General features: G+C 70.3%; 45 protein-coding genes. 35 read left to right on the forward strand and 10 right to left on the reverse strand.

What is annotated here, in order from left to right:
- From QNJ12_RS08335 to QNJ12_RS08360, 6 genes are all read left to right on the forward strand, one after another.
- On the forward strand, nt 1-844 hold an 844-nt coding region (locus tag QNJ12_RS08335; protein ID WP_300621503.1), incomplete at its 5' end, for a beta-ketoacyl-ACP synthase 3.
- Nucleotides 845-970: 126 nt separating this feature from the next.
- Entirely contained in the window at nt 971-1,711 is a 741-nt protein-coding gene (locus QNJ12_RS08340; RefSeq protein WP_300621505.1) for a hypothetical protein, read from the forward strand.
- Between the two features lie 47 nt (nt 1,712-1,758).
- Nucleotides 1,759-2,283 (forward strand): sigma-70 family RNA polymerase sigma factor, encoded by a 525-nt coding sequence (locus tag QNJ12_RS08345; RefSeq protein WP_300621508.1) that lies wholly within the window; start codon nt 1,759-1,761, stop codon nt 2,281-2,283.
- Nucleotides 2,276-3,124 (forward strand): hypothetical protein, encoded by an 849-nt coding sequence (locus tag QNJ12_RS08350; RefSeq protein ID WP_300621510.1) that lies wholly within the window; start codon nt 2,276-2,278, stop codon nt 3,122-3,124. The genes QNJ12_RS08345 and QNJ12_RS08350 overlap by 8 nt, the downstream gene beginning before the upstream one ends.
- Before the next feature lie 146 nt (nt 3,125-3,270).
- A complete protein-coding gene (locus tag QNJ12_RS08355; protein ID WP_300621512.1) occupies nt 3,271-3,837 on the forward strand; it encodes a sigma-70 family RNA polymerase sigma factor in 567 nt (188 codons plus the stop codon).
- 8 nt (nt 3,838-3,845) lie between these two features.
- Nucleotides 3,846-4,130 carry an anti-sigma factor gene (locus tag QNJ12_RS08360; RefSeq protein WP_300621514.1) on the forward strand — a complete coding sequence of 95 codons (285 nt, stop codon included), beginning with the start codon at nt 3,846-3,848 and terminating at the stop codon, nt 4,128-4,130.
- 18 nt (nt 4,131-4,148) lie between these two features.
- On the opposite strand, the gene QNJ12_RS08365 is transcribed toward QNJ12_RS08360, so the two are convergent.
- The 3 genes from QNJ12_RS08365 to QNJ12_RS08375 all read right to left on the reverse strand — a co-directional run bounded on the left by QNJ12_RS08365 (nt 4,149) and on the right by QNJ12_RS08375 (nt 7,754).
- Nucleotides 4,149-4,544 (reverse strand): hypothetical protein, encoded by a 396-nt coding sequence (locus QNJ12_RS08365; RefSeq protein ID WP_300621517.1) that lies wholly within the window; start codon nt 4,542-4,544, stop codon nt 4,149-4,151.
- Nucleotides 4,545-4,614: 70 nt separating this feature from the next.
- Entirely contained in the window at nt 4,615-6,738 is a 2,124-nt protein-coding gene (locus QNJ12_RS08370) for a prolyl oligopeptidase family serine peptidase (protein WP_300621520.1), read from the reverse strand.
- Nucleotides 6,735-7,754, reverse strand: a complete 1,020-nt coding sequence (locus tag QNJ12_RS08375) for a nucleoside hydrolase (protein ID WP_300621523.1) — start codon at nt 7,752-7,754, stop codon at nt 6,735-6,737. Before QNJ12_RS08375 ends, QNJ12_RS08370 begins: the two co-directional genes overlap by 4 nt.
- A 38-nt stretch (nt 7,755-7,792) precedes the next feature.
- Between QNJ12_RS08375 and QNJ12_RS08380 the strand changes: the two genes are divergently transcribed.
- From QNJ12_RS08380 to QNJ12_RS08395, 4 genes are all read left to right on the forward strand, one after another.
- Complete coding sequence (locus QNJ12_RS08380; RefSeq protein WP_300621526.1) at nt 7,793-8,635, forward strand: hypothetical protein; 843 nt, start codon at nt 7,793-7,795, stop codon at nt 8,633-8,635.
- Nucleotides 8,636-8,683: 48 nt separating this feature from the next.
- On the forward strand, nt 8,684-9,139 hold the full coding sequence (gene rpiB, locus QNJ12_RS08385) for a ribose 5-phosphate isomerase B (protein WP_300621528.1): 456 nt from the start codon (nt 8,684-8,686) through the stop codon (nt 9,137-9,139).
- Between the two features lie 55 nt (nt 9,140-9,194).
- Nucleotides 9,195-10,448 carry a serine hydroxymethyltransferase gene (glyA, locus tag QNJ12_RS08390; protein WP_300621531.1) on the forward strand — a complete coding sequence of 418 codons (1,254 nt, stop codon included), beginning with the start codon at nt 9,195-9,197 and terminating at the stop codon, nt 10,446-10,448.
- A gap of 263 nt (nt 10,449-10,711) precedes the next feature.
- Nucleotides 10,712-11,883 (forward strand): IS3 family transposase gene (locus QNJ12_RS08395; RefSeq protein WP_300621534.1). Its coding sequence is split into 2 segments (ribosomal slippage): nt 10,712-10,999 and nt 11,002-11,883, totalling 1,170 coding nucleotides; the frame shifts between segments, so codons are not numbered across the junction.
- A 76-nt stretch (nt 11,884-11,959) separates the two neighbouring features.
- On the opposite strand, the gene QNJ12_RS08400 is transcribed toward QNJ12_RS08395, so the two are convergent.
- Complete coding sequence (locus tag QNJ12_RS08400) at nt 11,960-12,742, reverse strand: bifunctional 2-polyprenyl-6-hydroxyphenol methylase/3-demethylubiquinol 3-O-methyltransferase UbiG (RefSeq protein ID WP_300621537.1); 783 nt, start codon at nt 12,740-12,742, stop codon at nt 11,960-11,962.
- 142 nt (nt 12,743-12,884) lie between these two features.
- On the opposite strand from QNJ12_RS08400, the gene QNJ12_RS08405 reads away from it, so the two are divergent.
- The 15 genes from QNJ12_RS08405 to QNJ12_RS08475 all read left to right on the forward strand — a co-directional run bounded on the left by QNJ12_RS08405 (nt 12,885) and on the right by QNJ12_RS08475 (nt 27,429).
- A complete protein-coding gene (locus QNJ12_RS08405; protein WP_300621539.1) occupies nt 12,885-14,330 on the forward strand; it encodes an MraY family glycosyltransferase in 1,446 nt (481 codons plus the stop codon).
- 106 nt (nt 14,331-14,436) lie between these two features.
- Nucleotides 14,437-14,757, forward strand: a complete 321-nt coding sequence (locus tag QNJ12_RS08410; RefSeq protein ID WP_300621542.1) for an AtpZ/AtpI family protein — start codon at nt 14,437-14,439, stop codon at nt 14,755-14,757.
- Nucleotides 14,754-15,197: an ATP synthase subunit I gene (locus QNJ12_RS08415; RefSeq protein ID WP_300621544.1), complete on the forward strand. Its 444-nt coding sequence runs from the start codon at nt 14,754-14,756 to the stop codon at nt 15,195-15,197. The genes QNJ12_RS08410 and QNJ12_RS08415 overlap by 4 nt, the downstream gene beginning before the upstream one ends.
- 23 nt (nt 15,198-15,220) lie before the next feature.
- The gene (atpB, locus tag QNJ12_RS08420) at nt 15,221-15,982 is read left to right on the forward strand and encodes a F0F1 ATP synthase subunit A (RefSeq protein WP_300621546.1); all 762 of its coding nucleotides are present in this window, start codon (nt 15,221-15,223) and stop codon (nt 15,980-15,982) included.
- 51 nt (nt 15,983-16,033) lie between these two features.
- A complete protein-coding gene (atpE, locus tag QNJ12_RS08425) occupies nt 16,034-16,300 on the forward strand; it encodes an ATP synthase F0 subunit C (protein WP_300621549.1) in 267 nt (88 codons plus the stop codon).
- A 49-nt stretch (nt 16,301-16,349) separates the two neighbouring features.
- Entirely contained in the window at nt 16,350-17,018 is a 669-nt protein-coding gene (locus QNJ12_RS08430; RefSeq protein WP_300621551.1) for an ATP synthase F0 subunit B, read from the forward strand.
- Nucleotides 17,015-17,566 (forward strand): hypothetical protein, encoded by a 552-nt coding sequence (locus QNJ12_RS08435; protein WP_300621554.1) that lies wholly within the window; start codon nt 17,015-17,017, stop codon nt 17,564-17,566. The genes QNJ12_RS08430 and QNJ12_RS08435 overlap by 4 nt, the downstream gene beginning before the upstream one ends.
- A 100-nt stretch (nt 17,567-17,666) precedes the next feature.
- On the forward strand, nt 17,667-18,194 hold the full coding sequence (gene atpH, locus QNJ12_RS08440; RefSeq protein WP_300621556.1) for an ATP synthase F1 subunit delta: 528 nt from the start codon (nt 17,667-17,669) through the stop codon (nt 18,192-18,194).
- A gap of 32 nt (nt 18,195-18,226) precedes the next feature.
- Nucleotides 18,227-19,819: a F0F1 ATP synthase subunit alpha gene (gene atpA, locus QNJ12_RS08445; RefSeq protein ID WP_300621558.1), complete on the forward strand. Its 1,593-nt coding sequence runs from the start codon at nt 18,227-18,229 to the stop codon at nt 19,817-19,819.
- 44 nt (nt 19,820-19,863) lie between these two features.
- The gene (locus QNJ12_RS08450; protein WP_367281767.1) at nt 19,864-21,087 is read left to right on the forward strand and encodes a F0F1 ATP synthase subunit gamma; all 1,224 of its coding nucleotides are present in this window, start codon (nt 19,864-19,866) and stop codon (nt 21,085-21,087) included.
- Nucleotides 21,088-21,137: 50 nt separating this feature from the next.
- On the forward strand, nt 21,138-22,574 hold the full coding sequence (gene atpD, locus QNJ12_RS08455; RefSeq protein ID WP_367281768.1) for a F0F1 ATP synthase subunit beta: 1,437 nt from the start codon (nt 21,138-21,140) through the stop codon (nt 22,572-22,574).
- Nucleotides 22,575-22,685: 111 nt separating this feature from the next.
- Nucleotides 22,686-23,087: an ATP synthase F1 subunit epsilon gene (atpC, locus tag QNJ12_RS08460; RefSeq protein ID WP_300621567.1), complete on the forward strand. Its 402-nt coding sequence runs from the start codon at nt 22,686-22,688 to the stop codon at nt 23,085-23,087.
- A 238-nt stretch (nt 23,088-23,325) separates the two neighbouring features.
- Nucleotides 23,326-24,102 carry an SDR family oxidoreductase gene (locus QNJ12_RS08465; protein ID WP_300621569.1) on the forward strand — a complete coding sequence of 259 codons (777 nt, stop codon included), beginning with the start codon at nt 23,326-23,328 and terminating at the stop codon, nt 24,100-24,102.
- Complete coding sequence (locus tag QNJ12_RS08470) at nt 24,099-24,611, forward strand: O-acetyl-ADP-ribose deacetylase (protein ID WP_300621572.1); 513 nt, start codon at nt 24,099-24,101, stop codon at nt 24,609-24,611. Before QNJ12_RS08465 ends, QNJ12_RS08470 begins: the two co-directional genes overlap by 4 nt.
- Nucleotides 24,612-24,741: 130 nt before the next feature.
- Nucleotides 24,742-27,429 carry a sulfatase-like hydrolase/transferase gene (locus QNJ12_RS08475; protein WP_300621576.1) on the forward strand — a complete coding sequence of 896 codons (2,688 nt, stop codon included), beginning with the start codon at nt 24,742-24,744 and terminating at the stop codon, nt 27,427-27,429.
- Between the two features lie 118 nt (nt 27,430-27,547).
- On the opposite strand, the gene glpX is transcribed toward QNJ12_RS08475, so the two are convergent.
- Entirely contained in the window at nt 27,548-28,546 is a 999-nt protein-coding gene (glpX, locus tag QNJ12_RS08480) for a class II fructose-bisphosphatase (protein ID WP_300621579.1), read from the reverse strand.
- Between the two features lie 528 nt (nt 28,547-29,074).
- Here glpX and QNJ12_RS08485 point away from each other — a divergent pair.
- The 4 genes from QNJ12_RS08485 to QNJ12_RS08500 all read left to right on the forward strand — a co-directional run bounded on the left by QNJ12_RS08485 (nt 29,075) and on the right by QNJ12_RS08500 (nt 33,021).
- Entirely contained in the window at nt 29,075-30,865 is a 1,791-nt protein-coding gene (locus QNJ12_RS08485; RefSeq protein ID WP_300621581.1) for a prolyl oligopeptidase family serine peptidase, read from the forward strand.
- Between the two features lie 9 nt (nt 30,866-30,874).
- Complete coding sequence (locus QNJ12_RS08490; protein WP_300621584.1) at nt 30,875-31,654, forward strand: hypothetical protein; 780 nt, start codon at nt 30,875-30,877, stop codon at nt 31,652-31,654.
- Nucleotides 31,655-31,722: 68 nt separating this feature from the next.
- Nucleotides 31,723-32,424, forward strand: a complete 702-nt coding sequence (locus QNJ12_RS08495) for a J domain-containing protein (protein ID WP_300621587.1) — start codon at nt 31,723-31,725, stop codon at nt 32,422-32,424.
- A 33-nt stretch (nt 32,425-32,457) separates the two neighbouring features.
- Nucleotides 32,458-33,021 carry an alpha/beta family hydrolase gene (locus QNJ12_RS08500; RefSeq protein WP_300621589.1) on the forward strand — a complete coding sequence of 188 codons (564 nt, stop codon included), beginning with the start codon at nt 32,458-32,460 and terminating at the stop codon, nt 33,019-33,021.
- Here the strand turns inward: QNJ12_RS08500 and QNJ12_RS08505 are convergent.
- Nucleotides 32,999-34,540 (reverse strand): MFS transporter, encoded by a 1,542-nt coding sequence (locus QNJ12_RS08505; protein WP_300621592.1) that lies wholly within the window; start codon nt 34,538-34,540, stop codon nt 32,999-33,001. The two genes, QNJ12_RS08500 and QNJ12_RS08505, sit on opposite strands and share 23 nt — an antisense overlap.
- 96 nt (nt 34,541-34,636) lie before the next feature.
- Here QNJ12_RS08505 and murA point away from each other — a divergent pair, with 96 nt between their 5' ends.
- Complete coding sequence (gene murA / locus QNJ12_RS08510; protein ID WP_300621594.1) at nt 34,637-35,938, forward strand: UDP-N-acetylglucosamine 1-carboxyvinyltransferase; 1,302 nt, start codon at nt 34,637-34,639, stop codon at nt 35,936-35,938.
- A 277-nt stretch (nt 35,939-36,215) separates the two neighbouring features.
- On the opposite strand, the gene QNJ12_RS08515 is transcribed toward murA, so the two are convergent.
- Nucleotides 36,216-36,377, reverse strand: a complete 162-nt coding sequence (locus tag QNJ12_RS08515; RefSeq protein WP_300621597.1) for a hypothetical protein — start codon at nt 36,375-36,377, stop codon at nt 36,216-36,218.
- A 43-nt stretch (nt 36,378-36,420) separates the two neighbouring features.
- On the opposite strand from QNJ12_RS08515, the gene QNJ12_RS08520 reads away from it, so the two are divergent.
- Genes QNJ12_RS08520 through QNJ12_RS08530 form a run of 3 tightly spaced genes read left to right on the forward strand, consistent with a single transcriptional unit; the run spans nt 36,421 to nt 38,469 of the window.
- Nucleotides 36,421-36,678, forward strand: a complete 258-nt coding sequence (locus tag QNJ12_RS08520) for a NifU family protein (protein WP_300621600.1) — start codon at nt 36,421-36,423, stop codon at nt 36,676-36,678.
- 6 nt (nt 36,679-36,684) lie between these two features.
- On the forward strand, nt 36,685-37,644 hold the full coding sequence (gene meaB / locus QNJ12_RS08525; protein WP_300621602.1) for a methylmalonyl Co-A mutase-associated GTPase MeaB: 960 nt from the start codon (nt 36,685-36,687) through the stop codon (nt 37,642-37,644).
- Between the two features lie 48 nt (nt 37,645-37,692).
- Nucleotides 37,693-38,469 carry an enoyl-CoA hydratase-related protein gene (locus tag QNJ12_RS08530; RefSeq protein ID WP_300621604.1) on the forward strand — a complete coding sequence of 259 codons (777 nt, stop codon included), beginning with the start codon at nt 37,693-37,695 and terminating at the stop codon, nt 38,467-38,469.
- A gap of 37 nt (nt 38,470-38,506) precedes the next feature.
- Here the strand turns inward: QNJ12_RS08530 and QNJ12_RS08535 are convergent, their stop codons facing one another.
- The 3 genes from QNJ12_RS08535 to QNJ12_RS08545 all read right to left on the reverse strand — a co-directional run bounded on the left by QNJ12_RS08535 (nt 38,507) and on the right by QNJ12_RS08545 (nt 41,589).
- Entirely contained in the window at nt 38,507-39,664 is a 1,158-nt protein-coding gene (locus QNJ12_RS08535; RefSeq protein ID WP_300621606.1) for a glycosyltransferase family 4 protein, read from the reverse strand.
- 123 nt (nt 39,665-39,787) lie between these two features.
- Nucleotides 39,788-40,777, reverse strand: coding sequence for a galactose-1-phosphate uridylyltransferase (gene galT / locus QNJ12_RS08540; RefSeq protein WP_300621608.1), 990 nt, complete (start codon nt 40,775-40,777; stop codon nt 39,788-39,790).
- A gap of 71 nt (nt 40,778-40,848) precedes the next feature.
- Nucleotides 40,849-41,589, reverse strand: coding sequence for a class I SAM-dependent methyltransferase (locus tag QNJ12_RS08545; protein WP_300621611.1), 741 nt, complete (start codon nt 41,587-41,589; stop codon nt 40,849-40,851).
- A gap of 144 nt (nt 41,590-41,733) precedes the next feature.
- On the opposite strand from QNJ12_RS08545, the gene QNJ12_RS08550 reads away from it, so the two are divergent.
- Both QNJ12_RS08550 and mnmA read left to right on the forward strand, forming a co-directional pair.
- Nucleotides 41,734-42,864 (forward strand): cysteine desulfurase family protein, encoded by a 1,131-nt coding sequence (locus QNJ12_RS08550; RefSeq protein ID WP_300621613.1) that lies wholly within the window; start codon nt 41,734-41,736, stop codon nt 42,862-42,864.
- 10 nt (nt 42,865-42,874) lie between these two features.
- Entirely contained in the window at nt 42,875-43,945 is a 1,071-nt protein-coding gene (mnmA, locus tag QNJ12_RS08555) for a tRNA 2-thiouridine(34) synthase MnmA (protein WP_300621615.1), read from the forward strand.
- Nucleotides 43,946-44,085 lie beyond the last annotated feature (140 nt).

Here is a 44,085-nt window from a genome sequence, read left to right on the forward strand (position 1 = left end):
AGAGCACGCACGTGCTGCGGTCGCGGTAGTCCATCACCCAGTGCAGCTGCTCGGCGCCGATGACGAGCGCCCGGGACTTCACGCCGCCTGCTCCGGGTTCGTCTATGCCTCGACGACCGTGGCGTCGATGATCGCTGCCGGCGTGAAGTCCCGGGCGCTCGTCATCGGCGCCGAGCAGCTGCACTGGGTGATGGACTACCGCGACCGCAGCACGTGCGTGCTCTTCGGCGATGGCGCGGGCGCCGTCGTGCTCGAAGCCTCGACCGGCGGCGATGGCATGCTCGGCACCGATCTCGGCGCAGACGGCGCAGCCGGCACGACGATGGTGTTCGAGTCGCTCGGCACGCGCCGCTCGCTGCTCGAACCTCGCGATCCCCGGTCGTCGGCACTGCACTTCGAGGGGCAGGCCGTCTTCAAGATCGCCGTCCGCGGGCTGACGTCGTCGGTGTGCCGGGCGCTGCACGACGCCGGCGTGTCGGTGGACGACGTCGCCCTCGTGGTGCCGCACCAGGCCAACGAGCGGATCATCAGGTCCGCCGCCGAGAAGCTCGGGATCGGCGACGACCGGTTGATGATCAACATCGCAGAGCACGGCAACACGTCGGCGGCGTCGATTCCGATGGCGCTCTCCGATGCCGTGAACGGCGGCCGGGTCGACGCCGGCGACATCGTCGTGTTCACCGCGTTCGGCGGCGGCGTCACCTGGGGCAGCTCGGTCTACCGGTGGGGCGATCGGGTGCAGGCACTCGGCAGCTCCGATGCTGCGCTGCCGCCGACGGATCGGTCGGTGTTCGACCTGCTCGAGCCGAACCGGCGGTTCTTCGCCCCGCTGCATCCCGACTGAACGTCACACCGCGACCTGCTCCGGGTCGAACGGCGCAAGGTCGCTGCGGAGATTCCCGCGTGACGCGTCATCGAGTGTGGGTCGGTGGCGTCGTACGGGCACGCGAACCAGAAAGGACACGTGCTCATGCGACGATCGATCCTCACCGTGGTGGCCTCGGCCGCGGCGTTCACGATGGTGCTCCCGATGTCGGTGCAAGCCGGCGACGCGGACCGCCGGTCCGACGGCGTCAGCGATCGGCGCTCCGGGCTCGAGGCGCTGCGCCTCGAATGTGCGGTGCGCACCACCGACGCCGGGCCGGCGGTTCGATGCGAGTGGTCGATGCCACAGGCGCCCGCCGCGAGCTGGGTCCGCCTCGTCCGCCTCGACCCCGACACCGATCGGCACCGCCAGGTCGTGTTCCGTACGGCGGATCTCACCGAGACCGGCTACCTCGATGCCGAGGTGCGGGCCGGCCACCGATACGTGTACGCCGTCCAGGCGCTGAGCGAGGCTGGCCGCGTCGTCGGCCAGAGCCGCCCCGAGCGAGTCCGCGTCACCGCGGATGTGGAGGTCCTCCGGCTCCGGTGCCGGCTCGGCCCGGCCCGCGAGGCCATCGGGTGCGAATGGAGTCGGCCGCAGAGCCGCGACGCGTTCGTGGTGTCGCTCTGGCGCTCGGTCGACGGCGGCCCACGGGAGCTGGTCGAGCGGTTCCGGCCCTCGGGCCCCAACGCGTACCGTGACCCCGTGCCGGCAGGAGCGTCGAAGGTGACCTACGCGGTCATCGCGACGACCGAGACCGATCGCATCGTTGCGCGCAGCCGGCCCGAGACCGTGCGGATCCCCCGCCCCGACGCTGCCCGCGACCGGGAGGTGCTCGCCCTCTGACCGACCCCAGTCGAGCTCGTCGGGCCGCGCGCGCCCCGACCGACGACGTGGCGCTCGCGGCCCGCGCCGCCGAGGACCCCGACGAGTTCGCCGTCCTCTTTCGACGGTACGTGCTCGACGTACACCGGTTCATCCGCCGCAGGACCGGCAACGACATGCTCGCCGACGACCTGACCGCCGCCACGTTCGAGCGCTGCTGGACGGCGTTGCCCGGCTTCGAGCCCGAGCGGTCGACGATTCGACCGTGGCTGTTCCGCATCGCCGCGAACGTGGTGGCGTCCCACTACCGGAGCGACCACCGGCGACGGCGCCGCGAGCGGCTCGTCGCGACCCGCGAGGAGCCGCTGGCGACGACCGATGTGGTCGACGATGTGCAGGATTCCGAGGCGCTCGAGGCACTGGGCCGGCTGTCGGAACGCCACCAGGAGGTGCTGTCGCTGCGGTTCCTCGCCGAGCTCACGACGGCCGAGGCAGCCGAGGCCATGCGCGTCACGCCGAACCACCTCGCGGTCCTCCAGCACCGCGCACTGCGCGCGTTGCGCCGGCAACTGGAAGGAGACCGGCGTGGATGAGCGACCGATCCGCAGCGACGTCGAGCGCCGCCTCGAACGCATGGGCGAGGTGGTGCCCGCGGCACCGAGCGAGCACCGGATCGCGGCGATCGAGCAGCGGGTGATGGCTGCGATCACGACGCGAGCGCCGAACCGGCGACGTGTGCTCACCGCCGCCGTGGCCCTTGCGGCCGCGACGTTGTTCGTCATCGCGGCGTTCGTCGCCTTCGCTGCCCTCGACCGCGGCGGTGATGCGACCTTCGCGCTCGCCGACGGCGTCACGCTGGAATCACCGGGCGGGCCGTCGGTTGCCATCGCCGCTGGTGACGACGTCCCCGACGGTTCGATCATCGTCGTCGCAGCGGGCGGGGAGGCGGTCGTCGACGGCGACCGGTACGGCCCTGGGCGCTACCGCGTGACCGACGGGATGCTGGTTCCGCTCGTACGGACGCCCTCGGCCCGGACGACCACGTCGCCGACCGGACCGCCGACGGGGACCACCACGCCGGAGGCATCGATCCGTGAGGGCGACCTGGCGCCGGTCGACCGACCGACGACTGCTCCAGCGACACCGGTCGAGGTGTCGCGCCCGACGCCCGATGAGCGGACCGCGACCACCGGCGGGGCGTCGATCGCCAGGGACCCGACGACGACCGGGCCGACGACGCGTGACCGGCCGACCACCACGTCGACGACGGTGGCGGATCGACCGACGACGGTGGCGGATCGACCGACGACCACCGATGCGCGGGTGACGTCGACCCGGGTGACGCGGACGATCGATTCGTCGACCTCCGCGACGCCGACGATCGATGCATCGACCTCGACCGTGCCGAGCGATCGGCGCCCCGACCGTCCCTGACGCCTGGTCGGTCCACGCCTGCCGGTCGGAATAGCCCTTGGTCGCGTCCGGGTTCTCCCGGCATGCGACACTGGTGCGATGACTCGGGCGACGCCGTCTCGACCCGTTGAACCGTGGTGGCCGTGTCGATGCTGGAACGATCGCCCATGAGCGAGCCGCGCGGCGACGCCGCCTTCGAGCAGTACGTGCTGCCCGAGGTCGAGGTCATGTTGCGCGTCGCCCGATCGCTGACCCGCAACCACGCCGACGCCGAGGACCTCGTGCAGGACACGTTGATCAGGGCGTATCGGGCGATCGATCGTTTCGACGGCCGGCACCCCCGGGCGTGGCTGCTCACGATCCTGCGCAACACGCACATCAACCGCAATCGACGCCGGCGGCCCGAGCTGCTCCGCGACCCGGACACGCAACTCGAACGGCTCGCGCAGTCGCCGACCGAGGACGACGCGGCGCGGCCCGACCGATTCGTCGACCAGGAGTTCGACGCCGACGTCGAGGCCGCGCTCGAGTCGCTGAGCCCGGCCTTCGGTGAGGTGATCGATCTGGTCGACATCCAGGGGCTCAGCTACGCGGAAGCCGCCGAGGCGATCGGTGTCCCCGTGGGCACGGTGATGAGCCGCCTGCACCGAGGCCGCAAGAAGATCCGAGAACAGCTCCGCCGTACGGGCGTCGCCCCGATGTATGCCGATCTCGAAGCCGGGAGGTCCCGATGATCCGCTCGATGATGCGCCGTGTGACCGGAGGGCGCTGGCCCGAGATCCGCGCCGGTGAACAGCTCTCGTGCCCCGAGGTGGGTCGTCTGCTGCAACAGTTCCTCGACGGCGAGCTCGACCGCGACAGCGAGATCAGCTCCCTCGCCGATCACCTCGAGGAGTGCAAGCGATGTGGCCTCGAGGCCGACACGTACCGCAAGATCAAGCAGGCGCTCGCCAGCCGCCGGGCCGAGGTGCCACCCGAGTCGGTCGAGCGGCTCCGCCAGTTCGGCGAACGCCTCGCCGATAGCTGAACGGACCCGACAGTCCGATCAACTGAACCTGACGGCGACCTCGGCGAGGATCGAGCCCTCTTCGGGTGACACGTCGTCGTTGACGCCGGCGACGTCCCGAGCGGCGGAGAACAACGCGCGTCGGAGCACCCTGCTGCTGATCCGCCGGTCGATCTCATCGAGCAACTCGATGACCTCGTCCTTGGTGATCGCGTCCTGGGCTCGAACGATCGCCGGGCCGACGTACTTGTCGAACGTGAAGTCGGTGTCGCGCCAGTCGTCGCTGATCTCGCGGATCGTGTCGAGCTCAGCCTGCTCGAGCCGCCGGTCGGCGGCCATGACGAGCGCCAGGAGCTCGAGTGCCGCTGCATGCTCGCGGTCGGCTGTGGCGTGTACGGCAACTCCCTCGAACAGCTCGAGCAGTCGATCGTTCATCACCGCGAAACCCTAGTCCGCGGCCGCCGTCGGGCCGTCCCGGGACGGGCCGGCAGCGGCCGGCGCCGCGTCAGGCACCCCCGGGAACAGCACGGTCGGCGTCCGCCGGGAGGTCGAGCGCGCGGCGGAGGAAGTCGAGCTGGTGGAGCAGGAGGTTCTCGGCAACGATCTCCTGTGGGGTCATGTGCGTGACACCGACCAGTGGCAGCACCTCGTGGGGGCGGCCCGCCGCGAGCAGTGCCGCCGACAGCTGCAACGTGTGGGCCGCCACGACGTTGTCGTCGGCCAGGCCGTGCACGAGGAGGAGTGGTCGGGCCAATCGGTCGGCGAGCGGCAGGAGCGAGTTGGCGTCGTACACCTCGGGTCGCCGCTCGGGGTCGCCGAGGTACCGCTCGGTGTAGTGCGTGTCGTACAGGCGCCATTCGGTGACCGGGGCGCCGGCGATCGCAGCGGCGAACACGTCGGGACGGACCATGACCGCCAACGCCGCCAGGTAGCCGCCGAAGCTCCAGCCCCGGATCGCCACACGGGACAGGTCGAGCTCGGGATGGTGCGCCGCGGCCTCGTGCAGTGACGCGATCTGGTCGTCGAGGACGCCGATCGCGAGGTCGTCGCGCACCGCACGCTCGAACGCCGAACCGCGGCCGGGCGTTCCGCGGCCGTCGCACACGAGCACGGCGAAGCCCTGGTCGGCGAACCACTGCGGCGTGAGCATGGCGTTGTGCGACCGGACGACGCGTTGAGCGTGCGGGCCGCCGTACGGGTCGAGCAGCACCGGCAGCGCCGTGCCGTCGTGGCCGTGGGGGAGGAGCAGCGCGGTCGCACCGACCCGCTCGCCGTGCGGCGCGAGCATCACGTTGGGGGTGACCAGCGGCTGCTCCGCCGTGTGGGTGAGCGTGTGCCCCGACGGCAGGTGCCACCTGGCGCCGGGTGTGTCGAGCGTCGAGGTTCGGATGATCGTCGTGTCGCCGCCAGCGGCCGCTCCGTGCACGCCCGGCTCGTCGGTCAGCAGCTCGACCCCGGCAGGCGTCCACCGGTGCACGTGGAGCACGGTCGCGTCGTCGATCGGGTTGGCCGTGAGCACGATGCGGTCCGTCGATGCCGAGACCACGCTGCGTACCTGGAGATCGGGGGGCGTCACGATCTCGCCGTCGACGACGAGGCGTCGGGCGCCGTCACGGTCGGCGCACATGACCAGCATCGCGTGGTCGGCGTCGTCGTCGGCGCCGGCGAGCCGTCCGGTGCCCGGCACCAACTCGACCCACACGTCGTCGTGGTCGGCCCACACCCGCTCGGTCGCGCCCGTTCGAGGGTCGACGACGTGCACCTCGAGGTCGCGCTGGTCACGGGACTGGACGACGATCGTGAGGCCGGCACGCGTCCAGTGCACAGCCGCCAGGTAGGGGAAGGTGCTCCGGTCCCAGCCGACCTCGACGGGCGGCCCTCCGTCGAGCGGGCACAGGTGGAGCGACACGTCTGCATTGGCCGTGCCGGCGGCCGGGTACCGGACCGGGTTCGGCCGCTGCGAAGGATCGGCCGGGTTCGAGATGTGCCACAGGCGCACCGGTGCCTCGTCGACCCGGCACGCGGCGATCTGCGAACCGTCGGGGCTCCACCAGAAGCCGCGGTAGCGGCCCATCTCCTCGGCGGCGATGAAGTCGGCACTGCCCCACGAGACGGTGTCGAGGTCGGGTTCGTCGGCCAGCGTCCGGTCGGCGCCGACGCGATCGACCACGCGGAGGCACTGCCCGCTGACGTAGGCGATCGTGTCGCCGCCCGGGCCGGGACGGGGGTCGAACACCGGTCCGGCGACATCGACGGGCTCGGCGGTACCGGCCGCGATGTCGGCCACGAACAGGCGACCGGCCAGCGTGAAGCACGCGACCTGCTCGTGCTCGTCGACCGCGTACGAGGTGATGCCTCCGGCGCCCTCGCGGAGACGCTCTCGGCGTGCGCGCTCCTCGGGGGGCAGGTCGGCGTCGTCGGCCGCGGCCAGCAGCGCCCGCGGGTCGGCGATCATCCGCTCGGCACCCGAGGCGACATCGGCGACCCAGAGGCAGTTGACCGGGTCGTCGCCCGCCCGACTGCGAGCGAACAGCACCTGCCGGCCGTCGCTCGTCACGGTGACGTTGCGCGGTTCGCCGAGCGTGAATCGCTGCGTCCGAGCATGCTGGCGGGGGAACGTGTCGGTCACGGCTGCACCCCCGGCGGGGACCCGGCTCCGGCAGCGACCGCCGCGGCGCGCTCGCCGGCCCATCGGAGCGCGTCCACGACCACCTGCCACGCGCCGGCGTCGTCGACGTGCTCGAGGACGTGGCAGTTGGGCGGCTCACGGTCGCTGATGTCGCGCCGGTCGATCACCGTCATGCCGGTCGTGTGTTCGCCGCGCGTCTCGATCGTCACGTGACGGTCGGTGCCATCGAGCAGCGCGGGGTGGGTCAGCGCCATGACGGCCAGCGGGTCGTGCAGGGCTGCGCCGGTGGCCGCGTCGTGACGGGCGATGTAGTTGCCGGCGAAGAAGCGGAACAGGCCGGCGATCATCGTCGTGAAGGGCGAGTCGAGCGCAGCGACCTCGTCGGCGCGCTCGAGCGTGACGACGAGCTGGTGCGTCACGTCGAGCCCCGCCATCGTCAACGGCACGCCGCTGCCGAAGACGACGGCGGCGGCCTCGGGGTCGGCCCAGATGTTGAACTCGGCCATGGGGCTCCGGTTGCCGAACGTTCCGCCGCCCATCAACGAGACGCCGGCGATCCGTCCGGCGAGGTCGGGTGCGGTGCGCAGTGCCAGCGCGATGTTCGTGAGTGGGCCCGTCGGTACCAGCCAGGTGCCCTCCGATGCGCGGCATGTGTCGACGATGAACGCCACGGCGTCCGTGCTGTCGGCGCCGCGCTCGGGCGCCGGGAGGTCAGCCCCGTCGAGCCCGCTCTCGCCGTGCACGAAGCCGGCGAACCGTGGCGGTGCGGTCAGCGGCCGCGCGGCGCCGCTGTGGACGGGCACATCGAGCGCCAGCGCATCGCGCATCACGCACGCGTTGTAGGTGGTCCGATCGAGGGGCGCGTTGCCGGCGACGGTGGTGATGCCGGCGAGGTCGGTGTGCAGCGCGGCGACGAGGATGGCGATCACGTCGTCGTGCCCCGGGTCGCAGTCGAGCACGATTCGCGGTCGTGCGCCGGCGCGTTCAGAGGCTGGTTCGGGGACCGTCGGAGCCATGCCGGTCAGCATCGCACGCGAAGTGCGACCATGTCGGGGTGATCCGCCCTACCGGTCTCGTGCTCGCCGTGTCGGTGGTGGCCGTTGCGTGCTCGGGCGGCGATCCCGATGGCGGCGACGTCGCCGCCGACTCGACCGCAGCGGAGGCGCCGGTCACGACGGAGGAGGTCGCCGGCCCGACCGGTTCCGTCCCCGACGCCGCCGCGTCGACGACCGAGGCGGCGGCCGACCCATCGGTGACCGTCGACGACTCGTCCGGGCCCGCAGCGGTGTCGACGTTGCCGCCCGACCCGCTCGGCGTCGCCGAGGTGGGTACGCCCGGCCTCGACAGCGATGATCCCTTCTGCTCGGCGTGGAGCCGGTGGGCCGGGTCGGCCCAGGTGATCCTCGTGGCGAACGCGTTCAGCGAGGCAGGCCCCGAGGCGCTCGCGCCGCTGGAGATCATCGCCTCACCGGTCGTCACCGATGCGTACGACGACATGTTGGTGGCCTGGCCCGACGAGCTGGAGCGCGAGCGCGAGGTCGCAGCCGACGGCTACTTCGGACCGATCACCCGCCGTCTCGACGTCGCCCGTCAGGCGCTGCTCGACGCCGGCGCCGACGAGGGCGTCCTGGCTGCCGTCTCGACGGCGTGGCTCGCCGCGCTGTCGGTGCGCGATCCGTCGACGCCCGAGTTCGCCGTGGACCTTCCCGAGGACGTGTGGGCGGTGGTCGACGCTGCCGCCTCCGACTTCGCCGCTCGGCTCGTGCCGTTCGGGTCGGACCCGAGCCTGCTGAGCAATGAGGAGACGCCGCTCACGGACGCCTACCTCGAGGTGTCGTGCCCCGACCAGGGGACGCTCGGCGGCCAGGAGGTCGATCCCGACGCAGTCGGCAGCTGATCGCAAGCGAACGCGTTCGGGCCGGACCGGGGCCGTACACTCGGCGGCGTGGCCCGCATCGCGTTCGGCTCCGATCACGCCGGCTTCGAACTCAAGCAGCACCTGATCGACCGGCTCGCGGCTGCCGGCCACGAGATCGTCGACCACGGCACCGACTCGACCGAGAGCGTCGACTACCCGGGCTTCTGCGCAGCTGCCGCGCGCTCGGTCCGCGACGGCGAGGCCGACGTCGGCATCGTGCTGGGCGGCAGCGGCCAGGGCGAGCAGCTCGCCGCCAACAAGGTGCGCGGCGCCCGCGCAGCGCTCTGCAACTGCCTGTACACCGCTCGCATGGCGCGTGAGCACAACGACGCCAACGTGTTGTCGATGGGCGCCCGCGTCGTCGGTGTCGGCCTCGCCGACGAGATCGTCGACCTGTTCCTGTCCACTCCCTTCGAGGGCGGCCGCCATGCGCGCCGGGTCGCCCAGCTGACCGAGATCGAAGAGACCGAGGCCAGCCGCTAGGCCGCTCGACACATCCCGACCCCACCGAACCAACACATCCCGAGGACCCTCACCGATGCCCTTCCACTCCGACACGCACCCCGACACCGAGGTCGAAGCGCTCATCCACCGCGAGTTCGAACGCCAGACGACGGGCCTCCAACTGATCGCCAGCGAGAACTTCACGTCCCCGGCCGTGATGCGCGCGACCGGCTCGGTGCTCACCAACAAGTACTCCGAGGGCTACCCGGGCAAGCGGTACTACGGCGGCAACGCGGTCGTCGACGACATCGAGTCGATCGCGATCGAGCGGGTCAAGGCGCTGTTCGGCGCCGAGCATGCCAACGTGCAACCACACTCCGGCGCCAACGCGAACATGTGCGTCTACCAGGCGCTGCTGTCGCCGGGTGACACGGTGCTCGGCCTGAGCCTCGACCACGGCGGTCACCTCACGCACGGCTCGCCGGTCAACACCAGCGGCATCCTGTACCACTTCGTGTCCTACGGCGTCGGCGGCGAGGAGCGGATCGACCTCGATGCGATGCGCGATCTCGCGCTCGAGCACCGCCCGAAGATGATCGTCGCCGGTACCACGAGCTATCCCCGGCGGCTCGACCCCGAGCCGTTCCGCGCCGTGGCCGACGAGGTCGGCGCGATGCTGATGTTCGACATCGCTCACCTGGCGGGGCTCGTGGCCGGCGGTGCGCACCCGAACCCGGTGCCCTACTCCGACGTCGTCACCTTCACGACGCACAAGACGCTGCGCGGGCCGCGCGGCGGCTGCATCCTCAGCACCGCCGAGCACGCGAAGGCGATCGACAAGGCGGTGTTCCCCGGCTGGCAGGGCGGGCCGCTCGAGAACGCCATCGCCGGTAAGGCCATCGCCTTCTACGAGGCGTCCCAGCCCAGCTTCGGCGAGTACGCCCACCAGATCGTCGCCAACGCGTCGGCACTCGCGGCCGCGTTGGCGGGCGAGGGCTTCCGGCTCGTGTCGGGCGGTACCGACAATCACCTGATGGTGGTCGACCTGCGACCGTTCGACGAGGAGCTGACCGGCAAGGTCGCCCAGTCGAGCCTCGACGAGGCCGGCATCACGCTGAACAAGAACACCGTGCCCGACGACCCGCGGAGCCCGTTCGTCACGAGCGGCGTGCGGATCGGCACACCCTCGGTCACCACGCAGGGCATGACCGAGACCGAGATGCCTGTCGTCGCCGCGCTGATCGCACGGGCACTGCGGGGGCGCGACGAGCCCGAGACGCTGGCGCTGGTCCGCAAGGAGGTCGCCGACCTCTGCGCGCGGTTCCCCGCCTACCCCGACGGCGCCTGAGGTCCCGCCCGCAGTCTCGCCGTCGCCGGGTCGAGCACGGCGATCTCGCCGCCGGCGGGGGTCCGCCACGCTCGCGGAGGTTCGTCGACGGGACGACGGCTGGCCCGCGTGTACCACCCGCAGGGCACGCGACCGGCGGTCGCATCATCCGACCCGGCCGTGCCGCTCTCTGACGACATCGTCGCTCGCTCGAGGGGGGGACTGCCGCGCGTTGAGGTGACATCTGAGCTGGCTTGCTCTGGCAGGCCTGGAAGGATGTCCCGATGCCCAAGCCCTATCCGCCCGAGTTCCGCGACGACGTCGTGAAGGTCGCTCGGAACCGCCCCGACGGCACGACCCTGGAGCAGATCGCCAACGACTTCGGGATCCACCCGATGACGCTGTCGAAGTGGCTCCGCCAAGCCGCGATCGACGACGGCGAACGTTCCGGCGTCACGTCGACGGAGTCAGCGGAGCTTCGAGAGGCGAAGAAGCGGATCCGCCTGCTGGAGCAGGAGAACGAGGTGCTGCGCCGAGCAGCGGCGTATCTCGGCAAGGCGAACATCCCAAAAGGATGATGTACCCGCTCGTGCGCGAGCTCGCCGACGACGGGATCCCCGTCACGGTGTCGTGTCGGGTACTCGGTCTCGCTCGTGCTCCCTACTACCGCTGGCTCGATTGCCCGATCACCGACGCCCAGCTCGATGAGGCCTACCTCGCCAACGCAATCTGTGATGCCCATCGAGACGACCCCGAGTTCGGGTATCGATTCCTTGCCGACGAAGTCCGCCGAGCAGACGAGCATGCCGAAGTGTCGGACCGGGTCGTGTGGCGGATCTGCCGGGATCACCAGTGGTGGTCGGTGTTCGGCAAACCCAAACGGCCCAAGGCGTCGATCCCTGGCACACCGTCACATGACGACCTGGTGCGCCGCGACTTCACCGCCGAGGCCCCGAACCAGCTGTGGCTGTCCGACATCACCGAGCACCGCACGAAGGAGGGGAAGCTGTACGTGTGTGCGATCAAGGACGTGTTCTCGAACCGGATCGTCGGCTGGGCCATCGACGAACGCATGAAGGCCCGCCTCGTCGTCGCTGCGATCGAGATGGCTGCCGCCCGGCGAGGTGACGTCGCCGGCTGCATCCTGCACTCCGACCGCGGGTCACAGTTCCGCGCTCGGAAGGTGCATCGGGCACTCGCCCGCCACGGCATGGTCGGCTCGATGGGCCAAGTCGGCTCCGCCGGCGACAACGCCGCCATGGAATCCTTCTTCGCCCTCCTGCAACGCAACGTCTTGGACCGGCGCTCCTGGGCGACACGCGACGCCCTCCGCATCGAGATCATCACCTGGATCGAACGCACCTACCACCGCCGCCGACGCCAGCAACGCCTCGGCCGATTGACCCCCATCGAATACGAGACCATCATGACCCCTCAGACGGCAACCGCCGCCTGACCAACCACTGTCACCTCAACGCGCGGCAGTCCCGGGTGGCCGCGCGCGACGAACCGTGTGGCTGATCGATCGCTGACTAGAAGTACGCAAGCCGACGCGCGACCAGCGCGAGGCAGGGGGCCAGACGGGCGATGCCGATCGTGCGACCGAGTCTCGAGACCATTCGTCGGGTCGCTGTCGGGTCCGGCTCGAGGGGCAGGAGACCGAAGTGGGTCTGGAAGCCGATCTCGGTGACGACGAATCCCGCAGACTGGAGAAGATGGCGGACGCCTCCCCGACCGTAGGTGCGGAGGTGATGGGGCTGCCCTGCCCGATCGGGATACGCCGCCGCGCGGCGGGCGCTGAGCTCGTGAACCGACCATCGATTGGGCAGGAACGTGACCACGAGCGTCCCCTCCTTCTTGATCACCCGACTCAGCTCCTTGATGCTCTCGTACTCCATCGGCACGTGTTCGAGTACGCCGGCAGCGATGATCACGTCGAATGACTCGGCGTCGTAGGGGAGCAGGTACTCGTGGTCGAGCTGCCGGTAGTCCAAGCCGGCTGCGTCGTGAAACACCCGGTACGCCTCGGCGTCCACGGTGTCGCATCCGTGGATGTCGATTCGACCACCGGTGCTCTGGGCGATCAGGCACGCATCGGGCGCGTGGCGGCATCCCCAGTCGAGGACGGAGCTCGCGCTCTCCGTGTAGCGCCGGTACCACTCGAAGACCTGCTCGGTGCCGCGCACGAAATCCGGAGCGGCATGCTTCTCGAGGTATTCGTCTCGTCGGACTGCCTGTTGATGGCTGTACAGACGGGAGAGGAGACGAATCCGATCGAGCCGGGCGCTCGTCGACGGACGCACATCGCCTTGCACGGCGGGAGTGTACGTGCACCACGAACGGCACGGGACGAGCCGACCACTCCAACGGGCCCTTCACCGTCCCGGCGACGACGTCGGGACCCGCCGGCCCTCGCCGTTCCTGCCACACGAGCGCGCCCCCGTAACCTGGGTGGTCGTGGCGCCCAGCTTGACCGACTACGTGATCATCGGGGCTGTCGCGGCCGTCGCCACGTTCGTCGTCACGCCGATCGTCGGCGCGGTCGCTCGTGCCCGCGGGTGGATGGTCGAGCCGAACGAACGGTCGGTCCACACCAGCCCGATGCCCGAGGTCGGTGGTGTCGCGATGCTGTTCGGCTTCTTCGTCGCGCTGCTCGTCGCGCTCTCGCTCGGGCGGTTCGACATCCTCTTCGAGGACAACTCCGAGCCGATCGGCATCGCGCTCGCCGCGCTGGTGGTGTTCGCCACGGGGTTCTTCGACGACATCTTCGACATGGCGCCGCCCGGCAAGGTCACCGGCGTCGTGCTCGCCGGCCTCGTGCTCTGGTGGTTCGGCGCCACGATGTTCTACTTCCGGGTGCCGTTCTTCGACGTCATCATCCTGTCGAGCGACTGGACGCCGCTCGTCACGGTGCTCTGGGTGCTCGGGATGACCCAGGCCATCAACTTCATCGACGGCCTCGACGGGCTGGCGGCCGGCATCGTCGCGATCGGCGCGACGGCGTTCTTCCTGTATGCCAACAAGCTCGACGATCTCGGCCTCCTCGCCGAGCAGAACCTCGGCCCGCTGATCGCGATCATCACCGCCGGCATCAGCCTCGGGTTCCTGCCGCACAACTTCAACCCGGCCCGGATCTTCATGGGCGACAGCGGCGCGTTCCTGCTCGGACTGCTGCTCGCGGTGTCGACCAGCGTCGTCGGCGGCCGCGCCGACCCGAACGCGCAGGGCTTCGTCGGCCAGACGTTCTTCTTCTTCGCCCCGCTGGCGATCCCGCTGCTCATCCTCGGCGTGCCGATCCTCGACACGTTGTTCGCGATCGTCCGGCGGGCCTCGAAGCGACAGGCGCTCGACGTCGCGGACAAGGGCCACCTGCACCACCGGCTGATGAACCTCGGGCACGGCCACCGGCGCAGCGTGCTCATCCTCTGGACCTGGACGGCGTTGCTGTCCGGGTTCGTGCTCTATCCGGTGCTGACCGGCGAGAACCCGAGCTACCTGTCGTTCGGGGTCGGCGCCCTGGGCATCGTGCTCTACACGGTCCTGCATCCGAGCGTCCGTCGCAAGCGGGCCATCGCGGTCGAGGCCGCGCTCAACCGGCCCGCATCCGAGCAGCTCGACCCGTCCCGGCCCGAACGTCGCGAGGCCGACGAGGCGCACGACGAGGCGCACGACGACGACGGTGACGACGACGGTGACGAGGCGGAGAACGGCATCGCCGGTGACGCGGACGGTGCCGGCGACCGGGCCGATCCGGGCGACGACGGCGCCGGTGATCCCGACGATGCCGTGGTCGAGCAAGCCGGCGGCGCGCCGCCCGCCGACGGCACGGCCAGGCGCCGACCGGCCGACGATGTGCTGCCCGCATCCAGCGCCGCCGTGTCGTCGCGCAGCAGAAAACCGTGATTGCCCGGGTCGAGAGTTGCTCGTAGGGGAGGGCGCCGAGTAGCTTGTGCCTGCGTTCACAAAGCCCGTGCACCCGCCGTCCCCGCACCGGGCCGACACCGTCTCCATGAAGCTCCTCTTCACGAACATCGACCGCGCGCAGCGGCCCAGGTCCGACGCCGCCGCGACAGCCGGCGATGATTCGCTCGGCCGGGGGATGGATCTGGCGCTCACCGTCCTCGCGTTCCTCGTGATCGGCTGGCTGCTCGACCGGTGGCTCGGGCTGTTCCCGCTCTTCACGATCGCACTCGTGCTGTTCGCCGCGGTCGGGTCGTTCGTCCGGATGAAGTACGTCTACGACGCGCGGATGGAGCGCCTCGAGGCCGAACGCGCCGCCCGGCTCACCGACGGTCGCACCTCGCGCGACGGTCTGGAGGGCGCTGCGTGACGCCGGCCGCGGAACCGATGGCGACCCGCCTCGACGGTGATCCCGTCGAGATCAAGCTCTCAACCGACATGGCCAAGCGGGGCCTGTACGTGGCCCCCGCGATCATCATCGTCTGCGGCCTCGTCTGGGGGAGCGAGGGCGCCTGGTCCTCGGCGTACGCGCTGGGCCTCGTGCTCGTCAATTTCCTGCTGTCGGCGGCGCTGATCGCCTACACCGCCAAGATTTCGCTCGGCCTGATGATGGGAGCCACGCTGTTCGGCTACCTCATCCGGCTCGGGCTCATCATGCTCGCCGTCCTGCTCGTCAAGGACGCCGGTTGGATTTCGCTTCCGGCACTCGGAGCGACCATCATCGTGACGCACCTCGGGCTCCTCGTCTGGGAGCTCAAGTACGTCGCCATCTCCCTGGCCCACTCGGGCCTGAAACCTGCCCGCCCGTAACGAGACCTGAACGGACATCAAACGTGCTCGCACTCGAATTCCCGCCGATCAACGAGATCCTCCGCTGGAGGGACGTCGTGGAACCGATCGGTCTCAACAAGGTCGCGATCATCGCAGTCCTCGCGTCGCTGATCTCGATCGTCATCTTCCTGCTCGCCGCGCGTCAGGACGGCATGAAGGCCCCGAAGGGCGTGCGCAACTTCGCCGAGACGATCGTCGAGTTCATCGAGACCCAGATCATCATGCCGACGATGGGCCGCGACGGCATGGGCTGGACGCCGTTCATGCTGAGCCTCTTCGCGTTCATCTACCTGTGCAACCTGCCGGGCATCATCCCGGTCCTGTACATGCCCGCCACGGCTCGCATCGCGATCCCGATGTTCCTGGCGCTGCTGGTCTGGGTGATCTTCATCGGCGTCGGGTTCAAGCACCAGGGGCCGGCGTACATCAAGAACTCGCTGTTCCCGCCGGGCGTTCCCGGCCCGCTCTACATCCTGGTGGCACCGATCGAGTTCATCTCGACGTTCCTCGTCCGCCCGTTCTCGCTGACCGTTCGTCTCTTCGCCAACCTGCTCGCCGGCCACATCCTGCTCGTCACGTTCTCGCTGCTCTCCGAAGAGCTCTTCCAGGGTGACAACGCCGCCCTCATCCCGGTCGGCATCCTGCCGCTCTTCATGCTCATGTTCATCACTGCGTTCGAGGTGCTGGTCGGCTTCCTGCAGGCCTACATCTTCACGATCCTCGCCGCCGTCTACATCGGTGGCGCCGCCCACCCCGAGCACTGACCGTTCTCAGCCCTCTCCCATCTCAACACCAACCAGGAGATCAAACCCACCATGGAAGCATTCAGCATCCTCGCTCAGGCCATCGACGCCGACGGCCTCAAGGCGGCCGAAGCCGCCAGCTCCGCCGGCTTCGCCTATGGCCTCGCGGCCATCGGCCCCGGCATCGGCATCGGTTATCTCGTCGGCAAGTCCGTCGAGGCGATGGCCCGCCAGCCCGAAGCGGCCGGCATGGTGCGCACCACGATGTTCCTGGGCATCGCCTTCACCGAGGCGCTCGCCCTGATCGGCTTCGTGGTGTTCATCCTCATCGGTCTCTGATCGAGAGCGAACACCACATCAGGTCCACTACTCCCGTGAAGGAGATGACGTGCTGACAGCCGTCGTGACGAGGGGACTCGCGATCGAAGTCGGGTTCATCGCCGCCGATGACGACGACCTCGAGCTCATGAGCTTCGAGGAGTCACAAGACTTCTGCGAGTTCCCCTACGAAACACTCGAAGAGTACGAAGCGAACGCCGAGGCCGCGCACCCGTGCCAGGAGGGCCCGTCACCGCTCGCCGTCGAGGTGAAGGAGCTGGCGTGGGGCGCCGGCGCGTTCATCGTGCTGGCGCTGCTGATGCGGTTCTGGCTCTTCCCCGCCGTCAAGAAGGGCATGGAGGCCCGCTACTCGAGCATCCGTGAGGGGCACGAGCAGGCCGACACCGCTCGTGCGGCTGCCCGCGCCGAGGTCGCCGAGTACGAATCGGCACTCGCCACGGTGCGGTCGGAGGCCAACGAGCGGGTCGAGGCCGCCCGCCAGACGCTCGAGGCCGAGCGCACTGCCCGGCTCGCCGAGGTGAACGCAGCGATCGCCGCCAAGCGCGAGGCCGCTGCCGCCGAGGCGCAGGCGGCCCGAGACGCGGCACGAGCCGATGTGGCCGCCGCCGTCGGCGAGGTCACCAGCCGTACGATCGAGCTCTCGATCGGCCGGGCCCCCGACGGCTCGGCCGTCAGCCGGGCGGTCGACGACGCGATGTCCGCGGGGGTGCCGTCATGAGCCTCGCCGTCATCTTCGGTGCCGAGGGCAAGCCGATCGACGACGCCCGATCGATCGACTGGTTGTTCCCGGCCGACGCCGAGCTCATCTACGGCACGATCTCGTCGGTCCTGATCTTCGCCGCGCTGTGGAAGTTCGCCTGGCCGGCGATCAGGACCGCCATGGCCGACCGGACCAACCGCATCCAGACCGAGCTCGACGAGTCCGCCACCGCCCAGGCCGAGGCCGAGGCCGAAGCGGCGGACATCCGCCAGGCGGCCGGCGACATCGACGCCGAGCGTCAGCGGCTCTTCGCCGAGGCCGATGCCCAGGCCGAGCAGCTCCTGATCGAGGGTCGTGCCCGCCTCGACCAGGAGGTCGCCGAGCTCGAGGTGCGCGCCGACGCCGACATCGCGTCGGGCGCCACGCGGGTCAACGACGAGCTGCGAGCCGAGATCTCCCGGCTCGCCGGCGAATCGACCGAGAGCGTGCTCGCCGGCGGCGTCATCGACGATGCGGTCCACCAGGACCTCATCGAGCACTTCATCGCAAGGGTGGGACAGTCATGAGTGAGCGCAGCGAGCGAATCATGGTCATGGCGAGCGCAGCTCATCGGCGCAGTCGGACCTCATCCGGGGTGACCGATTCAACAGACGGGGAGGCGCGCCGATGAGTGACGCACGCATCGACGGCTACGCACGCGGCCTGTTCGAGGTCGCCCGCGCCGAGGGAACGCTCGACGAGGTCGAGGACGAGCTGTTCCGGTTCGCCCGCTCGTTCGAGTCGAGCGACGCGCTCCGCAACGCGCTCACCGACGAGATGGTGCCGGCCGGCAAGCGGCAGGCCATCGTCGAGGATCTGCTCGGCGGCAAGGCCACGCCGACCACCACGCAGTTGGTGTCGATGGTCGTCGGCTCCGGTCGCGGTCGCGATCTCCCCGCCATCATCGACAAGCTCGTCGCACGCGCGTCGAACTCCAAGAACCTCGAGGTCGCCGAGGTGCGCACCGCGGTCGCGCTCACCGACGACCAGCAAGACCGTCTGAAGGCGGCGCTCGCCAACGCCACCGGCAAGCAGGTCAACCTGAAGGTGATCGTCGACCCCTCCATCCTGGGCGGCATCGTCGCCACCGTCGGCGACAGCGTCATCGACGGCAGCGTCCGGACCCGCGTCGATCAGTTGAAGAGCCGCCTGTAAGGCGCCAGAAAGTAGTCGTAGGAACATCTGACATGGCAGAACTCACCATCTCCGCAGCCGACATCGCCTCGGCGCTGAAGTCCAACCTCGAGGGCTACGAGCCGTCGCTCGAGGCCCGCACGGTCGGCCGCGTGGCCGAGGTCGGCGACGGCATCGCCCGCGTGTCGGGCCTGCCCGGCGCCGCGGTGAACGAGCTCCTCGAGTTCGAGGACGGCTCGGTCGGCCTGGCCCTGAACCTCGACGAGGAGTCGATCGGCGCTGTCGTCCTCGGCGACACGAGCGCCATCGAGGAGGGCCAGACGGTCAAGGCCTCCGGCCGCATCCTCTCGGTGCCCGTCGGCGACGGCGTGCTCGGGCGCGTCGTCAATGCGCTCGGTGAGCCCGTCGACGGTCAGGGCGAACTGGTCGGCACGCAGCTGCGCCGCATGGAGATCCAGGCGCCCGGCATCCTCGGTCGCAAGCCGGTGCACGAGCCGCTCCAGACCGGCATCAAGTCGATCGACGCGATGACGCCGATCGGCCGTGGCCAGCGCGAGCTGATCATCGGCGACCGCAAGACCGGCAAGACGACGGTCGCGATCGACACGATCCTGAACCAGAAGGGTCAGGGCGTGAAGTGCATCTACGTTGCGATCGGCCAGAAGGGCTCGACCGTCGCGCAGACCGTCGAGACGCTTCGCCAGGGTGGGGCGATGGAGTACACCGTCGTCGTCACCGCACCGGCGGCCGACAGCGCGCCGTTCAAGTACCTGGCGCCGTACGCCGGGTGTGCGATGGGGCAGCACTGGATGGAGAACAACGAGCACGCGCTCGTCGTCTACGACGACCTCTCGAAGCAGGCCGAGGCGTACCGTCAGCTCTCCCTGCTGCTGCGCCGTCCCCCGGGTCGCGAGGCGTACCCCGGTGACGTGTTCTACCTCCACAGCCGGCTGCTCGAGCGCGCCGCCAAGCTGTCCGACGAGAACGGTGCCGGGTCGCTGACCGCACTGCCGGTCATCGAGACCAAGGCCGGTGACGTGTCGGCCTACATCCCGACCAACGTGATCTCGATCACCGACGGCCAGGTGTTCCTGCAGGAGAACCTGTTCAAGTCCGGTGTGCGCCCGGCCGTCGACGTGGGCATCTCGGTGTCGCGGGTCGGCGGTGCCGCCCAGATCAAGTCGATGAAGTCGGTTGCCGGCACGCTCAAGCTCGACCTCGCCCAGTTCCGCGAGCTCGAGGCCTTCGCCACGTTCGGATCCGAGCTCGACGCGGTGTCGAAGGCGCAGCTCGAGCGCGGTTACCGGCTCGTCGAGCTGCTCAAGCAGCCCCTCAACAGCCCGATGCCCGTCGAGGAGCAGGTCGTGTCGATCTTCGCCGGCACGAAGGGATACCTCGACGAGGTCCCCGTCAATGACGTGAAGCGGTACGAGGTGGAGTTGCTCGAGTTCATGCGCACCCGCCACGGCGGGCTGATGTCCGAGATCGGCACCGGCGGCGTCCCCGACGGGCTCGCCGACGCCGTGCAGGCGTTCACCGACCAGTTCGAGGCCTCCACCGCGCACGGCAAGCCCGTCGATCCGACGAGCGTCGACGCCGACGAGATGGCCGACGCCGAATCCACCAAGACCTTGGCCACGGAGTAATGGCAGGAGGTCAAGAACGCATTCTGCGGGGCCGGATCCGGTCGATGCAGGCGACGAAGAAGATCACTCGCGCCATGGAGCTGATCGCCGCGTCGCGCATCGTGAAGGCCCAGCAGCGCGTGCAGGCAGCCGTGCCGTACTCGCAGCAGATCACCGAGGTCGTGAAGGACCTCGCCGCTGCGGGCGGCAGCACCGATTCCCCGCTGCTGCAGGGCCGCAGCGAGACCAAGAACGTGTGTTACGTGGTCATCACCGCCGACCGTGGTCTCTGCGGCGGGTACAACGCCGGTGTCCAGCGTGCCGCCGAAGGTGAGATCAAGGCCGACGTGCAGTCCGGCAGGGGCTACGAGATCGTGCCCGTCGGGCGCAAGGCCGAGAGCTACTTCAAGTTCCGCGACTACCGGCTCGGGCGCAGCTTCGGCGGCTTCAGCGACAACCCCTCGTACGAGGATGCGAAGGAGATCGGCCGCCACGTCATCGAGCTGTACGCGAGCGGCCACGTGGACTTGGTCGAGCTGGTGTACACCCGCTTCATCACGCCGGGCAACCAGGAGGTCGTGCTGCGGCCGCTCGTGCCGCTGTCGACCGACACGGTCGTCGGCGGCGACGGCAAGGCCGGGTCCGATGACGGCACCGGCGCCGACTACGAGTTCGAGCCCGACCCCACCACGATCCTCGACACGCTGCTGCCCCGCTACGTCGAGGCGCGGGTCTACGCCGCACTGCTCAACGCGGCTGCCTCCGAGCACGCGTTCCGCCAGCGGGCGATGAAGTCGGCGACCGACAACGCCGACGAGCTGATCAAGAACCTCAGCATCATCATGAACCGTGCCCGCCAGGACTCGATCACCACCGAGATCATGGAGATCGTCGGTGGCGCCGAGGCGCTCGGCTCGGGCAACGACAAGGACGTGCGCATCATCGACTTCGGCGTCGACGCCGGCTTCGGCGGTGCACCCGCCGCCCCGATCACACCGTCGGCACCGTCGGCACCGGCAGGCGGCGCGACCGAGCCGTCCTCGGCCGGGCCGGCGACCGCCACGCTCGAGCCCGATCAACTCGACGAGGGCATCGACGGCATCGGCCCGGTCATCGAACGCAAGCTGAACGAGGCCGGGGTGACCACCTTCAAGCAGATCGCGCAGTGGACGCCCGACGAGGTCGAGCGGATCGGCGCGCTGCTGAACTTCAAGGGCCGCATCGAACGAGAAGACTGGATCGGGCAGGCCAAGGCCGCCCACCTCGCGAAGTACGGCGAGCAACTCTGAGGCCGTCAGGCCCGACACGAACGAACAACGGTTGAGGAGACACGACAGCCATGACCATGACGGAACCATCCACTGACCTGCAGGACGGCCGCGTCGTCGGCATCGCCGGCCCGGTGATCGACGTCGAGTTCCCGCCGAGCGCGCTCCCCGAGCTGAACGCGGCGCTGGAGTTCGAGGTCGAGGTCGAAGGCGTCACCACCAAGGTGCTCGCCGAGGTCGCCCAGCAGCTCGGCAGCGGCCGTGTCCGCGCCGTGTGCATGAAGCCGACCGACGGCCTGCAGCGCGGCACGTCGGTGCGCAACACCGGTCACGGCATCCAGGTGCCCGTCGGCGACAAGGTCCTCGGCCACGTCTGGAACGTGTGGGGCGAGGCGCTCGACGAGCAGCCCGACGGCTACGACCAGATGGAGCGCTGGGACATCCACCGCGAGGCGCCCACCTTCGACGCGCTCGAGCCGTCGGCCCGCATCTTCCCGACCGGCATCAAGGTCATCGACCTGCTCACCCCGTATGTGGCGGGCGGCAAGATCGGCCTGTTCGGTGGTGCCGGCGTCGGCAAGACGGTGTTGATCACCGAGATGATCAACCGCGTGGCGTCGCAGCACGGTGGTGTGTCGGTCTTCGCCGGCGTCGGCGAGCGCACCCGTGAAGGCACCGACCTCCGGCTCGAGATGATGGAGTCGGGCGTGTTCGAGAAGGCCGCGCTCGTGTTCGGCCAGATGGACGAGCCACCGGGCGTCCGCCTCCGCGTCGCGCTCTCGGCGCTGACGATGGCCGAGTACTTCCGCGACGTCCAGAACCAGGACGTGCTGCTGTTCGTCGACAACATCTTCCGGTTCGTGCAGGCGGGTTCCGAGGTGTCGACGTTGCTCGGCCGCATGCCGTCGGCCGTGGGGTACCAGCCGACGCTCGCTGACGAGATGGGTCAGCTCCAGGAGCGCATCACCTCGACCCGAGGCCGCTCGATCACGTCGCTGCAGGCCGTGTACGTGCCCGCCGACGACTACACGGACCCGGCGCCGTTCACGACGTTCACGCACCTCGACGCGACGACCGAGCTGAGCCGGCAGGTCGCGGCGCTCGGCATCTACCCGGCGGTCGACCCGCTGGCGTCGACGTCGACGATCCTGTCGCCCGAGGTCGTGGGCGACCACCACTACAACGTCGCCCGCAACGTGCAGGAGACGCTGCAGCGTTACAAGGAGCTGCAGGACATCATCGCCATCCTCGGTCTCGACGAGCTGTCCGACGAGGACCGCCTCACGGTCAACCGGGCCCGCAAGATCCAGCGCTTCCTCTCCCAGCCGTTCTTCGTCGCCAAGGTCTTCACCGGCCTCGACGGCGAGTTCGTGCCGGTCGAGGAGACCGTCGAGAGCTTCGAGGCGATCCTCAACGGCGACCTCGACGACGTGCCCGAGCAGGCGTTCCTCAACGTCGGCGGTGTCGAGCAGGTCCTCGCCAAGGCCCAGGCGCTCCAGGACAGCTGATGCCGCTCATGATGGCCGGGGCTGGCATCGGCTGCGCTTCGGCTGCTCCCTCCGTGTGGCCGTGCTCGCTGGCGGGCGCCGTCGGCCACCTGCGCACGAGGTCGTACGGACATGGCTGAACCGATGAAGGTCGAAGTGGTGTCGCCGGAGGAGGTCCTCTACTCCGGCGAGGCGACGATGGTGATCACTCGGACCCTCGGCGGCGGCGAGATCGCGTTCCAGGCCGATCATGCGCCGTTCCTCGGGGCCCTCCAGGAGAACCACACGCGGGTGTACCAGGTCGGTGGCGAGATCGAGGACATCGCCGTGCACGGCGGGTTCGTCGAGGTCGGCAACAACACGGTCTCGATCCTCTCCGATGCGGCCGAGCTCGGCAGCATGATCGACATCGAGCGAGCCCGGCGGGCGAAGGAGCGCGCCGAGGAGCGACTGCGTCACGAGCACGACGCCGAGGCGATCAGTGCCCTCGCTCGTGCCCACGCTCGCCTCAACGCCGCAGGCGCCGGCATCTGATCGGGCTGCGCACGGGCTCGGGCTAGCAGCCCTCGCCTCCCGGAGCTGCGGGGCTCGCTTCGCTGCGCTCCTCGCCTCCCCGCCCTTCAGGGCGCGGTCGGCCGCGGCGAGATGACTGGCTTCGCCTTCCCTGCTCGCCGTCTCCGCTGCGGCGCTCGCCCACTGAACGCCTGCACTCGGGTCGGCGGCGACGATGTCCTTGCGGGCCCGTGTTCCCCCGCTCGGTACGCTCGCGCGCATGACGTCCTATCCGTTCCGGTCGGCGCTCGTGACGGGGGCATCGTCGGGGATCGGGGAGGCGATGACCCGCGAGCTCGCCGCGGCCGGTGTGCCGACCGTCGTCGTCGCACGGCGGCAGGACCGCCTCGACGAGCTCGCCGACGAGCTCGACGGCATCGAGGTGCTCGCCGCCGACCTGACCGACGCCGGTGGGCAGGCCACCGTGGTCGAGCGCGTTCGCGACGGCGACGCTCCGGTCGAGCTGGTCGTCAACAATGCCGGGTTCGGTACGAGCGGCAGGTTCCACGAGCTCGACGCCGATCGCCTGGCGGACGAGATCGAGCTCAACATCGCCGCGCTGACCCGCATCAGCAACGCCGCGATCTCGGCGATGGTGCCACGCGGTGTGGGCTGGTTGCTCAACGTGTCGAGCGTCGCCAGCTTCCAGCCGGCGCCCGACCTCGCCGTCTACGCCGCCACGAAGGCCTATGTCACCAGCCTGAGCGAGAGCCTCCACGAAGAGGTCAAGGGCTCCGGCATCAACGTGACGGCGCTCTGTCCGGGCCTCACGAGAACCGAGTTCCAGAGCGTCAGCAGCACCGAGCAGTACGTCACGCAGTTCCCGAGGTTCCTCTGGACCACCGCCGAGGACGTCGCACGGACCGGTCTCCGCGACGTCGCGGCGAATCGCACGATCTCGGTCCCCGGGACGCTCTACAAGGCCGTCGTCGGCCTCGGCGGGCCGATCCCGCGAGGACTCAAGCGTCGGCTCTCGGGACTCGTGCAACGGCAATGACGATCGATCGTGTCCGTGTCGTCGTGGCCGACATCACGACCCTCGACGTCGACGCGATCGTCAACGCCGCCAACTCGTCACTGCTCGGCGGTGGTGGCGTCGACGGCGCGATCCATCGAGCGGCCGGTCCGGATCTCCTCGAGGAGTGCCGAACGCTCGGAGGATGCGAAACGGGCGATGCGAAGGTGACCGCCGGCCATCGGCTGCTCGCGTCGTGGGTGATCCACACGGTCGGTCCGGTGTGGCGCGGCGGCCTCCACGGCGAATCGGAACTGCTCGCGAGCTGCTACCGGCGGTCGCTCGAGGAGGCGGCACGCGTCGGCGCCGCGAGCATCGCGTTCCCCGGCATCAGCACCGGTGTCTTCGGGTACCCGATCGATGATGCTGCGGAGATCGCCGTCGCAACGGTCCGTTCGTGGCTGACGTCCCACGCGATCCCGGGTGAGGTGCTCTTCTGTGCCTTCAATGCCGAGTCGGCTCGGGCGCTCGAGGCTCTTCTGGCGGGTTGACGGTCGCGGCCATGCACCGGCTGATCTCGACGGGCACGCCGAGGCACCAGTCGGCCGTGGCGACGCCGGCGCGGGGTGCGGTGATCGGGCGACCATCGGCCTCGGACGATCGACCGCACGGGCTGCGAGCATGAGCGCCCCGCGCCGGCCGGACCTCGCCGCCGGGCAACACGGCGACGCCGGCGACCGGCCGCACCCCGAACGCATCGGCCGGCGACGGTTCATCCAAGGTCTCGGCGCAGTTGCCGGAGCCGGTGCCCTGACCACGGTGCTTCCGCCGGGCGCAGCGCACGCGGCCGTGCCCGAGGGGGCCAGCAGCTACCGATCGCTCGCCACAGCGGTCCGCGTGCTCGACACCCGCGAACCGGCGAGGTACCGGTTCCGCACGGTCGCGCCGAACCGCCTGCGGCTGAAGATCGCCGGGACCAACGGGGTGCCCCGGCGAGCATCCGCGCTGGTGCTGACGGTCACCGCCGTCAATGCGTCGCAGCCCAACTTCCTGACGGTCTTCCCCTCGGATGCGGCCGTCCCGTTGGTGAGCAACCTCAACCTCGTCGGAGCCGGCGACGTCGCTGCCAACCTCGTCACGGTCAAGACGGGCACCGACTCGTCCATCGATCTGTTCTCGCTCGCGTCGTGTGAGGTGATCGTGGACGTGCTCGGCTACTACCAGCCCCAGACGACGATGACGCGGGAAGGCCGCTTCGTCGGGCTGGCGACGGCGCGGCGGGCGATCGACACTCGACCCCATCTGGTCGGCAACGACTCGGTCACCGTCGTCGATGTCAGTCGGTGGGTGCCGCCCGACGCCTCGTCGGTCGTCATCAACCTGACTGCGACGGAGTCGACCGGCCCGGGGTTCTTCACCGCGTTCGGCTTCTCCGATGCGCAGGTACCCGGCACGTCGAGCTTGAACGTGGCTGCGGCCGGCTCGACGCGCGCTGCTGCCATGATCGTGCCCGTCGATGACGTCGACGGCAGGCGCCGGATCAAGATCTTCGCGCTGACGCCCGCCAAGCTCATCGTCGACGTCGCCGGGTACTTCACCGGGCCGACCAGCGAGCTGTCGCAGGACGGTCTGTTCGTGCCGCTGGTGCCGGTTCGCATCCTCGACACCCGCCGACCGGGCGAGATGGGCAAGCTGTGGGCCGAGTGGGTCGTCGAGGCCGCCGTGACGGGCCGCGCCGCGAGCGGTGCCTCAGCGATCGCAGGCAACCTCACCGCCGCGGACACCCGGGCGGCCGGCTTTCTCACGATGTCGCCGGCCAGACTGCCGATCCCGCCGACGTCGAACGTCAACGTCGTGGCGCCGGGGTCGGTCGTGGCCAACCACGTCATCACGCCGATCACGCGCTGCCACGGATTCCAGGTGTTCTCGTCGCACGGCTCGCACGTGGTGTTCGACATCGCCGGCTACTTCACCGGCGTGCCTGCGACGCCACGACTTCCCAGGTACCCGAACCCCGCCCCCTCGACCGGGACGACCGGGGCACGGTCCGGGCGCGGCGCCGGTGGTCCTCGCCACATCGTCTGTGTCGTGGTCGATGATCCCCCGCACGACGCCATGCAGGCGCTGCCCTGCCTGGCTGCGTCACCCATGGGAAGTTGGGTCGACTTCCCGAACGGCATCGTCTCACGACCTCTGTGCGCACCGTCACGGGCGACGATCCACAGCGGCATGTACGCACGCCGACACGGTGTGCTCGCCAATCCCAATGCCCACGGTGAGCTCGAGTCTCGCTGGTGGCTTCCCGACCGTGCGCTCATCGGCGCACAGCTCCACGACCACGGCTACCGAACCGGCATGTTCGGGAAGTACCACCTCCCCATCGAAGGGGACCGCGGGCGAGTCGATGCAGTCGCTGTCGGATGGGACCGATGGGTTGCCGTGCCCGATGGCAGCACCGTCTACTTCGACTACCGCCTCAACGACGACGGGAACCTCGTCGACCATCGGGGTTCCGGCGTCCACCTCACCGACCACCTCTTCGACGAGGCAATCGAGTGGATGGTGTCGGATCCGGCAACGCCCACGTTCGCGTACCTCGCACTCAAGGCCCCGCATCTCCCCGCAGTGCCGCCCGCGCGGTTCGCCGACTCCTACACGCTCGGCGACCTGACACGGCCGCCGAACTACAACGTCGTGGGTGCGGACGAGCCGAGCGCGCTGGCGTCGATCCCGCCGCTCGACGCCCGGCAACTCGCCGTTGTCGAGGACGATCACCTGCAGGCGTTTCGAACGTTGCGCGCGGTGGACGACGGCATGCACCGGCTGTTGAACGCGATCGAGGAGGCGGGCATGCTCGCCGACACCGCCGTGTTCTTCCTGGCCGACAACTCCAACATCTACGGTGCCCACCGACTCACCGGCAAGGGCCACCTGTTCGAGGAGTGCATACGAGCGCACCTGCGCGTGCGCTGGCCGGCGTCGCCGGCCAACCGCACGTCATCGGCCGTCGTCTCGAACATCGATCTCGCTCCGACCTTCGCCGAGATCGGTGGCTTCGAACTGCCGGAGCCACCGGATGGCCGATCGATGATGTCGCTGCTCGACGGTCACATCGACGATGACGAGTTCAGAGTCGACACACTCGTCGAACGACCGACGCTCGACGACTTCCGCGCCCGGGGCATCAGGCGCTCGCGCTGGAAGTTCATCAGGTACCGCACGGGGGAGGAGGCCCTCTACGACCTCGTCGCCGACCCGGGTGAGCTCGCCAATGTGGTCACATCCCACCCTGACCGGGCCGACGAGATGCGGGCGAGCCTGCTCGCCCTGGAGGCCTCGCTCGGGGACGGGTTCTACGAGTGGGAGTGACGCTCGGGCGCACGGTGCGACGTCGGCCCGCCAGCGAGATGCCGGAGGCAGGTCCTCGAGGCGACGATCGCGTCCGAGGTCGTCTCGTGCGCCCGCGGTGAGCGGACGAACGCGGCGGTCAGGTGTAGTCGATCGCGCTGAACTCCTGCAGCTTGCGGACGCGGTGCCGGGCGTCGATGAGCCGCACCGTGCCGCTCCGCGACCGCATCACCAGGCTCTGGGTCCGGGCGCCCTGCGAGTCGAAGCGCACGCCGCGCAGCAGCTGGCCGTCGGTCAGGCCGGTCGCGGCGAAGAAGCAGTTGTCGCCTTGGATCAGGTCGTCCTGCATGAGCACCTGATCGAGGTCGAGCCCGGCCTCGGTGACGGCGGCGTGCTCGTCCTCGGACTGCGGTGCCAGGCGGGCCTGCATCTCGCCGCCCATGCTCTTGAGCGCCGCCGCGGTGATGACGCCTTCTGGCGTGCCACCGATGCCGAACAGCACGTCGACGCCCGCCTCGGGCCAGGCGGTCGCGATGCCGCCGTACACGTCGCCGTCGCGGATCAGCCGGATCCGAGCACCGCTCGCACGGACCTCCTCGATCAGGGCCTCGTGGCGGGGCCGGTCGAGGATCACGGCGGTGAGGTCGCGGACGCTCTCCTGCTTCGACTTGGCGATCCAGCGCAGGTTCTGGGTCACGCTGGCGGTGATGTCGATCGCCCCGACGGCGGCGGGGCCGACGGCGATCTTCTCCATGTAGAACGAGGGGCCCGGGTCGAACATCGACCCACGTTCGCCGACGGCGATCACCGACAGCGCGTTGCTGACCCCTTTGGCCGTGAGCGTGGTCCCGTCGATCGGGTCGACGGCCACGTCGACGTTGGGCTCGCTGCCGTCACCGACGACCTCGCCGTTGAAGAGCATCGGCGCCTCGTCCTTCTCGCCCTCGCCGATGACGACGAGGCCGTTCATCTGGACGCTCGAGAGGCTGAGCCGCATGGCGTCGACCGCTGCGGCGTCGGCGCCTTCCTTGTTGCCACGCCCGACCCATCGAGCCGCTGCGAGCGCGGCGGACTCGGTGGCTCGCACCAGCTCCATGGCGAGGTTTCGGTCGGGACGCTGCGCGGCCGGACTGGGCATGAGGCTCACCGTAGTGGCCTCATGCCCAGCCGGTCACATCTGCTACCCGCTGGGTCCGGACCGGCGCCGGTGACGCCTGGGTCCCTTGGCCTCGCGCCGCAACCGGCTGTGGCCGGCGGACTTGCGGAGCGACTCGTGCCGATCGGCGACGAGCTGACGCAGGAGGTGTGGATCATTGCCGTACATGGCGGTGCCTTTCTGTTGGTGGTGTGAGACGGGGTGACGGGAGATCCCGACGGCGCGCACGCGCCCGGATCGTGCCGACCGGAACGGGGCGCGGCGAGCGGCGGTCGGCGGACCGCGGGTCACGGACGACGCAGCGGTCGCCGGTCGAACCTCGGCGCTCAGCTCATCGGCTGGGCGAACGCACCGACGGCGGGGCCCCACTGATTGCCGAGCGCGGCGATGCGGGTGGCGCAACGATCGATGTGCAGCATGGGTCCTCCTTTCGTCGGGTTCGGACACTCACACGGTGCCGCACGGGACGGGCGTCGATCAAGTGGGTTTCGCGTCGTACGCTCGCACCTGATGGAGATCAGCGTCGAGATGTGCCTGGCCGGCCGCGATCTCACCGAGCCGCGACTGTCACCCGACGGCCGCTCGGTCGCGTTCGTCGTCCGCTGGGGTGGTGGCGTGGCGATCGCGATGGTGCCCGTCGACGGGGGGCCGGAACGGATCCTCACCACCGAGCCGCATCCGTCGCCGGGTCGCGGCCTCGGTGGCGGCTGCTTCGACTGGATGCCCGATGGCTCCGGGGTGGTGTACGCAGCCCGAGACGGCGATGTGTGGCTGCAACCGGTCTCGGGCGCACCACCGAAGCGGATCACCGCCGTCGGTGACGAACGTCGAGCAGAGGCCCCGGTGGTCTCCCCGGACGCAACGTCCGTCGTCGCCGCCGTCGACCAGGCCGAGATCCGGCGTTGGACGCTCGACCAAGCCGGCGGGGCCGGCGGAGCCGCCGATCTCGTCGATGGCGAGCGGCTCGACGACGGCTCGGCCGACTTCGTGTTCGATCCGTACATCACACCGTGCGCGAGCACCGTGCTGTGGACGGCGTGGGACGTGCCCGACATGCCGTGGGACGCCGCCCGCGTCGAGCGACTCGTGCTCAGGAGCGGCGAGCGCGATCGGTTCGAGGGCCCGACGTCGGTGCACCAGCCCCGGACGATGCCCGACGGTCGCGGGGTCTGCGTCCGGGACGACACCGGGTGGCTCAACCTGTGGCTGGAGGACGCGCCGCTCGTCGATGAGCCGTTCGAACACGCCGGGCCGTCGTGGGGCATGGGGCAGCACTCGTTCGCGGTGTCACCCGACGGCTCGCGGATCGCCTTCACCCGCAACGAACGCGGTTTCGGCCGTCTCTGCGTCGTCGACGTGGCGACCCGCACGGTGGTCGAGGTCGCCCGCGGCGTGCACGGTCAGCTCTCGTGGGCCGGCGACCGCGTCGTGGCCCTGCGAACCGGCGCCCGCACGCCCACGCAGATCGTGGCCTACGACACCGCCGACTGGTCGCGGACCGTGCTCGCCGTCGGGCCGGTGCTCGGTTGGGAGTCGGCCGAGCTCCCCGAACCCGAGCTGGTCGAGGTCGACCACGACGGGCACGTGCTGCACGCCCGGCGATACGTCGCAGGGCGGGGCCGCACCCTGTGCTGGATCCACGGCGGACCGACCGACCAGTGGCAGGTCGAGTTCATGCCGCGCATCGCCTACTGGTGGGCCCAGGGCTGGGACGTCCTCGTGCCCGACCCGCGCGGTTCCACCGGTCATGGACGCGAGTACCAGCAGGCGCTGCGCTCGGAGTGGGGCCGCCTCGACGTCGACGACACCGCCGCCGTGCTCGCCGCGTCGCACGCCGCGGGCCGCAGCTCGCCGGCGACGACGGTCATGATGGGCAGCTCGTCGGGTGGCCTGACCGCGCTCGGCGTGCTCGGGCGCCACGCCGGGTTGGCCGCCGGCGCCGTCGTGCTGTACCCGGTGACGGATCTGGCCGTCCTGGCCGACGAGAGCCACCGCTTCGAGGCCCACTACACCGTGCACCTCGTCGGGCCGTCGAGCGACGTCGAGCGATACGAGCAGCGATCGCCGGCCGGGTGCGCGGACGCCATCGACGTGCCGATCCTGGTGATGCACGGCGACGACGACCCCGTGGTGCCGCTGTCGTCCACGACCAGCTTCGTCGAGCGGGTGCGAGCGGCGGGCGGCGACGTCGAGCTGGTCGTCATGGAGGGCGAGGGCCACGGCTTCAAGGACCCTGCGAACAAGCGCGCCGACTACGCGCTCACGGCGGCCTTCCTGCGGCGCGTGCTCGGCGACCGGTAGCGTCTCCGCATGCCCTTCGTGAACAAGTCCGGCGGTGACGGCGAGGAAGAGTCGACCGACGTCGCGGCCGGCGCCCCGCCGTTGTTCGACGTCGAGTTCGACCCCAACGACCCCGCTCAGACCAAGGTCCACTACAACCTCACGGGTTGGAGCATCGATCAGCGTGCCGAGCTGGCCGAGACGCTCGCCGAGGTCGGGGTACCCCACGTCTGGGAGGGTGAGGAGCTGGTCGTACCCGAAGCCGTCGAGGAGGGCGTCGACCGGCTGTTCGACGAGCTCGAGGCCGAGATCGGGCCGTTCCCGGTGCCCCTGCTCGAAGGCCAGGCCTCCACCGAGTTCGGCCTCGACGAGTGGCCGTTCGGCGACATCGAGATGTTGAAGGAGTCGCTCGTCGACGCCGAGATCCCCCACGCCTGGGAGGGTCGCAGGCTGATCGTCGCCCAGGACGCCGAGCACGTCGTCGACGACCTGCTCGATGCGATCGAGGCCGGTGAGGTCGCATCGCTCGACGAGGAGACCGAGGCGCCCGACGGTGCGCTGCACGACCTGTACCGGGCCGCCGACCAGCTGGCGCGCGACATCACCCACGGCCGTGCCCGCAAGGCCGTGCTCGACCTCGTGCCGCGGCTGTCGCCGAACGCGCCGCCCTTCGGGCTGGCCGTCGGCGCGTGGGCGTCCATCGTCCAACGGGGCCAGGACCTCGTGTACCTCTTCGAGGCAGGTGCCGATCCCGAGCAGCTCCTCGAGAAGGCCAGCGAGCTACGCGACGTGGCCCGCCCCTACGTCTGACCGACCGAGCGGCGGGAATCCTCGGCTCGCCGAGATCACGACGGACGGCAGCGCTACCCTCGCATCCGATGCTGTTGGCCGAGCTCGAGGTCTTCCACACCCGACCCGCCGTCCCCACGAGGCGCGTGGCGCTCGGCCATCTGGTGCTCCCCGTCGACCCTGCGCCGGGCTTCGGCGGCCTGCTGCTCGGGGCCGTCATCGCCAACCACATCACGGGTGTGCCGGTCGAGTCGATCGGCGACGTCACCCGCCTGATCGGCGAGGTCGAGAACGGGGCGCGCGTGGTGCAACCGCGGTTGCGTCACCGATTCCAGGTCGACCGCCACGGGCTCTCGCACAGCCGGCACACCATGCTCGGCGACGGCGACGACATCGAGTTCGACTTCGCCACCACCGGCAGCGATCTCGCCCAGGTCCTCGGTGCCGTGTACGCCCTCGAGCGTCTCGAGCCCGCGAGCCGACACGTGATCGCGCCGGTGCTCCGCAAGGCGATCACGTGGCGGGGTCCGATCGGCCCGGCGCTCGTCGCGCACCTGGCCGGCGCGCAGTCGTCGACGCTCGCTGCGATGGCCGACCCGATGGCCTGGGCGCTCGACGTGCTCGGCTTCGCGCCCGACGCCAAGCAACCCTCGAAGCGCGAGGTGACGAGGCACTTCCGCCGCCGGATGCGCGACGTGCACCCCGACCACGGCGGCGAGGCACTCGACGCCAGCAAGGCGATCCTCGACCTCAACGAGGCGCGCCGCATCCTGACCGGCAAGGTGGCCTGACGTGCTGCATGGCCGAGCGGGGATCCGCCGAGCGTGACGCTGCTCCTGTATCCCGGTGCCGGCACCGACTCCTCGCACCCGTCGCTCGTTGCGATCGACCACTGGGTCGCGCCTCACCGATGCGTCCGTGCCGACTTCCCGTACCGCCGGGAGGGCCGGCGGGCGCCGGACCGGGCGCCGAAGCTGCTTGCTGCGGTTCGCGACGAGATCGCGTCGCTCGACGACGGTCCGCTGGTCCTCGGTGGTCGCTCGATGGGGGGCCGCATGTGCTCGATGATCGCAGCGGGCGCCGACGGGCAGCCGCCGCCGTCGCAGCTCCGCGGCCTCGTCCTGATCTGCTACCCGCTGCACCCTCCCGGCAAGCCCGATCGCCTGCGGGTCGAGCACCTGCCCGACGTCGCGGTCCCGACGTTGTTCATCTCGGGGACGAAGGACGCGTTCGGTTCACCCGGCGAGCTCACCACGTGGTCTGCGACGATGCCGAAGAAGGCCAAGGTCGCCCATCTCTGGATCGAGGGCAAGGGCCACGACCTGAAGGGGGCCGATCACACCGTCGCCGGCGCCGTCCGCGACTTCATGGACCGTGTGATTCGGTGACCGCCGGCGCAGCCGGCCCGACGTCTTCGGGGTTCAGGTCCTCCAGCTCGCGGTGGGCCGTCTCGGGGAACCGCGTGAGCACGAGGACCACGACGACCAGCTGCCCGAGCGACACGAGCCCGATCACCTGGCTGTAGGGAAGTCCACGGTCGAGGAGTTGGCCGACGAGCAGGAGGCCGCCGATGCCGCCGATCAGCGCCGATGCGGTCAGCAGCCCCGCGGCCCGCCCCCGGTTCCCCGTCGGGAACATCTCGGCTCGGTAGACGGCGAGCGCGGGGAACGCGATGCCGCCGACGAAGCCCCCGCCGAACGCCGAGAGCCACATCGGGGCGTCGTCGACCGAGAACGACAGGAGGACCAGCGCCGTCGCGATCGGGATCGTGACCGCGATGAGGCGGCGTCGACCCCGGATGTCCGCGAGCCGACCGCCGACGATCAGGCCGATCCCGGCCGGGGTCGCGGTGGTGAGCGTGAACAGGGAGATGAGCCCGGCGTCGAACCCGCGGATGTCCCGGAGGTAGCTGTTCTGGAAGAAGCTGGCCGGCGCGACGAAGAAGTTCGCGCCGACCGCCACCGCTGCGAGGACGGCGAACCGTCGCCGGTCGAGCGGCGGCGCGATGCGGTGCGGACGTTCGAATCGCTTCGTCTCGGGAAGCCGGCGCGCGATGTCGACGGCGACGACCAGCCAGATCAGCGTGACGAGGTAGACGAACCGCCATCCGCTGTCGCCGAGGTCGGCGAGGGGCAGCGCCATGACGGCGATGCCGGCGCCGAGCCCGCTGGCCATCGCCAGCACGCTGACCGCGTAGGCGCGGCTGTTCCGCGGCATCTCCTCGGCGGCGACGACGGCGATCAGGAAGTCGAGGGCGAGCCCGAGCGGCCGCCCGATCGCCTGCGTCGCGACGAGCAGCGGGAAGCTCGGCGCGAGCGCGCCGAGTGCCGTGATGGTCGGCGCCGCCCAGGCCACGACCCGGATGACGCGCTGCCGGCCCACGCGGTCGGCGAGCACGGCGAAGGGGATCGCGATGACGATGCCGGCGCGCACGATCGAACCGGCGACGCCGACGCCGGTGTTGCCGACGCCGAAGTCGTCGGCGGCGAACTTCACGGTTTGCGTGAACAGCGTGTTCGTGAACGCCGACGACATCGACGCCGCCGCGAGCAGCCCGAGGATGAGCGCCTGCCGCTTCGAGATCTGGTCGGGCGGTGCCCACCAGGGCGACCGGCCACGCGCCACGTCGGGTGCGCCGTTGCGTCGCCCGAGCAGGGCGCGCACGGGCAGCGCGAACAACCAGCCGAACCACGGAATCGCGAGGTGGTACTCGGTCGTCTCGATCAGCTGGCCGTCCCGCTCCGCGATGCGACGTCGATAGGTGCCGAACGGGCCGGTCTCCTGCTCGAAGACGCCGTCCCCGCACGCTCGTTCGATCAGTAGGTCACGGCGCGGGCTGGCGAGGCGTTCGCGAACGGCGGGTTCGTCCGGCCACGCGCGGGTGACCGTCCGACGCCCTGTGAGCACGGCCGGAGCATACTGGCGTACCCGAACCAGGCGCCGTCGGAGCGGCTACGACGAGTCCGAGGGTCGCCCGAAGCTCGGGTCCATACTGATGGGGTGATGACCGATCGAGTGACCACAGCCGAGGGGTCGGGCGGCGACTGCTGCATTGCGGTGCGCAACACCGGGCCGCTGTCCGGCGAGGTCGCCGTCCCCGGCGCGAAGAACTCGGTGCTCAAGCTGATGGCTGCGAGCCTGCTCGCCGACGGCACGTTCGAGCTCTCGAACGTGCCCGACATCATCGACGTCTCGATCATGGCCGAGCTTCTGCGCGCGATCGGCGCCGAGGTCGAGGTTCTGGGACGGGGCGCCGTGACGATCCGCAACACCGGCGACCTCACGCCGGTGGCGCCGTTCGAGCTCGTCGAGCAGATGCGGGCCTCGATCAACGTGCTCGGTCCGCTCCTGACCCGCTGCGGGCACGTGCGGCTCTCGATGCCCGGTGGCGACGATTTTGGCAGCCGACCGATCGACATGCACATCGCAGGGCTCGAGGCGATGGGCGCGTCGTTCTCCTACGGCGAGGACTACGTCGAGGCGAGTGTCGATCGCCTCCGCGGTGCCGACATCATGTTCAAGTTCCCGAGCGTCGGTGCCACCGAGAACCTCGTCACCGCCGCGGTCTACGCCGACGGGGTGACGACCCTCGAGAACGCTGCACGCGAGCCCGAGATCATCGATCTGTGCGAGTACCTGGTCGCGATGGGCGCGCAGATCGAGGGCATCGGCACGTCACAGCTCAGGATCACGGGCGTCGCGCCGGGTTCGCTACGCGCCTGCGAACACGAGACCGTGCCCGACCGCATCCAGGCTGCGACGTACATCGCGGCGTGCGCGGTCTCGGGTGGGCGGCTCGACCTGCTGAACGCCCAGGCCGGCCACATGCAGATGGTGCTGACGAGGTTCCGCGACATGGGCCTCGAGTTCGAGCCGTTGCCGTACGGTCTCCGCGTCGCCGCCCCCGGACGCCTGCGGTCGACCGACTTCGCCACGTTGCCCTACCCGGGCATCGCCACCGACTACAAACCGTTGATCACCACGATGCTCTCGGTCGCCGAGGGCGTCGGCATCGTCACCGAGAACCTCTACCCGGGTCGCTTCCGGTACGTCGAAGAGCTCCAGCGGCTCGGTGCCGACATCCGGACCGATGGGCACCACGCCGTCATCCGCGGTGTCCCCCGCCTCGTTGCGGCCGAGGTCACGGCGCACGACATCCGCGCCGGCGCAGCGATGGTCGTGGCCGGTCTCGCAGCCGAAGGCACCACCACGATCACGGGCGTGCACCACATCGACCGTGGCTACGACGACCTCGTCGGCCGGCTGCAGCGCATCGGCGCCGACATCACCCGATTCGACGCCTGACCCGCTCCGCAGTGCTGATCGGGTTGCGCCCGACCGGCACAACTGGATCGGCTGACCTGCGGGGCTGGCCGGCTCCGCCCCGCTGCGCCGCTCGCCCGCCGCATCGCGGTGCCGGTTCTGCGCCCGGTGGCTCCGCCGGACCGACCACGTCGGATCTGGCTCGGCCTGGCAGAGCTCGTCGTTTCCGCGACCGCGCCTCGACGCTCGCGCACCGCTCGTCGGTGCGGTTTCGACGCCGAGGGATCGGGCTCCGCCGGGCTCTCGCGTACCGATCTGCTCAGGGCTTCGGTGCCGGCGCTTCGTCGTCGGCCGCGGCCTGCGCGTCGACGCGGCGCTTCGCGAGCGCCAGGACCCCGATGATCAGCACGATCGGTCCCCCCACGAGCAGGATCTCGTCCCAGCCACCCTGATGGGCGATCAGCGCGGGGATCGTCTCCATGGCTCGGAATCGTACGGGGTTCGCTGATTGAATGGTCGCTGCCATGCGTGCCCAAGTCGAAGCCTGCATCGAAGTCATTCGCCCGGCCCTCCAGGCCGACAACGGCGATGTCGAGCTGGTCGACGTCGACGAGTCGAGCGGCGTCGTCACGGTCCGCCTGGTCGGGGCCTGCGGGACGTGTCCGGTCTCGACGCAGACGCTGAAGGGTGGCATCGAGCGAATCATGCGAGACCGCGTCGACGGGGTCACCGAGGTGGTCAACATCGCCGAGGCCGAAGCGGCGATCGACAGCGCCGTCTGAGCGGCCATGGCGAGATCGAGCGACCCCCACGACCTGTTCGCGTCCGCTCAGAACGGAGACCGAGGTGCGATCGCCCGGCTGCTCTCGTTCATCGAGCGCGGCGGCGAGCCGGGGCGGCTCGTCGGTCGGCTCGCGTATCCGCTGAGCGGCGAGGGCTACACCGTCGGGTTGACGGGCGCACCCGGCGCCGGGAAGAGCTCGCTCACGAGCGCGCTCATCGGCCACCTCCGGTCACTCGAGCTCGAGGTCGCCGTGCTGGCGATCGACCCGTCGTCGCCGTTCACCGGCGGCGCCATCCTCGGCGACCGCGTGCGCATGCAGGACCACGCCACCGACCCGGGCGTCTTCATCCGGTCGATGGCCACCCGCGGGCACCTCGGCGGGCTCGCTCTCGCCACCCCCGAGGCGGTCAGGTTGCTCGACGCGATCGGCCGGCGGTGGATCCTCGTCGAGACGGTCGGCGTCGGGCAGGTCGAGGTCGAGGTCGCCGGGAAGGCCGACACCACCGTGGTCGTCGTCAACCCGGGATGGGGCGACAGCGTCCAGGCGAACAAGGCCGGCCTGATGGAGATCGCCGACGTGTTCGTCATCAACAAGGCCGACCGCAACGGTGTCGACGAGACGCGTCGTGACCTCGAGCAGATGCTCGAGCTGTCCGATCTCCCGAGCGATGCGTGGCGCCCGCCGATCGTGCCCACCGTGGCCACCGACGGCACCGGCGCCAGCGACCTGTGGGAGGCGGTCGGCGCACACCGCGAACACGCGGAACGGAGCGGTCAGCTCGCGAAGCGACGCTCGTTCCGGTCGAGCGAAGAGCTCCGAGAGATCGTGGCCAACCGGTTGCGCGAGCGAGCTCGCGACATCTGCACCGGCGATCGCTGGGACGCCCTCTCCGCCGCGGTGGCCGACCACTCCACCGACCCGTGGACGGCCGCCGACGACATGCTCGCCGGCGTCGACGCCTGATCGGCGTTCGACACCGCCGGTCGATCGGTGATCGACCAAGATGGCGCGATGGATGAACCGGTGGTCCTGCTCGAGCGACGTGACGACGGCGTCGCCGTCGTGACGCTCAACAACGGCAAGGTGAACGCCCTCTCAGGGGCCGTGGTGGCCGCGCTCCACCAGATCGCCGATTCGTTGACGGCGGAGCCGCCCGCCGCCGTCGTCGTGACCGGAGGCGAGCGGATCTTCGCCGCCGGGGCCGACATCAGCGAGTTCGGTGGGCCCGACGAGGCCCGTGCGATCACCGACAGCTTCCACGGCGCGCTCGATGCCGTTGCGGCGGTGCCCCGATTCGTGATCGCCGCAGTTGCGGGGTACGCGCTCGGCGGGGGCTGCGAGTTGGCGTTGGCCTGCGACTACCGCATCGCGTCCGAGAAGGCCGTGTTCGGCCAGCCCGAGATCTTGTTGGGCACGATCCCCGGCGGTGGTGGAACGCAGCGACTCGCCAGGCAGGTCGGCCCGAGCCGGGCGAAGGAGCTCTGCATCACCGGCCGGCAGGTGGCCGCCGACGAGGCACTGCGGATCGGTCTCGCCGACGAGGTGGTCGCCCACGACGGGCTGCACGATCGAGCGTTGTCGCTCGCCGCGGAGTGCGCTCGCGGCGCAGTGCTCGCTCAGTCGTTCGCGAAGTCGGCGATCGATCGCGGCCTGTCGACGTCGCTGGCCGACGGCCTGTTGATCGAACGTGATGCGTTCGTCGACTCGTTCCGCACCGAGGACAGCCAGATCGGCGTCAAGAGCTTCCTCGAGCACGGGCCGGGCAAGGCGGAGTTCACCGGCACCTGAGCGGCCGTCCACGCGGCCCCCCCGGCGGTCGCCACCGCTAGGGCGACAGCGCCTCGTGGTAGACGGTCACGGTCCTCACGGCGATCGCATCCCACGAGTACGACGCCTCGATCAGATCCTGGCCGCGCCTGACCAGTTCGTCCGCGAGCTGCTGGTCGGTGAGCAGGCGCTCGATGCAGTCCGCCAGGGCATCGGCGTTGCCGGGTTCGAACAGCAGCGCCGATCCTGTGCCGCCGACCAGCTCGGCGAGCCCACCCGTGTCGGCCACGATCAGGGGAGCACCGGCTGCGATGGCTTCGAGCGCCACCAGCCCGAACGGCTCGTACAGCGACGGGATGACCACGCAGCCGGCTCGGTGGATCGCGGCACGGAGCTCGTTGTCGTTGAGGAAGCCGGGGAGGTCGATGAGGTCGCCGACGCCGGCGATGTCGATCTGCGACTGCAGCTCGGGCAGGTAGCTGCCGCGCCCCGCGATCACGCACTCCAGTCCGGCGACGCGGTACCGCAGCGCGCTGATCGCTCTGGCCAGCACCTGGAAGCCCTTCTCGTACTGCACGCGCCCCCACGCCAGCACGACGCCACCGCGGGCGTCCACCGGCTGCTCGTCGGGGCCGGCCGTCGCCCACCAGGCGGGATCGATGCCCGCCGGGATGCGGCGCACGTGCTCGGGATCCATCTCGAACCCGTCGACGATCTCGCGCACCATCAGCTTCGTCGACGCGATGACGCGTCTCGAGCAGTGGGCCTGCCACCACTCGACGCTGTTGATGTCGGTCGGCGTACCGGGCGAGAGATGACCGCCGTGCCGACCGCGTTCGGTGCCGTGGAACGTCGTCACGATCGGTGTCGTGAACAGCGATGCCAGCACGCTCGCCGCCCACGCGACGTTCCAGTCGTGCGCGTGCACGATGTCGGGGCGCCATTCGCCGAGGCGACCGCTGGTCGCGACCATCGCATGGTTCGCCGATGCGGCGTTCGCGACCTCGTCGTCGGGCAACCAGGGCAGTTCGACGTCGGCCCGCAGCACGCGCACCCCGGCGGCCGTGCTGTCGGGTTCGGTCCCGGCGACGCGGCGGGTGATGACCACCACGTCGTGGCCGGCCCGCTCGAGTGCGTGGGCGAGTCCGTCGACGTGCGCTGCCGTGCCCCCCGCCGACGTCGGCGGGAACTCCCACGAGAGCATGAGGACGCGCACCGGGCGCACGTTAGTGTCGCCGCCCCGCTGGGGGTCCCCCGAGGCCGAGGCGGGAGTGGGTGGTGACTTCCGACGGCGGCTGCGCTCTCGGATCGGCCGGACAGCGCCCACCGGCGCCGGCGCTCAGGCGCCGGTCAGCGCCGCTGCGCTGCGCAGCGTCTCGGCTGCCTGCTCGGGCGGCACGATGTTGATGAGCACCCCGGTGCCACGCTCGAACCCCGCCTGGGTCACGAGGTTGGGCCAGACGTGGATGTGCCAGTGGTACTCGCCCGTGTGTGCGTGCGGCGCGGTGTGGAAGCCGACGTTGTAGGCGACGTCGCCGAGCGCTCGGTTGAGGAACGCAGTCGCGTCGCGCAGCGATCGCCCGACCGCCTCGAGGGAGGTCGTGTCGGCGTCCTGCAGGTGCAGCTCGTGACGGCGCGGCACGATGAGCAGCTCGTAGGGGGAACCGCTCCAGTACGGGCAGATGACGGCGACGTCGTCGGTGGCGAAGACGACGCGCTCACCGGCGGCGAGCTCGGCTTCGACCGTGGTGCACAGCAGGCAACCGCCGACGAAGCGGGCGAACGCTCGCTCTTCGTCGAGCACCTCGCCGGGAACGAACGGCAGGCCGAGCAGCTGCCCGTGGGGGTGGGCGAGCGACGCGCCGGCTTCGCGTCCGTGGTTGATGATCGCTTGGGTATAACGGATGTGCGGGATGCCGGCGTGGTCGATGAACCGTCGCTTGAGCGCCAGCATGAAGTCGCCGGCCGCCTCGTCGTCGAGCCGATCGAGCGAGGTCGCGTGGTCGGGGGTGTAGACGAACACCTCGTGGATGCCGGTGCCCTCGGCCATGACGTGGACGGGGCCCTCGTGGTGGACGGCGAACCCCTCGTCGCCGTGGAACGCGGGGTACAGGTTGGGAACGACCCGGAGCGTCCAGTCGCCGCCCTCGCCGACGGTCTCGAGTGCGGGCGGCGTCGACTCCTCGTTGCCCGGGCAGAAGGGGCACGGCCGCGCAGGGTCGTCGTCGTTGAGGTCGCTGCGGGGCGCGAAGTCGGTCGGCCGCTGGGCCCGCTCGGCGACGATGGTGACCCACCGACCCGTCAGCTGGTTCAACCGCATCTGACTCATCGTCGTCTCAGCCTAGGGGGCCATCGGGTGCCTGTGCGGACATCTGCGTGCAAACGCTTACAGGGCCGTCGCTATCGGATTTTGCGATAGGTCGAGACGTGGCGACTGGCGTCGTCGTCGAACGCCGACCGCTCGAACCCCGACCAGCGGTGTTCGAGCTCGAGTCCCGCCGCGGCCGCCATCTCGTCGAGCTGCGCCGGTGTCGCGTACCGGACCGACCAGGGACGCAGCCGGACGCCACCGGCCTCGGTGAGCTCGATGAACTGGCCTTCGGCCGTCTGATCGTCGGGATGGTGGACGCTGGCCGAGAGCACCACGCACGTCGCGGTGAGCTCGCGGATCTCGAGGTGGTCGCCCCGGCGGGGCGGATCCTCCGGCACGAACGCCTCGACGACGAACCGGCCCCCGGGGACCAACCGGTCGGCGACCGCAGCGAAGCACGCCCGCTGCTCCCCGTCCCCGAGCAGGTTGAACAGCGTGTTGTAGGCGACGAACGCCATCGTGAAGGGGCCGTCCGGCAGGTCGCGGACCATGTCGCCGACGATGACGTCGACGGTGCCGTCGCGGTCGCGTTCGGCGAGCAGGTCGAGCATCGCTCGGCTCGTGTCGATGCCGACGACCGCCACCCCCGTCGTGCGGGCCAGCGGGAGCGCCAGGCGACCGGTGCCGACCCCGAGCTCGAGGAGCGGACCGTCGCCGGCCAGTTCGGCGAGCACGGCCACGGTCGTGTCGACATCGGAGATGCCCCGGTACCACTCGTCGTAGACGTCTGCGAACGCATCGCCGTAGCTGCTCGATCCGTAGCCCTCCATCGCCCGGACGGTACTGCGCCCGCTCCCACGAGCACAGCGGGCGCGGGCCCGAGCCGTCGGAGCCGGCGGCGCAGTGTCGGCGGGGGAGCGGTCGCACTGTGATGAGCCGGCTGCGGGGCGAAGCGGCCTCGATAGCGTGGCGGCGTGACGCTGACCTACCTGGATCACGCGGCGACGACGCCGGTGCGCACCTCGGCGTTCGAGGCGATGCTGCCGTTCTTCCGGGAGCAGTTCGCGAACCCGAGCGGCTCGCACCGATTCGCTCGCGAGGCTCGCCGGGCGATCGACGAGTCGCGCGACGCCGTCGCCGGCACGCTCGACGTCGAGCCCGGCGAGGTCGTCTTCACCGGCTGCGGCACCGAGTCGGACAACACCGCCATCGTGGGTGCCCGTGGGCTCGCCGTCTGCCCCGCCGCCGAGCACCACGCGGTGCTCCACCCCGTCGAAGAGCTCGGTGGGCGAGTCGTGGCCACCGACGCGACTGGCCACGTCGACCTCGACCGGTTGGCCGACGCGCTGGGCGACGACGTCGCGGTCGTCAGCGTGATGGCGGTCAACAACGAGGTCGGCACGATCACCGACCTCGCCGCGGTCTCCCGGCTCGTGCGCGAGCGTGCGCCGCGCGCCGTGCTGCACACCGACGCCGTGCAGGCACCGTCGTGGCTCGATCTGCGGCAGATCACGCCACTCGTCGACCTGCTCTCGCTGAGCGCCCACAAGTTCGGCGGCCCGAAGGGGGTCGGCGTCCTGACCATCCGCGACGGCGTTCGGATCGCGCCGCTGGTGCGCGGTGGCGGTCAGGAGCGCGAGCGGCGGAGCGGCACCCACAACGTCGCCGGCATCGTGGCGCTCGCCGTCGCCCTCGCCGAGACCGACGCCGAGCGGCCCGCCGAGAACGTTCGCCTCGCGTCGCTGCGCGACCGGCTCGTCGACGGCCTCGCCGCCACCGTCGATGGCGTGGTCGAGACCGTGCCTCGCGACCGGAAGGTCGCCGGGTCGGCTCATGTCTGTCTCGAGGGGATCGAGAGCGAGTCGATGCTCTACCTCCTCGACGAGGCGGGTATCTGCGCAAGTGCCGCATCGGCGTGCGCCAGCGGCGCGATGGAGCCCTCGCACGTGCTGTCGGCGATGGGCGTCGATCGCCGGCTCGCCGCCGGCGCGCTCCGCTTGACGCTCGGGCACACGACCACCGAACGCGACGTCGACCATGCCGTCGACGTCGTCGCCGACGCCGTGATGCAGCTGCGCAGCCATCGGTTCGCCCGTCCGTCATGAGGTCGCGGCGGTGAAGGTGTTGCTGGCGATGAGCGGCGGTGTCGATTCGTCCGTCGCCGGCGCGTTGCTGCTCGACCAGGGTCATCAGGTCGTCGGCGTGACGATGAAGCTGTGGGGCGGCGACAGCGACACCGGTTGCTGCAGCGTGAGCGACGTCGACGACGCTCGGCGCGTCGCGCAGCAGCTCGACATCGACCATCTCGTCTTCAACTTCGGCGAGGACTTCGATCGGCACGTCGTCGAGCCGTACGTGGCCGACCACGCGATCGGGGTCACGCCGAATCCGTGCATCGAGTGCAACCGGCACGTGAAGTTCGACCGACTCCTCGAGCGGGCCGATCAGCTCGGCTTCGACGCCGTGGCGACGGGGCATCATGCCCGGATCAGGCAGTCGGGCGGCCGCTTTGCGCTCGAGCGTGGGGCCGACCCGGCCAAGGATCAGAGCTACGTCGTGCACATGCTCGATCAGCAGGCGCTGAGCCGCGTGGTCTTCCCGGTCGGCGACATCGACAAGGGCACCGTCCGGCAGATCGCGGCGGCGCGTGGCCTCCGCACCGCGTCGAAGCCCGACAGCCAGGACGTGTGCTTCATCACGTCGACCGGCGGCAGGACGGCGTTCCTCGGCGACCGGATCCCGTTCCGCCCGGGCCGCGTGGTCGACACGGCTGGCGACATGGTGGGCGAGGTCGACGCGGTCGAGCTGGTCACGATCGGGCAGCGGCGCGGCATCGGGCTGCCGGGGGGCGGACCGAAGCGTTACGCCGTCGACGTCGACGTCCCTGCCGCCACGGTCACCGTCGGCGAGGAGGGCGATCTGCTCGTCGGGGAGACCGGCGCCGAACGGGTCGGCTTCGTCGATCGGCCCGTGAGCGGGACGGTGCTCGTGCAGTGCAGCGCGCACGGGGCGTCGCAGCCGGCCGATCTCGTCGTCGGTGGCGGCGGTCGGGCGACGATCAGGTGGTCCGTGCCGCAGCGCCGCATCGCCCCTGGTCAGAGCGTCGTCTTCTACGACCTCGACGACCGCCGGGTGCTCGGCGGGGGAAGTGCGACGAGGTCACCGTCACCCGGCGGGTCGGCGTGAGTGTCGGCGGCGCGGGGCGCGACGAGGCCGACTCAGCCGACGCATCGGGCGTCGGGTCGGCGTGAGTGTCGGCGGCGCGGGGCGCGACGAGGCCGACTCAGCCGACGCATCGGGCGTCGGGTCGGCGTGAGTGTCGGCGG

Origin of the sequence: Ilumatobacter sp., assembly GCF_030065885.1 — a bacterium.
Taxonomy (GTDB): domain Bacteria; phylum Actinomycetota; class Acidimicrobiia; order Acidimicrobiales; family Ilumatobacteraceae; genus Ilumatobacter.

Coding starts and splice junctions, on each gene's coding strand:
- QNJ12_RS08340 (WP_300621505.1), top strand. CDS start 971: ATGCGACGATCGATCCTCACCGTGGTGGCCTCGGCCGCGGCGTTCACG.
- QNJ12_RS08355 (WP_300621512.1), top strand. CDS start 3,271: ATGAGCGAGCCGCGCGGCGACGCCGCCTTCGAGCAGTACGTGCTGCCC.
- QNJ12_RS08360 (WP_300621514.1), top strand. CDS start 3,846: ATGATGCGCCGTGTGACCGGAGGGCGCTGGCCCGAGATCCGCGCCGGT.
- QNJ12_RS08365 (WP_300621517.1), bottom strand. CDS start 4,544: ATGAACGATCGACTGCTCGAGCTGTTCGAGGGAGTTGCCGTACACGCC.
- QNJ12_RS08375 (WP_300621523.1), bottom strand. CDS start 7,754: ATGGCTCCGACGGTCCCCGAACCAGCCTCTGAACGCGCCGGCGCACGA.
- glyA (WP_300621531.1), top strand. CDS start 9,195: ATGCCCTTCCACTCCGACACGCACCCCGACACCGAGGTCGAAGCGCTC.
- QNJ12_RS08410 (WP_300621542.1), top strand. CDS start 14,437: ATGAAGCTCCTCTTCACGAACATCGACCGCGCGCAGCGGCCCAGGTCC.
- atpE (WP_300621549.1), top strand. CDS start 16,034: ATGGAAGCATTCAGCATCCTCGCTCAGGCCATCGACGCCGACGGCCTC.
- QNJ12_RS08435 (WP_300621554.1), top strand. CDS start 17,015: ATGAGCCTCGCCGTCATCTTCGGTGCCGAGGGCAAGCCGATCGACGAC.
- atpH (WP_300621556.1), top strand. CDS start 17,667: ATGAGTGACGCACGCATCGACGGCTACGCACGCGGCCTGTTCGAGGTC.
- atpA (WP_300621558.1), top strand. CDS start 18,227: ATGGCAGAACTCACCATCTCCGCAGCCGACATCGCCTCGGCGCTGAAG.
- QNJ12_RS08450 (WP_367281767.1), top strand. CDS start 19,864: ATGCAGGCGACGAAGAAGATCACTCGCGCCATGGAGCTGATCGCCGCG.
- atpD (WP_367281768.1), top strand. CDS start 21,138: ATGACCATGACGGAACCATCCACTGACCTGCAGGACGGCCGCGTCGTC.
- atpC (WP_300621567.1), top strand. CDS start 22,686: ATGGCTGAACCGATGAAGGTCGAAGTGGTGTCGCCGGAGGAGGTCCTC.
- QNJ12_RS08465 (WP_300621569.1), top strand. CDS start 23,326: ATGACGTCCTATCCGTTCCGGTCGGCGCTCGTGACGGGGGCATCGTCG.
- QNJ12_RS08470 (WP_300621572.1), top strand. CDS start 24,099: ATGACGATCGATCGTGTCCGTGTCGTCGTGGCCGACATCACGACCCTC.
- QNJ12_RS08475 (WP_300621576.1), top strand. CDS start 24,742: ATGAGCGCCCCGCGCCGGCCGGACCTCGCCGCCGGGCAACACGGCGAC.
- glpX (WP_300621579.1), bottom strand. CDS start 28,546: ATGCCCAGTCCGGCCGCGCAGCGTCCCGACCGAAACCTCGCCATGGAG.
- QNJ12_RS08485 (WP_300621581.1), top strand. CDS start 29,075: ATGGAGATCAGCGTCGAGATGTGCCTGGCCGGCCGCGATCTCACCGAG.
- QNJ12_RS08490 (WP_300621584.1), top strand. CDS start 30,875: ATGCCCTTCGTGAACAAGTCCGGCGGTGACGGCGAGGAAGAGTCGACC.
- QNJ12_RS08495 (WP_300621587.1), top strand. CDS start 31,723: ATGCTGTTGGCCGAGCTCGAGGTCTTCCACACCCGACCCGCCGTCCCC.
- murA (WP_300621594.1), top strand. CDS start 34,637: ATGACCGATCGAGTGACCACAGCCGAGGGGTCGGGCGGCGACTGCTGC.
- QNJ12_RS08515 (WP_300621597.1), bottom strand. CDS start 36,377: ATGGAGACGATCCCCGCGCTGATCGCCCATCAGGGTGGCTGGGACGAG.
- QNJ12_RS08520 (WP_300621600.1), top strand. CDS start 36,421: ATGCGTGCCCAAGTCGAAGCCTGCATCGAAGTCATTCGCCCGGCCCTC.
- meaB (WP_300621602.1), top strand. CDS start 36,685: ATGGCGAGATCGAGCGACCCCCACGACCTGTTCGCGTCCGCTCAGAAC.
- QNJ12_RS08530 (WP_300621604.1), top strand. CDS start 37,693: ATGGATGAACCGGTGGTCCTGCTCGAGCGACGTGACGACGGCGTCGCC.
- galT (WP_300621608.1), bottom strand. CDS start 40,777: ATGAGTCAGATGCGGTTGAACCAGCTGACGGGTCGGTGGGTCACCATC.
- QNJ12_RS08545 (WP_300621611.1), bottom strand. CDS start 41,589: ATGGAGGGCTACGGATCGAGCAGCTACGGCGATGCGTTCGCAGACGTC.